At 36.8% G+C, this 56,077-nt stretch carries 67 protein-coding genes, 1 pseudogene and 1 riboswitch (1 of these 69 cut by a window edge); of the genes and pseudogenes, 53 read left to right on the top strand and 15 right to left on the bottom strand.

Going from position 1 to position 56,077, the window contains the following annotated elements:
• From ACFFHF_RS22500 to yodN, 11 genes are all read left to right on the top strand, one after another.
• Nucleotides 1–116: the 3' portion of an LD-carboxypeptidase gene (locus ACFFHF_RS22500; protein ID WP_160549751.1), read on the top strand. It extends 139 nt beyond the left edge of the window; only the last 116 of its 255 coding nucleotides appear in the window; its start codon lies off the left edge, out of view; the stop codon is at nt 114–116.
• A gap of 426 nt (nt 117–542) precedes the next feature.
• Nucleotides 543–1,895: an aspartate aminotransferase family protein gene (locus ACFFHF_RS22495; RefSeq protein WP_377059118.1), complete on the top strand. Its 1,353-nt coding sequence runs from the start codon at nt 543–545 to the stop codon at nt 1,893–1,895.
• The gene (locus ACFFHF_RS22490; RefSeq protein ID WP_377059117.1) at nt 1,892–2,584 is read left to right on the top strand and encodes a CoA transferase subunit A; all 693 of its coding nucleotides are present in this window, start codon (nt 1,892–1,894) and stop codon (nt 2,582–2,584) included. The genes ACFFHF_RS22495 and ACFFHF_RS22490 overlap by 4 nt, the downstream gene beginning before the upstream one ends.
• Entirely contained in the window at nt 2,569–3,210 is a 642-nt protein-coding gene (locus ACFFHF_RS22485; protein ID WP_377059116.1) for a 3-oxoacid CoA-transferase subunit B, read from the top strand. The genes ACFFHF_RS22490 and ACFFHF_RS22485 overlap by 16 nt, the downstream gene beginning before the upstream one ends.
• A gap of 26 nt (nt 3,211–3,236) precedes the next feature.
• Entirely contained in the window at nt 3,237–4,511 is a 1,275-nt protein-coding gene (locus tag ACFFHF_RS22480; protein WP_377059115.1) for a peptidase, read from the top strand.
• 73 nt (nt 4,512–4,584) lie between these two features.
• Nucleotides 4,585–5,454, top strand: coding sequence for a putative beta-lysine N-acetyltransferase (gene ablB / locus ACFFHF_RS22475; RefSeq protein WP_377059152.1), 870 nt, complete (start codon nt 4,585–4,587; stop codon nt 5,452–5,454).
• A 58-nt stretch (nt 5,455–5,512) separates the two neighbouring features.
• A complete protein-coding gene (locus ACFFHF_RS22470) occupies nt 5,513–6,913 on the top strand; it encodes a sigma-54 interaction domain-containing protein (protein ID WP_377059114.1) in 1,401 nt (466 codons plus the stop codon).
• Nucleotides 6,914–7,023: 110 nt separating this feature from the next.
• Nucleotides 7,024–8,436: a lysine 2,3-aminomutase gene (kamA, locus tag ACFFHF_RS22465; RefSeq protein WP_377059113.1), complete on the top strand. Its 1,413-nt coding sequence runs from the start codon at nt 7,024–7,026 to the stop codon at nt 8,434–8,436.
• Nucleotides 8,437–8,718 (top strand): YokU family protein, encoded by a 282-nt coding sequence (locus tag ACFFHF_RS22460; RefSeq protein WP_160549050.1) that lies wholly within the window; start codon nt 8,437–8,439, stop codon nt 8,716–8,718. It begins immediately after the preceding gene.
• 80 nt (nt 8,719–8,798) lie between these two features.
• A complete protein-coding gene (locus ACFFHF_RS22455) occupies nt 8,799–9,014 on the top strand; it encodes a YozE family protein (RefSeq protein ID WP_377059112.1) in 216 nt (71 codons plus the stop codon).
• A gap of 123 nt (nt 9,015–9,137) precedes the next feature.
• Nucleotides 9,138–9,833 carry a germination protein YodN gene (yodN, locus tag ACFFHF_RS22450; RefSeq protein WP_377059111.1) on the top strand — a complete coding sequence of 232 codons (696 nt, stop codon included), beginning with the start codon at nt 9,138–9,140 and terminating at the stop codon, nt 9,831–9,833.
• Here yodN and ACFFHF_RS22445 read toward each other — a convergent pair whose 3' ends face one another.
• A complete protein-coding gene (locus ACFFHF_RS22445; protein ID WP_377059110.1) occupies nt 9,834–9,998 on the bottom strand; it encodes a hypothetical protein in 165 nt (54 codons plus the stop codon). It abuts the gene before it with no gap.
• Between the two features lie 170 nt (nt 9,999–10,168).
• Here ACFFHF_RS22445 and ACFFHF_RS22440 point away from each other — a divergent pair, with 170 nt between their 5' ends.
• On the top strand, nt 10,169–10,342 hold the full coding sequence (locus ACFFHF_RS22440) for a YozD family protein (protein WP_084361903.1): 174 nt from the start codon (nt 10,169–10,171) through the stop codon (nt 10,340–10,342).
• Between the two features lie 64 nt (nt 10,343–10,406).
• On the opposite strand, the gene ACFFHF_RS22435 is transcribed toward ACFFHF_RS22440, so the two are convergent.
• On the bottom strand, nt 10,407–11,540 hold the full coding sequence (locus tag ACFFHF_RS22435; RefSeq protein WP_377059109.1) for a DUF2515 family protein: 1,134 nt from the start codon (nt 11,538–11,540) through the stop codon (nt 10,407–10,409).
• A 279-nt stretch (nt 11,541–11,819) separates the two neighbouring features.
• Here ACFFHF_RS22435 and ACFFHF_RS22430 point away from each other — a divergent pair, with 279 nt between their 5' ends.
• The 8 genes from ACFFHF_RS22430 (at nt 11,820) to ACFFHF_RS22395 (ending at nt 19,236) form a co-directional block, all read left to right on the top strand.
• Complete coding sequence (locus tag ACFFHF_RS22430; protein ID WP_377059108.1) at nt 11,820–12,635, top strand: serine/threonine protein kinase; 816 nt, start codon at nt 11,820–11,822, stop codon at nt 12,633–12,635.
• Entirely contained in the window at nt 12,622–13,392 is a 771-nt protein-coding gene (locus ACFFHF_RS22425) for a sporulation protein (protein WP_377059107.1), read from the top strand. The genes ACFFHF_RS22430 and ACFFHF_RS22425 overlap by 14 nt, the downstream gene beginning before the upstream one ends.
• Before the next feature lie 124 nt (nt 13,393–13,516).
• Nucleotides 13,517–13,825 (top strand): YodL domain-containing protein, encoded by a 309-nt coding sequence (locus tag ACFFHF_RS22420; RefSeq protein ID WP_377059106.1) that lies wholly within the window; start codon nt 13,517–13,519, stop codon nt 13,823–13,825.
• A 108-nt stretch (nt 13,826–13,933) separates the two neighbouring features.
• Nucleotides 13,934–14,635: a purine-nucleoside phosphorylase gene (deoD, locus tag ACFFHF_RS22415; protein WP_160549058.1), complete on the top strand. Its 702-nt coding sequence runs from the start codon at nt 13,934–13,936 to the stop codon at nt 14,633–14,635.
• A 127-nt stretch (nt 14,636–14,762) separates the two neighbouring features.
• Nucleotides 14,763–15,632 carry a M15 family metallopeptidase gene (locus ACFFHF_RS22410; RefSeq protein ID WP_160549059.1) on the top strand — a complete coding sequence of 290 codons (870 nt, stop codon included), beginning with the start codon at nt 14,763–14,765 and terminating at the stop codon, nt 15,630–15,632.
• An 80-nt stretch (nt 15,633–15,712) separates the two neighbouring features.
• On the top strand, nt 15,713–17,197 hold the full coding sequence (locus tag ACFFHF_RS22405; RefSeq protein ID WP_160549060.1) for a lmo1851 family serine protease: 1,485 nt from the start codon (nt 15,713–15,715) through the stop codon (nt 17,195–17,197).
• Between the two features lie 115 nt (nt 17,198–17,312).
• Nucleotides 17,313–18,245 (top strand): LCP family protein, encoded by a 933-nt coding sequence (locus tag ACFFHF_RS22400; protein ID WP_160549061.1) that lies wholly within the window; start codon nt 17,313–17,315, stop codon nt 18,243–18,245.
• A gap of 67 nt (nt 18,246–18,312) precedes the next feature.
• Nucleotides 18,313–19,236, top strand: a complete 924-nt coding sequence (locus ACFFHF_RS22395; protein ID WP_160549062.1) for a CobW family GTP-binding protein — start codon at nt 18,313–18,315, stop codon at nt 19,234–19,236.
• A gap of 37 nt (nt 19,237–19,273) precedes the next feature.
• Here ACFFHF_RS22395 and ACFFHF_RS22390 read toward each other — a convergent pair whose 3' ends face one another.
• Nucleotides 19,274–19,522: a DNA alkylation repair protein gene (locus tag ACFFHF_RS22390; RefSeq protein ID WP_160549063.1), complete on the bottom strand. Its 249-nt coding sequence runs from the start codon at nt 19,520–19,522 to the stop codon at nt 19,274–19,276.
• A gap of 98 nt (nt 19,523–19,620) precedes the next feature.
• Between ACFFHF_RS22390 and yoyC the strand changes: the two genes are divergently transcribed.
• Complete coding sequence (gene yoyC / locus ACFFHF_RS22385) at nt 19,621–19,890, top strand: protein YoyC (RefSeq protein WP_340904278.1); 270 nt, start codon at nt 19,621–19,623, stop codon at nt 19,888–19,890.
• Between the two features lie 9 nt (nt 19,891–19,899).
• Here yoyC and trhA read toward each other — a convergent pair whose 3' ends face one another.
• Entirely contained in the window at nt 19,900–20,538 is a 639-nt protein-coding gene (gene trhA, locus ACFFHF_RS22380; RefSeq protein ID WP_160549065.1) for a PAQR family membrane homeostasis protein TrhA, read from the bottom strand.
• A 154-nt stretch (nt 20,539–20,692) separates the two neighbouring features.
• On the opposite strand from trhA, the gene ACFFHF_RS22375 reads away from it, so the two are divergent.
• From ACFFHF_RS22375 to ACFFHF_RS22360, 4 genes are read left to right on the top strand one after another with little or no spacing between them, the layout of a single operon-like run.
• Nucleotides 20,693–21,664: a YncE family protein gene (locus tag ACFFHF_RS22375; protein WP_340904275.1), complete on the top strand. Its 972-nt coding sequence runs from the start codon at nt 20,693–20,695 to the stop codon at nt 21,662–21,664.
• Complete coding sequence (locus tag ACFFHF_RS22370; RefSeq protein ID WP_377059105.1) at nt 21,664–22,359, top strand: response regulator transcription factor; 696 nt, start codon at nt 21,664–21,666, stop codon at nt 22,357–22,359. Before ACFFHF_RS22375 ends, ACFFHF_RS22370 begins: the two co-directional genes overlap by 1 nt.
• A complete protein-coding gene (locus ACFFHF_RS22365; RefSeq protein ID WP_377059104.1) occupies nt 22,343–23,737 on the top strand; it encodes a sensor histidine kinase in 1,395 nt (464 codons plus the stop codon). Before ACFFHF_RS22370 ends, ACFFHF_RS22365 begins: the two co-directional genes overlap by 17 nt.
• A gap of 36 nt (nt 23,738–23,773) precedes the next feature.
• The gene (locus ACFFHF_RS22360; RefSeq protein ID WP_340904271.1) at nt 23,774–24,223 is read left to right on the top strand and encodes a FixH family protein; all 450 of its coding nucleotides are present in this window, start codon (nt 23,774–23,776) and stop codon (nt 24,221–24,223) included.
• Here the strand turns inward: ACFFHF_RS22360 and ACFFHF_RS22355 are convergent.
• Entirely contained in the window at nt 24,220–24,567 is a 348-nt protein-coding gene (locus ACFFHF_RS22355; protein WP_377059103.1) for an Hsp20/alpha crystallin family protein, read from the bottom strand. The genes ACFFHF_RS22360 and ACFFHF_RS22355 overlap by 4 nt on opposite strands.
• Nucleotides 24,568–24,641: 74 nt before the next feature.
• Complete coding sequence (locus tag ACFFHF_RS22350; protein ID WP_340904266.1) at nt 24,642–25,118, bottom strand: Hsp20/alpha crystallin family protein; 477 nt, start codon at nt 25,116–25,118, stop codon at nt 24,642–24,644.
• A 158-nt stretch (nt 25,119–25,276) separates the two neighbouring features.
• On the opposite strand from ACFFHF_RS22350, the gene ACFFHF_RS22345 reads away from it, so the two are divergent.
• On the top strand, nt 25,277–26,053 hold the full coding sequence (locus ACFFHF_RS22345; RefSeq protein WP_377059102.1) for an SDR family oxidoreductase: 777 nt from the start codon (nt 25,277–25,279) through the stop codon (nt 26,051–26,053).
• Nucleotides 26,054–26,070: 17 nt separating this feature from the next.
• On the opposite strand, the gene ACFFHF_RS22340 is transcribed toward ACFFHF_RS22345, so the two are convergent.
• A complete protein-coding gene (locus ACFFHF_RS22340; RefSeq protein WP_377059101.1) occupies nt 26,071–27,435 on the bottom strand; it encodes an MATE family efflux transporter in 1,365 nt (454 codons plus the stop codon).
• A gap of 203 nt (nt 27,436–27,638) precedes the next feature.
• Between ACFFHF_RS22340 and ACFFHF_RS22335 the strand changes: the two genes are divergently transcribed.
• Nucleotides 27,639–27,788 (top strand): hypothetical protein, encoded by a 150-nt coding sequence (locus ACFFHF_RS22335; RefSeq protein ID WP_377059100.1) that lies wholly within the window; start codon nt 27,639–27,641, stop codon nt 27,786–27,788.
• Between the two features lie 52 nt (nt 27,789–27,840).
• Here ACFFHF_RS22335 and ACFFHF_RS22330 read toward each other — a convergent pair whose 3' ends face one another.
• The 3 genes from ACFFHF_RS22330 to ACFFHF_RS22320 all read right to left on the bottom strand — a co-directional run bounded on the left by ACFFHF_RS22330 (nt 27,841) and on the right by ACFFHF_RS22320 (nt 30,700).
• Nucleotides 27,841–28,419, bottom strand: coding sequence for a GNAT family N-acetyltransferase (locus tag ACFFHF_RS22330; protein WP_340904255.1), 579 nt, complete (start codon nt 28,417–28,419; stop codon nt 27,841–27,843).
• A 300-nt stretch (nt 28,420–28,719) separates the two neighbouring features.
• Nucleotides 28,720–29,847 carry an amidohydrolase gene (locus ACFFHF_RS22325; protein WP_340904253.1) on the bottom strand — a complete coding sequence of 376 codons (1,128 nt, stop codon included), beginning with the start codon at nt 29,845–29,847 and terminating at the stop codon, nt 28,720–28,722.
• A gap of 73 nt (nt 29,848–29,920) precedes the next feature.
• On the bottom strand, nt 29,921–30,700 hold the full coding sequence (locus ACFFHF_RS22320) for an undecaprenyl-diphosphate phosphatase (RefSeq protein ID WP_377059151.1): 780 nt from the start codon (nt 30,698–30,700) through the stop codon (nt 29,921–29,923).
• A 158-nt stretch (nt 30,701–30,858) separates the two neighbouring features.
• On the opposite strand from ACFFHF_RS22320, the gene ACFFHF_RS22315 reads away from it, so the two are divergent.
• From ACFFHF_RS22315 to dapF, 9 genes and pseudogenes are all read left to right on the top strand, one after another.
• The gene (locus ACFFHF_RS22315; RefSeq protein WP_160549076.1) at nt 30,859–31,182 is read left to right on the top strand and encodes a DUF4870 domain-containing protein; all 324 of its coding nucleotides are present in this window, start codon (nt 30,859–30,861) and stop codon (nt 31,180–31,182) included.
• Between the two features lie 73 nt (nt 31,183–31,255).
• Nucleotides 31,256–31,600, top strand: a pseudogene (locus ACFFHF_RS22310) (patatin-like phospholipase family protein); the annotation flags it as partial.
• Nucleotides 31,601–31,639: 39 nt separating this feature from the next.
• Complete coding sequence (locus ACFFHF_RS22305; protein ID WP_160549078.1) at nt 31,640–31,834, top strand: hypothetical protein; 195 nt, start codon at nt 31,640–31,642, stop codon at nt 31,832–31,834.
• 72 nt (nt 31,835–31,906) lie between these two features.
• Nucleotides 31,907–32,689, top strand: coding sequence for a hypothetical protein (locus ACFFHF_RS22300; RefSeq protein WP_377059099.1), 783 nt, complete (start codon nt 31,907–31,909; stop codon nt 32,687–32,689).
• Between the two features lie 85 nt (nt 32,690–32,774).
• Nucleotides 32,775–33,347, top strand: a complete 573-nt coding sequence (locus tag ACFFHF_RS22295) for a TlpA disulfide reductase family protein (protein ID WP_160549080.1) — start codon at nt 32,775–32,777, stop codon at nt 33,345–33,347.
• 115 nt (nt 33,348–33,462) lie between these two features.
• Nucleotides 33,463–34,758: an NCS2 family permease gene (locus tag ACFFHF_RS22290; protein ID WP_377059150.1), complete on the top strand. Its 1,296-nt coding sequence runs from the start codon at nt 33,463–33,465 to the stop codon at nt 34,756–34,758.
• Between the two features lie 149 nt (nt 34,759–34,907).
• Nucleotides 34,908–35,123 (top strand): hypothetical protein, encoded by a 216-nt coding sequence (locus ACFFHF_RS22285; protein ID WP_377059098.1) that lies wholly within the window; start codon nt 34,908–34,910, stop codon nt 35,121–35,123.
• Between the two features lie 2 nt (nt 35,124–35,125).
• Nucleotides 35,126–36,154 carry an EAL and HDOD domain-containing protein gene (locus ACFFHF_RS22280; protein ID WP_377059097.1) on the top strand — a complete coding sequence of 343 codons (1,029 nt, stop codon included), beginning with the start codon at nt 35,126–35,128 and terminating at the stop codon, nt 36,152–36,154.
• Between the two features lie 86 nt (nt 36,155–36,240).
• A complete protein-coding gene (gene dapF / locus ACFFHF_RS22275) occupies nt 36,241–37,215 on the top strand; it encodes a diaminopimelate epimerase (RefSeq protein ID WP_377059096.1) in 975 nt (324 codons plus the stop codon).
• A gap of 20 nt (nt 37,216–37,235) precedes the next feature.
• Here the strand turns inward: dapF and ACFFHF_RS22270 are convergent, their stop codons facing one another.
• Complete coding sequence (locus tag ACFFHF_RS22270) at nt 37,236–39,065, bottom strand: DNA ligase D (RefSeq protein WP_340904239.1); 1,830 nt, start codon at nt 39,063–39,065, stop codon at nt 37,236–37,238.
• 132 nt (nt 39,066–39,197) lie between these two features.
• Here ACFFHF_RS22270 and ku point away from each other — a divergent pair, with 132 nt between their 5' ends.
• From ku to ACFFHF_RS22220, 10 genes are all read left to right on the top strand, one after another.
• Nucleotides 39,198–40,037, top strand: coding sequence for a non-homologous end joining protein Ku (gene ku / locus ACFFHF_RS22265; RefSeq protein WP_377059095.1), 840 nt, complete (start codon nt 39,198–39,200; stop codon nt 40,035–40,037).
• A gap of 116 nt (nt 40,038–40,153) precedes the next feature.
• Nucleotides 40,154–40,696, top strand: coding sequence for a glycerol-3-phosphate responsive antiterminator (locus tag ACFFHF_RS22260; protein WP_160549203.1), 543 nt, complete (start codon nt 40,154–40,156; stop codon nt 40,694–40,696).
• A 206-nt stretch (nt 40,697–40,902) separates the two neighbouring features.
• A complete protein-coding gene (locus ACFFHF_RS22255) occupies nt 40,903–41,724 on the top strand; it encodes an MIP/aquaporin family protein (protein WP_119708791.1) in 822 nt (273 codons plus the stop codon).
• A gap of 26 nt (nt 41,725–41,750) precedes the next feature.
• The gene (gene glpK, locus ACFFHF_RS22250; protein ID WP_340904235.1) at nt 41,751–43,241 is read left to right on the top strand and encodes a glycerol kinase GlpK; all 1,491 of its coding nucleotides are present in this window, start codon (nt 41,751–41,753) and stop codon (nt 43,239–43,241) included.
• Nucleotides 43,242–43,407: 166 nt separating this feature from the next.
• Entirely contained in the window at nt 43,408–45,087 is a 1,680-nt protein-coding gene (locus ACFFHF_RS22245) for a glycerol-3-phosphate dehydrogenase/oxidase (RefSeq protein ID WP_377059094.1), read from the top strand.
• Nucleotides 45,088–45,617: 530 nt separating this feature from the next.
• Nucleotides 45,618–45,701: riboswitch (ZMP/ZTP riboswitch) on the top strand.
• 73 nt (nt 45,702–45,774) lie between these two features.
• Entirely contained in the window at nt 45,775–46,620 is an 846-nt protein-coding gene (locus ACFFHF_RS22240; RefSeq protein WP_160549223.1) for a bifunctional 5,10-methylenetetrahydrofolate dehydrogenase/5,10-methenyltetrahydrofolate cyclohydrolase, read from the top strand.
• 192 nt (nt 46,621–46,812) lie between these two features.
• Nucleotides 46,813–47,013 carry a cold-shock protein gene (locus tag ACFFHF_RS22235; RefSeq protein WP_119708787.1) on the top strand — a complete coding sequence of 67 codons (201 nt, stop codon included), beginning with the start codon at nt 46,813–46,815 and terminating at the stop codon, nt 47,011–47,013.
• Between the two features lie 195 nt (nt 47,014–47,208).
• Nucleotides 47,209–48,657 (top strand): degradosome RNA helicase CshA, encoded by a 1,449-nt coding sequence (gene cshA, locus ACFFHF_RS22230; protein ID WP_340904230.1) that lies wholly within the window; start codon nt 47,209–47,211, stop codon nt 48,655–48,657.
• Between the two features lie 100 nt (nt 48,658–48,757).
• Nucleotides 48,758–48,958, top strand: coding sequence for a cold-shock protein (locus ACFFHF_RS22225; protein WP_066047955.1), 201 nt, complete (start codon nt 48,758–48,760; stop codon nt 48,956–48,958).
• A gap of 62 nt (nt 48,959–49,020) precedes the next feature.
• A complete protein-coding gene (locus tag ACFFHF_RS22220) occupies nt 49,021–49,428 on the top strand; it encodes a cytosolic protein (protein ID WP_377059093.1) in 408 nt (135 codons plus the stop codon).
• An 18-nt stretch (nt 49,429–49,446) separates the two neighbouring features.
• Here the strand turns inward: ACFFHF_RS22220 and ACFFHF_RS22215 are convergent, their stop codons facing one another.
• The gene (locus ACFFHF_RS22215; RefSeq protein WP_160549207.1) at nt 49,447–49,743 is read right to left on the bottom strand and encodes a DUF6509 family protein; all 297 of its coding nucleotides are present in this window, start codon (nt 49,741–49,743) and stop codon (nt 49,447–49,449) included.
• Nucleotides 49,744–49,850: 107 nt separating this feature from the next.
• On the opposite strand from ACFFHF_RS22215, the gene ACFFHF_RS22210 reads away from it, so the two are divergent.
• The 3 genes from ACFFHF_RS22210 (at nt 49,851) to ACFFHF_RS22200 (ending at nt 52,567) form a co-directional block, all read left to right on the top strand.
• Nucleotides 49,851–50,333 (top strand): PAS domain-containing protein, encoded by a 483-nt coding sequence (locus ACFFHF_RS22210; RefSeq protein ID WP_377059092.1) that lies wholly within the window; start codon nt 49,851–49,853, stop codon nt 50,331–50,333.
• A complete protein-coding gene (locus ACFFHF_RS22205) occupies nt 50,320–51,096 on the top strand; it encodes an ATP-binding protein (RefSeq protein ID WP_377059149.1) in 777 nt (258 codons plus the stop codon). Before ACFFHF_RS22210 ends, ACFFHF_RS22205 begins: the two co-directional genes overlap by 14 nt.
• A gap of 82 nt (nt 51,097–51,178) precedes the next feature.
• Nucleotides 51,179–52,567, top strand: a complete 1,389-nt coding sequence (locus tag ACFFHF_RS22200; RefSeq protein ID WP_377059091.1) for an amino acid permease — start codon at nt 51,179–51,181, stop codon at nt 52,565–52,567.
• 26 nt (nt 52,568–52,593) lie between these two features.
• Here the strand turns inward: ACFFHF_RS22200 and ACFFHF_RS22195 are convergent, their stop codons facing one another.
• Complete coding sequence (locus tag ACFFHF_RS22195) at nt 52,594–53,220, bottom strand: LysE family transporter (protein ID WP_377059090.1); 627 nt, start codon at nt 53,218–53,220, stop codon at nt 52,594–52,596.
• Nucleotides 53,221–53,353: 133 nt separating this feature from the next.
• Entirely contained in the window at nt 53,354–53,515 is a 162-nt protein-coding gene (locus ACFFHF_RS22190) for a hypothetical protein (protein WP_340904219.1), read from the bottom strand.
• Nucleotides 53,516–53,736: 221 nt separating this feature from the next.
• Between ACFFHF_RS22190 and ACFFHF_RS22185 the strand changes: the two genes are divergently transcribed.
• Nucleotides 53,737–53,937: a cold-shock protein gene (locus ACFFHF_RS22185; protein WP_160549211.1), complete on the top strand. Its 201-nt coding sequence runs from the start codon at nt 53,737–53,739 to the stop codon at nt 53,935–53,937.
• Between the two features lie 45 nt (nt 53,938–53,982).
• Here the strand turns inward: ACFFHF_RS22185 and ACFFHF_RS22180 are convergent, their stop codons facing one another.
• Nucleotides 53,983–54,480 carry a GNAT family N-acetyltransferase gene (locus ACFFHF_RS22180; protein ID WP_340904218.1) on the bottom strand — a complete coding sequence of 166 codons (498 nt, stop codon included), beginning with the start codon at nt 54,478–54,480 and terminating at the stop codon, nt 53,983–53,985.
• 105 nt (nt 54,481–54,585) lie between these two features.
• On the opposite strand from ACFFHF_RS22180, the gene ACFFHF_RS22175 reads away from it, so the two are divergent.
• From ACFFHF_RS22175 to ACFFHF_RS22165, 3 genes are all read left to right on the top strand, one after another.
• Nucleotides 54,586–54,861 (top strand): hypothetical protein, encoded by a 276-nt coding sequence (locus ACFFHF_RS22175; RefSeq protein ID WP_340904217.1) that lies wholly within the window; start codon nt 54,586–54,588, stop codon nt 54,859–54,861.
• Nucleotides 54,862–55,029: 168 nt separating this feature from the next.
• The gene (locus ACFFHF_RS22170; protein ID WP_160549216.1) at nt 55,030–55,431 is read left to right on the top strand and encodes a hypothetical protein; all 402 of its coding nucleotides are present in this window, start codon (nt 55,030–55,032) and stop codon (nt 55,429–55,431) included.
• A gap of 106 nt (nt 55,432–55,537) precedes the next feature.
• A complete protein-coding gene (locus ACFFHF_RS22165; protein ID WP_160549217.1) occupies nt 55,538–55,762 on the top strand; it encodes a hypothetical protein in 225 nt (74 codons plus the stop codon).
• Nucleotides 55,763–56,077 lie beyond the last annotated feature (315 nt).

Here is a 56,077-nt window from a genome sequence, read left to right as displayed (position 1 = left end):
AACATGTACATACACACGATGAGTTTTTTAGTACCAGCATTGAAGAGCGGATAGAAGATTTGCATACCGCCTTTCTTGATCAAAATGTAAAAGGGATTTTTACAGCATTTCTATGATGAAGACCGTTAGCCCTTAGAAAATCAGAGGAAACGTCCTTCATAAGCGCGATGAAGCCCGTTAGCCCTAAAGTAACCAGAGGAAACGTCCTTCATAAGGCTGATGAAGACCGTTAGCCCTTAGAAAACCAGAGGAAACGTCCTTCATAAGGCTAATGAAGACCGTTAGCCCTTAAAAAGTCAGAGGAAACGTCCTTCATAAGCGAGATGAAGACCGTTAGCCCTTAAGTAACCAGAAGAAACGTCCTTCATAAGCCCCTTTTTATGAAAAAGCCAACAGAACTTTATCAAGGAGTCTTTTTCAGCCCCTAACATTTCATTAGAATTCCATAAACTTTTGAAAAGCAATAAAAAGAAAGATTTCCTCTTCTTACTCATACAATCTTATAAGGCGTCGCTTACGCTTGTATGGAACGGGGGAGTCAAATGGAGCATTCATATTTAATTAAACCGCTGCTTGATGCGGTATATCCAACAATAGATTATGGGAAAGGCATTTATTTATATGACAAGGAAGGGAAGAGGTATGTTGATGCTTCATCCGGTGCTGTAACGGCCAATATTGGTCACGGTGTTCCCGAAATTATTGATGCGATGGTTCAACAAGCAAAGCGGGTGTCCTTTGTCTACCGATCGCAGTTTACTAGTGAAGCAGCAGAAGCACTTGCTGGAAAAATAGCTGAACAATGTGTTGGGTCTTTGAACTGGAGTTTTTTTGTAAATAGCGGTTCAGAAGCAACAGAGACAGCTATGAAAATAGCGATTCAGCATTGGCAGGAAAAAGGGGTTAAAACGAAAAATAAAATCCTTTCTCGGTGGGTTAGCTATCATGGTATCACGCTTGGTGCATTATCGATGTCAGGTCATACGTTAAGGAGAGCAAGATTTGTCCCTCTACTTGAGGATTTTCCCTCCATACAACCTCCTTATTGTTACCGTTGTCCATATAATTTAGAGCCCACCTCGTGTAAGTTTGCCTGTGCAACTGAACTGGAAAATGTGATTAAAAAAATAGGAGCAGAACATATTGCTGCTTTTATTGCGGAGCCGGTGATTGGGGCTGCGGGTGGGGCCATATCACCGCCAGTTGGTTATTTCAAGGTAATAAAAGAAATATGTGACCATCATCAAATTCTATTTATCGCAGATGAAGTAATGACTGGATTTGGTCGGACAGGAAAAATGCTAGCTTGTGAACATTGGGGTGTGGAGCCAGATATAGTCGCGCTCGGCAAAGGGATGGGAGCAGGTTATGCACCTATAGCTGCAGCTTTAGTGAGTAACAAAGTGATGGAGCCAATCTTGGCTGGAACAAAAAGTATCATGAGTGGTCACACCCTTAGTGCGAACCCACAATCATGTGCCGTCTCACTAGCGGTCATGGAATATTTACAAAATAATAGAATTATAGAGCAGGTTGAATTGAAGGGCTTTTATTTATCTTATCATTTACAAGAACTAAAAGAAGAATTTTCATTTATTGGAGATATTCGGGGGAAAGGATTGTTAATCGGGATTGAATTTGTTCAATCGGTTGAAAATAAAGAACCTTTTCCAAGAGAAGATCAAATTACAAATAAAATGATTCAGCTAGGGGCTAATAATGGCATACTGCTTTACCCTTCAGCTGCTGGAATTGACGGAATTCATGGTGATGCAATTATCCTTGCACCTCCCCTGACGATTTCTAAGGATGAGATTGATGAATTAATCATTCTTCTACGTAAAACCTTCTTAGACTTTTCCAATGAAATTTTAGAGGGGGTAGGTAAGTCATGAAAAATCGCTTCAATAAGATTACCACGGTAGAAAAGGTTTTGGATTTATTTCATGATGGTGGAACCATTATGTTTGGTGGTTTTGGTGGGGTGGGTTCTCCGCCATCTATTATAGAAGGGCTACTCAATAAAGGGGTTAAGGATTTAACACTTATTGGAAACGATACGGGATTTCCACATATAGGGATAGGGAGGCTTGTAGCAAACGGACGAGTAAAAAAAGTAATTGCTTCTCATATTGGTTCCAATCCTGTTGCAGGACAACTAATGACTGAGGGAAATCTTGAAGTTGAATTTTCACCTCAAGGAACGTTAGTTGAGCGAATTAGAGCGGGTGGTGTAGGTATTCCAGCTTTTCTAACAGATATTGGAATGGACAGTGACTTTGTGTCAACCAATAAAGAGAAAGTTGTATTAGAAGGAAGAAGTTATTTACTAGAGACAGCATTAAGTGCGCCAATATCCATTGTCTATGCGAAGAAGGCAGATGAATACGGCAATCTTATTTATGATAAAAGTGCTAGAAATACCAATCCTTTGGTCGCGATGGCTGGAGATATTACCATCGCAGAGGTGGAGGAAATCGTTGAAGTTGGTGAACTTCATCCCGATGAAATCGTCACGCCTGGAGTGTTTGTCAATTATATTGTACCGACGGAAGGGGTGAACTGGAAATGGGTATGGGAATAGGGATCCGTGATCAAATGGCCAAAAGAGCTGCAGCAGAAATCAAAGAAGGAATGGTGGTCAATTTAGGGATTGGCATTCCTTCGCTTGTTCCGAATCATCTTCCTTTAGAAATAAATGTGATGTTTCATGCGGAAAATGGAATTGTTGGGATGGGGGCTTCTGCTAAACAAGGGGAAGAGGATGAAAACCTATGTAATGCTGGAGGATATCCGGTTAGTTTAGTGAGTGGTGGTTCTTACTGTGATAGTGTCATTGCCTTTGGAATGATCCGTAGGGGAATCGTGGATATCACCATTTTAGGGGCATTGCAGGTAAGTGAAAAAGGAGATTTAGCAAACTGGATTGTTCCGGGTAAAAAAATACCTGGTATGGGCGGTGCAATGGAGCTTGCACAGAAAGCGCAAAAGGTAATCGTATTAATGAACCATACGGATAAAGCGGGAAATAGCAAAATTGTAAAAGAATGCTCGTTTCCATTAACCTCTCGGGCATGTGTGGATATGATAATCACAGATATGGCTGTTTTTCATGTGACGGAGAAAGGTTTAGTTTTAAGTGAGGTTTTTCAACCTTATACATTGGATCAAGTTCGAGAGTCTACCGCTTGTTCATTTTTTTGTAAGTAACACAATAGATAAAGGGGCGAAGAGAGATGGAAGAGGAGCTTCGCAAAGTTAGAAAATGGATGCAGAGGAATCGCGTGCATGCCACTAGACTTCTTCAAAAGCTTGTACAAGAAGGAAGTGTAAGGGGAAAGGAGGCAGCTGCTCAAGCAATTATTATTGAAAAGTGTAGGGAACTAGGTCTACAGCTCGACATTTGGGAAATTGGCAATAAGACCCTTATGAACCATCCTGCTTACTGCTCGGATCGAAAGGATTATACGGGGAATCCGAATGTTGTTGGAGTTTTGAAAGGGACTGGAGATGGGAAATCATTAATTCTAAACGGTCATATTGATGTGGTGCCAGAAAATAACTTGGCTGAGTGGAAAAATGACCCATTTAGTGGTTTCATCGAAGAGGGAAGATTATATGGTCGTGGTTCCACAGATATGAAGGGAGGAACGGTGGCCCTTCTTCTAGCGATGGAAGCGATCATCGCAACAGAGATTCAGCTGAAAGGTGATGTCATCTTCCAGAGCGTGATAGAAGAAGAAAGTGGAGGTGCGGGAACCTTGGCTGCCGTGCTAAGGGGATATCGGGCGGATGGAGCGATTATTCCTGAGCCTACCAATCTAAAAATTTTTCCAAAGCAGCAAGGCTCTATGTGGTTTCGTGTAACTGTTAAAGGACGCTCAGCACATGGAGGTACTAGGTACGAAGGAGTAAATGCAATTGAAAAAGGAATATTAGTAATCAATCAGTTGAATGAGCTAGAAAAGGTTCGGAATAGTAGAATTGTAGATCCATTGTATAAAAATATACCCATTCCCATCCCAATAAACATCGGTAAGATTCATAGCGGGGATTGGCCATCCTCCGTTCCAGATATTTGTATTATAGAGGGGAGAATTGGTGTAGCACCAGATGAAAAAATGTCTGCCGTGCAGGCTGAACTAGAACGTTCATTGCAGGAGCTGGAAAAGAAGGACATCTGGTTTAAAGACTATCCAACCACGGTTGAGTGGTTTGGTGGAAGGTGGATTCCAGGTGATTTGGATATAGAACATCCGTTACTTACTACTCTCGAATCATCCTACCTGGAAGTTATGGGCTCTTCTCCAGTTGTTGAAGCTTCACCATGGGGGACAGACGGTGGAGTACTATCAAAAATTGGTGATATTCCAGTGGTTATTTTCGGTCCAGGTGTAACAGAGGTCGCTCATGATGCAAACGAATATATTGTTTTAGAAGATTTATTTACGAGTGCGGATATTATTGCTTCTACCATCCTGAGATGGTGTGAAGTAAGTAGAAGTGATTAGATAGATTGTATAGAATTAATGAAGAAAGTCTGACCAAGTATTTGGTCGGGCTTTCCCTTTAGGAGGAGATATGATGAATCAGTTGCCAGCTTTTCGTACCGTTGAGGAAAGTGGGATTCGATGTGAAGTTTATATGGACGCTTTTAATAAGCGTGTACGACTGGATCATTATGTGGGGGATCCCTATCTCGTCATCCAAGCGACAGAAGAGCTTGCCAAACAGGCGAATAGTGAAAAAATAATCATTAAAGGGAAATTTGAAGACTACAAAATATTTTTAGAAAAGGGATATCGGAATGAAGCGATCATAGATGGATATTTCTTAGGATCGGATGGGTATTTTTTTTGTAAATACCTTGTTCCCGACCGAGCTTTTTCCTCTCATCTCCAAGTGGAAGAAGATATCATCGCTTCTGTCCAACAATTAAAAAGGTCTTCACAAGTAATTATGCCACCAGCCGATTATAAGATTATGAAAGTGGGTGAGAAGGAAGCGGAAATGCTTTCGGATTTGTATCGAGAGGTTTTTCAAATTTATCCCACACCCCTGCATGATCCTGAATATGTGAAAAAGACCATGAAAGAAGGAACCATCTACTATGCCTTTATGTATCATCACGAATTGATTAGTGCCGCATCTGCTGAAGTGAATAATATGTTTCGTAACGCAGAATTAACGGATTGTGCGACGAAGAAGGAACACCGTAAATTTGGATTAATGAAGATCCTTTTGAAAAAGCTTGAAGAAGACTTATTTCAACAACAAATCTATTGTTCGTACTCTATTGCAAGGTCGCTTTCCTTTGGCATGAATGCCGTTCTCCACCAATTAGGCTATCAATATCGAGGACGGTTAGTGAACAATTGTTATATTTTTGATAAGCTCGAAGACATGAATGTTTGGGTGAAAAATTTATCCACTTACCAAGCTGCCGAAAATTAATATAAAGTGACAGTTTTTCGGCACTTAGGCATATATATGCTTTAGGTGGGTGATGAGGATGTTTGAAACAAGCAGTATATCCATTGAAGTCGTGACGGAAATCTTAAAGGGCGTTGATGAGGGGATTCATGTTGTGGATCTAAATGGCAAGACGATTTTTTATAACGAAGTGGCTGCCCAACACGATGGATTAACGGCGGGAGAAGTAATAGGGAAGCCTTTATTGGAAGTGTTTCCATCGTTAACGGAAGAGACGAGCACGTTATTAAGAGTACTGAAGTCTAGAAAAGAGATTGTGAATGTGGCTCAATCTTATTCTAATATTCATGGAAAAAGGATTGAAACGATTAATTCAACCATTCCTATTTGTGTACATGGCGATTTTTTTGGCGCGATGGAAATTGCGAAGGATTATTCCAGTATTAAAAGATTGTCTGAACAATTATTGGATTTACAAAAAGAAAAACAAAAGATAAATCCTAAGAAAAAAAGCAATAGCGCCGTTAAGTATACATTGGATGATTTACTTACAGAAAATAATGAGTTTCTTCAAATAAAACGAGAAGCTTATAAGCTAGCAAAATCGCAATCATCGATATTAGTTTATGGCGAAAGTGGAACGGGGAAGGAATTATTTGTTCAAGGGATACACGACGCCTCTGTTCGAAGAAATGCCCCATTTATTGTTCAAAATTGCGCTGCCATTCCAGAAACTTTACTCGAGAGCATTCTCTTTGGTACTGCAAAAGGGAGTTATACAGGAGCCGTTGACCGACCTGGATTGTTTGAGCTTGCGGATGGAGGGACATTGTTTTTAGATGAGCTTCATGCCATGCCGATTGACTTACAAGCTAAGTTATTACGTGTTCTTGAAGATGGAATGATTCGGCGTATTGGCTCTTCGAAAAGTGTACAGGTAGACGTTCGGGTGATCGCTGCAATGAATGTTCATCCGAGAAAAGCACTAGAAGAAAAGCTGATACGAACGGATATATTTTACCGGTTAAATGTATTAACGTTTGAGCTATTGCCGCTCCGAAAAAGACCAGAAGACATTAAATTTTTATCAATAAAATTTCTTGATCATTATAATGGGGTTCTCCATAAAAATATACAAGGTGTGTCTACTGAAGTGATGAACATTTTTCAATCCTACGATTGGCCAGGGAATGTTCGGGAACTCAAGCATACCATCGAATATATGATGAATGTTTGTGAAGAAACCAGTTTGGGTATGGAACATCTACCTGCCATGCTGAAAGGAAATACCTCTACTTCTAGGAAAGTGATCAAAGGTTATTCTCTAAAGGGACAAATCGAGGAGTTTGAAAAAAATATGATTTGTGAAGCTCTCGAGCAAACGAGTGGAAACATCAAGCAAGCTGCAAAACTGCTGCAAATTCCAAGACAAACCCTTCAATACAAAATCCAAAAGTATGAGCTGCAAGGTGCCGAGTAATCGGCACCTTTTTGTATGTAAAAGTGCATTATTCTCTGCTCTTTCGTTAGTTTTAATCTTGGCACAAAACTTGCATAGTTTATATAAAGCATGTTTGGGAGGAATGAAGAATGAAACATTCATTATATAAACCAGATCGTCATTGGTCTTCGATAGAGCTATGGAAGGATGTTACGGAGGAACAGTGGAATGATTGGATTTGGCAACTGACAAATACAATTCGAACATTGGATGATTTACGAAAAGTTATAAACCTAACCCATGAAGAAGAAGAAGGAGTTAAAATCTCAACAAAAACCATTCCACTGAATATTACACCATATTATGCATCGTTAATGAATCCAGATGATACAAGATGTCCGATTAGAATGCAGTCAGTGCCTATTTCACAAGAGATAGTTAAAACAAGATACGATTTAGAGGATCCTCTCCACGAAGATGAAGATTCCCCAACGCCAGGATTAACACACCGTTATCCAGATCGAGTGTTATTCCTCGTAACAAATCAATGTTCCATGTATTGTCGCTACTGTACGAGACGACGCTTTTCCGGTCAAATCGGGATGGGAGTTCCTAAAAAGCAATTAGACGGTGCAATCAGTTATATAAGAAATACCCCTCAAATAAGAGATGTTCTTATTTCTGGTGGAGATGGACTTTTAATCAATGATAATGTTCTTGAATATATCTTAAAGAACTTAAGAGAGATCGATCACGTTGAAATCATAAGAATAGGTACTAGAGCACCAGTAGTATTTCCTCAGCGAATCACAGAAAATCTGTGTAATATTTTAAAAAAGTACCACCCAGTTTGGTTAAATACTCATTTTAATACGTCAATTGAAATTACAGAGGAATCTAAAAAGGCTTGCGAAATGCTAGCGAACGCAGGAGTACCAGTCGGAAATCAATCGGTGATTCTTGCAGGAATTAACGATTCTGTCCCAATCATGAAAAAACTCATGCATGATTTAGTAAAGATAAGAGTTCGCCCCTATTATATTTACCAATGTGACCTTTCAGAAGGCATCGGCCATTTCCGAGCACCTGTTTCAAAAGGGTTAGAAATCATTGAAGGATTACGCGGTCACACATCTGGATATGCCGTCCCTACCTTCGTGGTCGACGCACCAGGTGGTGGAGGAAAAATTGCCCTGCAACCTAATTATCTTATTTCACAAAGTGCCGATAAAGTTGTGTTGAGAAATTTTGAAGGGGTCATCACAACCTATCCTGAACCGCAAAATTATGTGGCTGGCCGAGCAGATGACTATTTTAAACAGATTTACTCTGACTATGAAGAGAAGAAGTCTTTGGTTGGAATCGCTGGGTTAATGAATGATGTGAAGCCTAATCTAGTTCCAGAAGGGTTAAATCGCTTAGAGCGTAGAAAGGAATATGAGACCAATCCTGATCATAGTTCATTAAAAGATAAGCGTGAAAAACGTGATCAGTTGAAAGAGAAAAAATTTCAAGCACAAATCTCCAAGGGGAAAGAAAGTGTACAAAAGGAGGAGTTGTAAATGCCATGTTGCCACTGGTGTGATTCTAGCCTTATTACAAAAAAACATCATACTGTATACTGGGAATTGCCTGACGGAACAAATGCCATTTCAATAGAAGAGACTCCTTCCATTTATTGCTCAAACTGTGAAATGATTTATCAAGAAGATGAGATCGTGAAAGAGATTGAGGATCAATTGTTTTTAATTGATACGAAAAAACTTGCCAAACAGGTAACTTACCAAGATTTAATGAATCAGCCACGCTTATTAAAAAGAAATTACTTTGACTTTACAAGTTAAGACACAAAAACACTTGCCTTTTCCAAAATACCTATAGTAAGGTTACATGGAAACCATTTGTGAAAGGCGTGTCCTAAATTTTGAGAAAATCGTTCTATCACTTCTTAATGAAATATAGGCATCCAGCACCAAAGGATGCCATTAGTCGATTTGCAAATGATGCCTACTTAGATCATAGCTTTCCAAAGACATCAACTGACTACACTGAATTATCCTCCTATTTGGAGTTAAATGGCCCTTACTTAGAGAGCATGGCTATATTTGATGATGCATGGGAATTATATGTGAATGATTAGGTCATACACACATTAGAATAAAAACGGTTGACAACGTCTCTTCTATGAAGAGACGTTTTTTTATTGCTTGCATATACTATTGTAATCAGTAACTACGACAAACATTTGAGGTGAACCATTGACATGAGTGACAGAAAAAAACCAAAGTATAAAATCGGTGATACTGTCGTGGTCACCATGTATGGTACGGTGGGCAAAGTAACAAATCTAAAGTGGCTTGATGGTATGTATGTATATGAAATAAATAAGAGTGAAGGATTATACATGGAATCAAGTCTCCAAATGCTTTCCGATTATGAAGGTGATCCGATCGAAAGAGAAGAGATTGATATAGAATACAAGTTTTTTATTGGTGATCTTGTCCAAGTGAAAGGTTATGGCGCGGATTTGTTTAAGGTGATTGGTTTTCGTACAGAAATCTGGCGTTATAAGGAGGATGCATGGGAGGACGTTATTTATGAGCTCTCACGTATCAGTGATGGGGAATGGCTAGAAGCAAATGAAGATGAGTTGACGCTAATTGCCGATGCCGATAGCGCAGATACGTTTATTCAAAAGCTTGGACTTCTATATTCACTAGATAAGAAGAAAAAGACTCTTAAACTTCCTGAACCAAAAAATGTCTATAGAAAAGCTGAAAGAGAAATATTAAATGAAAAAAAACAATCAAGTGAAATGATTGATGCCTTATTAGACTTGTATAATGATTATCGTATCTTATATGAAATGTTTCATGATGAAGAGTATGTAAAAGTCATGAAGTTAGTTTTAAAAAAACTTCAGCAGTTAAAAACGAACGATGGAAAAAGCAATGTGTAATTAATTTAAATAAGAGAATATGAAATAAATAAAAAGCGGAATTCCTGTCCAAATCGCTCCTTGAAAAAAGAAAGATGTAATCTTTTCAAATGAATTCATTAGTGCACTTTCTTCACTATTTATATCCTCGCTAAATGATTGAAACAGCTTTGAAAAGGTTGTCATAAAAAATCCTCCTAAAATCTTTGTTTGTATTTCATCTTTATGCTTGTCCAACTAAAAACATTCCAAACATATGAAAAGAAAAAATTTGAACAAAGGTGCTGTATTTTTAAGGGAATTAGCATGAAAAGGCTTTATGCATCATACATTTTGAACAAAAGGGGGGCGAGTCAATGAAGGAGATTGAGGTATTCATCGACACAGATGAAATAGCAGAGTTTTTCTTTCAAGAGCTGATGAAAAGGGGCTATGTACCCTCAGAAGGCGAAGTAGAAGAACTCGCTGATATTACTTTCGAATACTTAATCGAAAAATGCATTATAGATGAAGAAATCGAAGATGAATAGCTTATGAAAATCATTGTAAACCCCAATAGAAAGGACGAAGCGTTCAATTAGCTTCGTCCTTTCATTATGATTCAGTAATATGGTCGAGGGCATTATACAAAAGATAATGACGCAAAGCGACTGCCGTTAAATCATAGGTGGTCACCTCAGGAAGTTCATTGAAAAACGATAGAACATCTATGTTTTTTTGCTGAAACCAGTCAACTTTTTTCGTATACTGATGGGTCACATCTTCCCAAACACTTTCAAGGGCTGGGCTAAATAGCTTTTCATGGTCATTCTCCACTTTCGAAAACATAAAGTCCCAGTAGTCGCTTCTAGAACCGCTATGAGGATAATGGTGAGCAAACCTAATGGTTTCTGATATATAGGGTTCTTCGAATAAAATTTGATAAAGCTCCTTCCCGAGCTCAATCCGCTTTTTCACCTGTTCAAATTCCCTGACCGTTTTTCCACTAAGGCGATACCGGTATTTTTTTGAGACTTTGTACGGAATAAAGATCGTGGTAAATCCAAGATTTTCTTGTAATTTGTAAGGCAGCTCTTGAAGTAGAGAGGTTGAATGGTATATTCCTTTTATTACTCGTTCTTCTAACATATATTGCTCATTAACAATCATGGCTACAGTTATTCCATTTGAATTCTTTTTTAAATAAAATTCGTTCCAAAAGGGTTGCATAAATGATGATACATGAAACGCGGACAAAAGATGGAAAAGCGGTTTTCCTATTCTCTTGCTGAATTCATAAAGAAGCAATTGTGGAAAGGCATCTTGAAAAATGAATGCATTTGATCGTTCAAGGAATAGAAAGTATCGCTTTATTTGAGAATCAGACAAAAAGTCCTTTAAATAAGAGCTCATTAAGTCGGTCATGAAATAACCTCCATTACGGGACACGATATGCGCCAGGAAGGACCAATGAACCTCTTGATTTCTGATGAAGAACTCATAATATGCTTGGGTTCGCGTGATGTTATTTCTGTTATACGCATGAGTTTCTTTTGTAATATGAGCGACGATGTTTTTTTCTTTTTGATCTGTATAAAGAATTGGAGAAGGGGAAAACATGTTTAATTGTTCGCTAAACATAGATATTTCCTTTAAACTATAAATCTCTTTACGTTTTATCGATGGAAGTGCCCACTGGGAAATCTTCTCTTGAAGAAGACCCAAAAAAGGAATAAAAGAAAAATTCATTTTTTGCCACCTTTCTATGAAACCTTCCATCTGAAATCACGTATATATTTATATCAACCATTAGGAGGACTGAATGATGTTAAAAAAAATCCTGAAGTCAATATTGGGAAGTTCTCATCATCGAAAGTATAGTTCAAGTGATTATTACAAGCGTCGGAATATGCATAAACATAGCCATTACGGTCATGCACATTACAAACGAAAGCATAAAAGCAGCTTTTTTAGCTCGAAAAGCTTTTTTAGCAGTTAATAATCATATATGAAAAAAGGTAATAAAACATGATGATTTTAAAGCCTATTGTTTTGGCTTTCTCTTCACTAGTGGATAAGGAATTAACTCCGGGAGAGAAAATGAATGAGCGATATATAATTGATAAATTTTTAGGCATGGGCAGCTATGGCCATAGTTATCTCGTTTACGATTCCTACTTAGAAAAGAAAGTTGTTTTAAAGCTAGTTCGATTTCATAAAAGGATTACAAAAAAGGGAATACAAATTCATCAGTATGAAATTGAAATCCTGAAAAGCTTACAGCATTCCTCTTTTCCTACTGTTTTTGATGAAGGGATGTGGGGAAGGATTCCTTTTTTTACAATGGAGTTTATTCACGGGAAAACATTTGAGCAGCTTATCTTTACCGAAGGACAGAGGTTTACCGAAGAAGAGTCTTTGTTATATGGATTAAAGCTTCTTGAACGAATAGAGTACCTTCATCAAAGAGGGATCGTCCATAGAGACTTAAGAATTCCAAATCTAATGCTTGAGGGCGAGGACTTAAAAGTAATTGATTTTGGATTGGCGAAATGGTTATCACATACTGACAATAAAAAGAGGGATTTAAAAAGCGAGATATCTCCTCAGGCTGATTACTTTCAGCTAGGCCACTTTCTCCTGTTTTTACTATATTCGAATTATGAAACAACTGGTAGTGAAAAGGAACGACCATGGGACGAAGAGTTATCATTATCAACAGAGACCAATCAATTAATCAAAAGATTACTTCAAGTTGAAAAGCCTTTTGAAACGATAAATGAACTCAAAGCTTGTTTTTTATTTGCAGTGAATAAAGGGAGGAATAAACATGTCACTTTTTAATAAAGTGTTTGCAAGTATTGGGATTGGATCGGCAACAGTAGATACGAAGCTTGAAAAAGATGTCTTCGTTCCAGGTGAGGAAGTAAGAGGAATTGTACAGATAAAAGGTGGAAAGATTGATCAGCACATTGACGATATTTATCTGAATCTACATACCAACTATATAAAAGAGTCAGATGATAAAAAGCATATTGTCAAAGGTGATATTGAGAGATTCCGCTTAATTCAAGCAATTACAATTGGTGCAAACGAGACAAAAGAAATACCTTTTGTAATAAGGGTGCCGTTTGACACTCCAATCAGTATTGGACGAACAAAAGTATGGGTAGAAACGGGATTAGACATTAAAAATGCTGTTGACCCTTCAGATAAAGATTATATTAATGTAGTTCCTAATCAGTTAATGAAAGGTGTATTAGATACAGTTGCTGAACTAGGTTTTCGATTGAGAGAGGCAGATTGTGAGGAGCTTCCATACCGCAAAAGAAGACGATTACCCTTCGCACAGGAATTTGAATTTGTTGCAGTTTCGGGATCCTTTAGAGGCAAACTAGATGAGCTTGAAGTGATATTTTTTCCGCAGTCAGATGAGCAAATGGATCTTGCTTTGCAAATAGACCGGAAAGCAAGAGGATTAGGTGGGTTTTTAGCAGAAGCTCTTGAAATGGATGAAACAAATATTTCTTTGAGTATCCATAGTAAAGACCTTCCTATTCTAAAATCAAAGCTCGAGTCCCTAATTAGACAATATTCTTAACTTTATTAACACACTTTTTTTTGTCAAAGAGGTATCTCGACAAAAAAAGTGTTTTTTTGATGAAGGATTCGACAGTGCTAAAGTCTAATCAAAAGGGGAGTGGATAATAAAGGGGGGCTTGAGGTTGTTAAAGGAACGGAGCAGGTTATTAAAAAAAACGTATGAAGTAATGATCTTTCAAACACCCAAATTCAGGCAGACGAAAGGGTATAAACAAGTATATCGTATGAATGTAACGGGAAGTTCCCATCTGCAAGTTTTAGAAGACGTATTTCGTATATTCAATGTAAAAGACAGCATTCCAAATGATTATCAAGGTCGATATATGGGTACAGGTGATATTATTTATATTGACGAGGGGAGACAGGGTACTACTTACTATCAACTTCAGCCAGGTGGTTGGAATAAAATAAGTCGAATTCACGTACTTTAACAAAGCTGTGGAGACACCCTCCGCAGTTTTTTATTTTCACAGGAATTATGGTATAGTTTTATTTGGTGAATTATTATATCTGTAAACTAAAACGGGAGTGAAAATCAGATGAGTGTACATATCGGCGCGAAAGAAAATGAAATAGCGGAAACAGTTCTTCTTCCAGGAGATCCTTTACGAGCAAAATATATCGCAGAAACCTTTTTAGAAGGTGCTACTTGTTATAATGAAGTTAGAGGAATGCTAGGATTTACAGGAACATATAAAGGGAAACGAGTATCTGTACAAGGAACAGGTATGGGTGTTCCATCAATTTCTATTTACATAAACGAATTAATGAATAGTTATAATGTTCAAAACCTCATTCGAGTAGGTACATGTGGGGCAATTCAGAAGGATGTTAAAGTAAGAGACGTAATTTTAGCAATGAGTGCTTCAACAGATTCCCAAATGAATCGACTAACCTTTGGTGGTGTTGACTACGCTCCTACTGCGAACTTTGATTTATTAAAGCGTGCATACGATGTAGGTGTGGAGAAAGGTTTGAACTTAAAGGTAGGAAACGTATTTACTGCGGACATGTTCTATAACGATAACAGTGAACTTGAAAAATGGGCAAAATACCAAATTCTAGCAATTGAAATGGAAACAGCTGCTTTGTATACTTTAGCTGCTAAATTTGATCGTAATGCTTTATCTGTTCTAACGGTAAGCGATCATATTCTTACTGGGGAAGAAACGACAGCGGAAGAAAGACAAACTACTTTTAATGACATGATTGTTGTTGCATTGGATGCGGCGATTCAATAAATAATGAAGCAGCTTCTAAAATTAGAAGCTGCTTTTTCTATTCTCTTTTATTCAAAAAGGATGCTGCATTTTTTTATTGATGATAAAATAGAAATATTGTATTAGAAAATGAAGATAGGTGGAAATAATGCGTAAATATTTATTATCGATTGCAGGGATTACCCTCTTATTGTCCGGGTGCGATTTTAGTAAAATCCCATACTTAAATAACAATCAGAAGGAAGAAACAACACAGACGGACGAACAGAAGGATAACGAACCTATCGTTGACCAGGAAAATAACGGTCAAAATGATTCAACTGAAGGTGCTGCAGGAGATTCTACTCAAGATCAGGATAGTCTACCTGAAGGACCAACTCTAGAGGCCATTTTTTTTAACGATGTGAAAGAAGTTGATGGAAAACAAGTGATTCAAAACCCACTGAATGTACTTGCTCTTGTAAATAAAATGTTTGCTTTGCCAGAGAGTTATAATCCTACTGATCTTGTGAAGCCGAATGTTTCATTTTCCTTCGGAGATCAAACAATAGAAAAAAGCTTAATGAGGCAAGAGGCGGCAGTTGCACTAGAGAATATGTTTGCCGAAGCCAAAACAAGTGGAATCGAACTATATGCTGTATCTGGATATCGGTCATACGAAAGACAACGAATAATATTTGATGCAGAAGTAAAGAAGAGTGGAGAAGAAAAGGCAATGCAAGTGGTTGCCGTACCCGGAAATAGTGAGCACCAAAGTGGACTTGCTATGGATATATCAGCAAAAAGTGCAAATTTAAGTTTAACTGAGAGTTTCGGTGAGACAAATGAAGGGAAATGGTTGGCAGCAAATGCACATAAGTACGGGTTTATTCTGCGATATCCAAAGGGAAAAGAAACCATTACAGGATATCAATACGAGCCTTGGCATTTTCGGTATGTAGGTGTCGACGCTGCACAAACCATCTTCGAAAAAAATATTACGCTTGAAGAGTACTTTGATATCGTTGAAAAAATATAATAAACAACTTTAATATAGTAAAATCTTTGTTAAAACAAATGCAAAGATGTTATTCTAAACAGTAAGAACAAGCCTATGGAATGAAAGTGGTGAAGCATTTGGAAAATGAACAACGACCTGAAGAACAACAATCAGGTTCTGGTAAATCAGCCTATATACAAATAAAGAAATTTCATTTCGTTATGTTGTTGTTTTTAGTGGTATTTTTAGCAGCTGGTATTACTACATTTGCTCTTGCATTTGGGGATGAAAAGGTAGTAACCGCTGGCACGGAGAGAAAAGAATTTGAGAAGCTATACAATGCTTTTGATACAATCCAAGATAATTACTTTAAAGAAGTCGATGAAAAAAAATTAGTGAATGGGGCAATTGATGGAATGCTCCAATCACTAGATGATCCTTATTCTGACTATATGAATGAAGAAGAAGCTTCAAGCTTCCATGAGAGTATATCTTCTTCATTTGAAGGGATAGGGGCTGAAATTCAGGAGAAGGATGGCTATATTATCATCGTGTCTCCTTTAAAGGGATCACCTGCTGAAAAGGCTGGTTTAAAGCCGAACGATAAAGTAGTATCTGTAGATGGAAAAAACATTCAAGGAATGGGATCCACAGAGGCAGTATTACTCATTCGTGGAGAAAAAGGGACAACTGTTAAGCTAGTCGTACAACGCCCTGGTGTGTCAGAACCTCTAAACTTTTCAATTGTAAGAGATACAATTCCGATTGAAACAGTCTATGGTGAGATGGTAACTGATACGATTGCGAAAGTTCAAATTACGACTTTTTCCGAGAATACCTCAACGGAGTTAATTACGATCTTAAATGATCTGCAATCTAAAGGAATGAAAGGTCTAATTCTAGATTTAAGGCAAAATCCAGGGGGGCTTTTAAACCAAGCGGTTGCTATTTCGAGCTTGTTTGTCCCAGAAGGAAAAGTGCTGTTTAAGGTTGAGGACCGGGATGGGAATATTGAAGAGGTTAAATCAGAGCAAAAGGAAAACCCAGATATCCCATTAGTTGTGATTATTGATAAAGGAAGTGCTTCCGCTTCGGAAATACTGGCAGGAGCGGTGAGTGAATCAGCAGATGTCCCATTGGTTGGAGAGAAATCCTTTGGTAAAGGGACGGTACAAAGAGCTCAAGATTTTTCTGATGGTTCGAATATGAAGTATACGACAGAAAAATGGTTAACCCCAGAAGGAAATTGGATTCATGAAAAAGGAATTGTTCCTGATTTTGAAGTAGCAATGCCAGAATACGCAAATATAGCTTATGTAGATCCAGAGCAGGAGTTAAAACTTTCGGTTGCTTCCACTCAGGTAAAGGCTGCCCAGCAAATGTTAAAGGCTCTTGGTATTGACTCAGGTCGAGAAGATGGATACTTTGATGAAGCCACTCAAAAAGCTGTTATTGAATTCCAGAAACAGCAAAATATTGAACAAACGGGTATTCTAAAAGGGGAGTCAACCATTTTATTAATGGAGAAATTAAGAGATCTTATTAAAGAAAATGACCCACAGCTTCAAAAAGCAGTAGAACTTCTTCAACAAGAAGTAAAGTAATTAGTTAGAGCTTTCCCATTATTCGGGAGAGCTTTTTTTATGTAAAAATGGACAAAACGACAAACACTAATCTCTAAGTTGATAAGAGAATTTAGTTCCAGACGAGGTGAAAACAATGAAACATATGATGGCCGTGTTCCTGGTTATTTTATTAGCAGGCTGTGGTTATTACTCCTCGAAAGAGAACGGTGAGAATAATCAACCCAAAATTTATAATAAAACCGTTGAAAAAACAAGTGAAGAGATCCCAGTGGAACGTTTCCGTCCATTTCAATCATATAAAAAGGACATTAATGTCTTATTACTAGGAGTTGATAGTAGAGGGGGAGCATCCTCAAGATCAGACACCATTATGCTCGCAAAATACGAGCCATTAAACAAACAGGTAAAGCTGATTTCCTTAATGCGAGATAGTTATGTAACAATACCAGGATATAATAAAAGTAAGTTGAATCACGCATATTTTTATGGTGGGGACAAGTTATTAAAGGAAACGGTTGAAAAAAATTTCAACGTAAAAATAGATCATGTAGCACTGATTGATTTTCAAGGGTTTATTAATGTGGTTGATATACTTGCTCCAAAAGGGATAAAAGTAGATGTATCAAAACCCATGATGAAGGATTTACGTATTTCAGGTGAACCGGGAATACATGTACTTAAAGGCCAACAGCTTTTGGATTATGTAAGATTCAGGCATGATGCAAGGAGTGATTTTGGAAGAGTTGCGAGGCAGCAGGAGGTCATTATCTCGTTAAAGGATGAAGCGGTTGAAACACTTGGATCATTTGAGGGAATTGTAAAATTGCCAGATATTTTAACAGAGGTTGCTAACCATGTGGACACCGACATTGCTCTTAAGGATTACTTGACACTTGGAGCCACTTTTATTCTAAATCCTGTTTCAAATGTTGAAACCTTACGAGTACCAGTTGAAAATAGCTACACAAATAAATATACTAAGCATGCAGGAGAAGTATTAAATATGGATATGCAGAGAAATAAGGACGCAATTTCTGAATTCTTATCAAAAGAGGTAAGTGAATAGGGAAGTTGTTCATACATCTTCTCTATTTCCTGTAAAATGTAATTATGGTAATGGGGGAAACTAGGCGATGAAACAAACGGAAGTTTATATATTATCGGGGTTTTTAGGAAGCGGTAAGACGACTTTACTAAAGAAACTTTTAAAAGCGGAGAAGGAGAGCGGCAGAAAGGTTGCCGTATTGATGAATGAACTTGGAAAAGTATCCATTGATTCCGACGAAGTTAATGACGATGTACCACTAAAAGAGTTACTAGGTGGGTGCATTTGTTGTACGATTCAAGATAAACTTGAAGCTCAACTTCAAGAGTTATTAATTACTCATCAACCAGATTGTATATACATCGAAACAACAGGAGCAGCTCATCCAGTCGAAACTTTAGATGCTGTGCTGTCCCCACTATTTGCTACCCAGCTGCATGTGAAAGGAATTCTTACCGTTGTTGACGGTAGACTTTGGTTAGAGCGCCGAACCTACTCTCCTCAAATTCAGCAGTTGATTTCAGAACAAATTAGACATGCGGATTTAATTGTCATTAATAAAAGTGATGAATTAAGTGAAGGTGAAAAAATACTCATTACGACCGGCATTCAATCACTTAATGAAAAGGCAATTGTCATTTTAACTACATACTCTAATGTTTCAATAAAGCAAATCCAATCTCTTTCCTATGAGAAAAAGCCACATTTGAATAAAAGTCATGTTGAAAATGATTTGAAATTAAGTACTTTTGTTTACTCATTTTCAAAGGCAGTTGATTTGGATGCGTTTGAGAACTTCCTACAAGCATTGCCCGATACGATTTATCGAATCAAGGGTTATGTGAAATTTTCATCTACGTCATTTCCCTATTTATTTCAGTTTTCGTATGGAATGCCGATTTACATAAAAGAAGAAATGAATATGCCGTTAAATCTAGTATTTATTGGGGAAAACATTCTGTGGGATGAAATTTCAAGCAAGCTTGAAGAGTTGGAAAAAAAGCAAGTCTAGTGTGGGGGATTGGAAAGCTTGAACAAACGCCCAAGCTTTAATTGTTTTGGTTTTCGCCAAATTTAACAAAAGTTCTTTCGTCTTCAATGAGTCCACAAGCTGCACATTGAACTTTATAAGAAGGACCTTTGTAAGCCATATGAAATGGAGAAAGCTGCTCTTGTGAGTACTCCTCCATCACGTCACCGGTTTGAGGATCTAACTTTACTGATTGTGGTTGTTGCTTAATAAGATTAAAACGACTTCGATTCGTTTTGCAATTTGGACAACGATAAGGCTCAGCCATTTGTGATTCTCCTTCCGCTTCTTTTATGATGTATATTCTTTCCTTTTTTTTATGGAATATGTATTTGAATACTAACAAATAGAAGGGTTGTAATTTAAATGAAGAAAGTGATAGAAGCATATCGATCTCTATGGAATAATCGTCTACTTAATGAGGGAGATGATGAGGACGTTCTTAGAGAGGCGATATCACGCGAACTTAAGGATGAGTTTTCCCATCCTCGCGTTCGAAAACAGCCCCATGAAAAATATTATTTAGCAACAAAAAGGGTGATTGAATCTGACATCGAATCTGACATGAAACTTTCACTTCTTGTCATCCATTTGGAAGAAATGGAGAAGATATTGTCCGTAACAAGGAAGCTGTAGCTTCTTTTGTTACGGAAGTAAGGTAAGGACTGAAAAGAAATGAAGAATGGTCCCAGCAATAACAAACAGATGCCAAATGGCGTGGTGGAATTTAAATCCTCTCCATACATAAAAAATGGAACCAAAGGTATATAACAATCCACCGATAACGAGTAAATACCACCCAGTTGGCTCCAAGCCTGAAGAGATCGGCTTATAGGCAAAAACGATTAACCAACCCATCACTACATATAAAGCAGTGGAGATGAATAGAAATTTCTTCACATAAAAGGTTTTAAATACAGTTCCTCCAATCGCTAATCCCCAAACGATTCCAAACAAAGTCCAGCCTAGTGCACCTTTGACTAGTAAAAATAAAAATGGAGTATAGGTCCCAGCGATAAAAAAATAGATGGATGAGTGGTCGAAGATTTCAAATAAATCCTTTACCCTTCCTTGTGGAAAACTATGAACCAATGTTGAAGAAATATATAAAAGGACCATTGTTGAGCCATATAATGTAAAGCTAACAATATGCCATACGTTTCCGTAAAGAGATGAAAAGACAATAAGAAGAACGAGAGCAGTGATGCTAAGTAGGGCTCCAATTCCATGAGTAATTGAATTTGCGATTTCTTCTCCTTTTGTAAAAACATGAGTTTCAGCCAAGATCATCACTCCATTGCGTTTATAATCATGTTCTTACTTTACTAAAGATTGACAAACAAATAAAACATTTTAATATATTTTTGTATTTCACACTTATTTCACACGCAAGTCGTATAATATGCGGTATTCGAACTGTATGAGGAGTATTATGAAAATGAAGGTAAAACATGTATGGCTAACTACTATTTGGGCACTTCTCTGGATCGTTTCGGGGTGTTCGAACGATCAACCAATCATTCCAGACAATAAATCGCTAGCAATTACAGTCAACATAAAAGATATGTCGCTTTCTTTTGTTGATCTTGAAGAAGCAAAAGTAATCGAAACATGGACAATGAATAAGCCCTATACCGGGGGTGTTTTATTACCAGATAATGATTCACTTCTTTTGTACGGAAAGCAGGTCGAAACAGTTGATATTTACTCTTTACGAACAGGAAAACGTGTTACAAGCTGGGAAACAGGTAAAGGAATCGTCGAAGGGGTTTTGCTGCCCGGAAGTGAGGAAATTGCCTTCTCTGATCAAGAAAGGCAGTCAGTAAGATTCTTTCTTTTCGATGGGAAGGAAATCAAAGAAGTGGTAAAGACCGGAAATCCACTAGCGTTAATACCTAATCACTCTCAATTATTTGTAGTAAGCTATAATTCAAAAAAACTAACCAAAGTTGATCTCGAAAGCAAAGAAATAACGAGTCAATTTTCGATTCATTCAGCGGCAACTGGAGCGATTATTCAGGAAGATAAGAATGAAATATGGATTGGTGGCCATGGACTAGGCTCTGAGATCGAAAGTTATATCCATGTTTATGATAGTGAGTCAGGTGAGTTAAAACGGAAAATTTCAGCTCCTATTATGCCCATTAACTTATTACATAATAATGACGGCACATTTGCTTTAAGCCATGGTTCAAATAGTCTTTATAAAATATCAGATGAAGGAGTAATTCAAGAGAAGATTACTGTGGGAGCGAATCCTTTTGAAATGACAGATTATAAAGATCAGCTAATTGTTGCGGGCTACGATAGTAATGATATTCATTTCGTTACGAAAAAAGATTTAAGCATAGGAAAGACAGTCAAGGTCGGCAAAGGACCCTTTCAAATAATCATTAGGGAGATTGACTAATGGAAAAGCAAATTCAAGTACTCATCGTGGATGATGAGGAGGATATGAGACAGTTACTGAAGATGTATCTTGAGAATGAAGGTATGATTTGTTCACTTGCAGCAAATGGTGAGGAGACGTATAAATACGTTTCTACGAATCGTTTTGACATTATTTTACTGGACATTATGATGCCAGGGGATGATGGGTTTGTTGTTTGTGAAAACCTTCGCCTTGTATCAAACACGCCTATTATTTTCCTATCGGCAAAAGGAGAAGAATGTGATAAAGTGAAGGGACTCAAAACTGGGGCAGACGATTATATTGTGAAACCGTTTAGTCCTGGAGAACTTGTTGCTAGAATTCAAGCGGTCCTTAGAAGAAGTCATACATTTAAAAATGATAATGAAATGGTTAAGGCAGGTATTATTTTTATTGATAAGAATGCTCGAAAGGTAATGATCCAACATAAACATATTGTTCTGACATTAAAGGAATATGAAGTACTACTTTTCTTTATCGAGCACCAAGGTCAAGCACTGAGTAGAGAACAACTTCTTGAACATGTTTGGGGCTTAGGTTATAACGGAAGTCTTCGTACGGTTGATACACATATAAAAACTTTACGTATGAAGCTTGGAAAGGCTGATTATATAGAAACGGTCTGGGGAATTGGTTATAAGTTTGAGGTGCCTGCTAATGGAATTTCTTCCTAATACCCTTTCAAAGAAACTTTGGGTGTTTGTTACAACAACGATTATAATAACCATTGGGTTTTCGTTTTTATTATCCCATTATTTCTATGAAAAAATATACGTTGAAAATGTAAGAAGAGGGTTATTGGAAGAAGGAACAAAGCTCTCTACTGAATACGAAGGTGGACCTTTATCGAGTGAATTAATTGAAAAAGTAGAGTGGTACAATACAAAGAACGAATCAGAGGTTTTTATAGTTAGTAACCCAAGAGAGTTAAGCGCTTGCTTACCTTTTGAAATCGATTATGATTCAATTATTGCTCCGGAAGAAAGAGATCAGTTACTTAATGGTCAATCAGTCGAAAAAATGGGATATGAAGAACGTTTTGATCGAGACGTGATGGCTGTAATTGTCCCTTTAATTGATTCGAATCGACTTGAGGGGATCATTTATTTATATGTACCTTTAGCAAAAATCTCAGAGCTTACAAACGATTTTTCATTAATTGGTCTGGTGGTCGGGGTACTTTTTGTCATTCTGGCTGTTTACGTAGGGACCATTTTTGTAAAGAAAATGACTAAACCCTTGGAAATAATGAAACAGGCTGCTGAAAAAGTAACAGCTGGGGATTATTCGGCAAGAGTACCCGTCTTTTCTAAAGATGAAATCGGTCAATTAGGAACCGCTTTTAACCTCATGTCGGTATCTATACAAAAAGAAGATGAAAGAAAAAAAGAATTTTTAGAAGATGTATCTCATGAGTTACGTACCCCAATTAGTTATGTGAAGGGGTACAGTGAGGCATTAAAAGCTGGTCTAGCTAAGACGTCCCAAGATCAAGAGCGTTATTTAGCATTAATACATAGAGAAGCAAAACGAATGGAAAGACTTGTTGGAGATTTACTAGATTTATCGAGATTGGACGCAGAAGATTTTCGTTTAGAAATGTGTCCGCTACCATTAGCACAGCTTGTTGAGGATTGTTTGGAAAAATACCGTCCGTCTTTGCAACAGAAGGGATTGCTTCTAAACACAGAATTAGATCCTGATATTATCGTAAATGCTGATGAGGGGAGAATTGAGCAGGTAATTCAGAATATAGTAGATAATGCAATTAATTATACGGAGCGAGGTCGTATCACGGTTCTGTTATCAAAACATGAAAAAGGTTGTATACTCTCCATAAAGGATACGGGTATTGGTATTCCTAGGGAAGATATTCAAAGAGTCACTCAGAGATTTTTCCGTGTGAACAAAGCCCGAACTAGAAGTGATGGTGGCACGGGCCTTGGGTTGGCTATATCTAACAAATTAATTAAACTACATGGAGGCGAGCTTGAAATCAAGAGTAACCTTGGAAAAGGAACGTGTATCTCCATCATACTTCCCGTGATATAAAAAATGAGTTGAAAAATCTGAAAGGAGTAATAGAAAATGAAAAAAGGATTAATTTTTTTTATGTTCACATTGTTAATTTTGAGCCTAACGGCTTGTGTTCAAGAAGAGGATGAGATTCCTCAGTTTTTAGATGTACAGTTGACGATTACTCCTGAACATGCCGAAAAAGGACAGAAGGTATTATTTGAAGCAAAAGTAACCTACGGTGAAGAAGAGGTTACAGATGCGGATGAAGTTGCCTTTGAAATATGGCGTGCAAATGACGAAAATCATGAAAAAGTTGAAGTACAGCATAATGCTAACGGAGTATACTCCCTAGAAAGAACGTTTGATACGGATGGAACGTATTATGTATACGCCCATGTTACGGCAAGAAGCATGCACAATATGCCTAAAAAAGAGTTCGTTGTGGGTACAGCCAGTGAAAAAGAAGAGGATTCATCTTCCTCAATGATGGATGAAGAAGAGGACCATAGTGGTCATTAATCCTCTCTTTGAATAAATAAGACGACCTCTTCGTTTTCTACTGGTAGTTTAATGGTTAATATCCCATCTGTAAGAGAATAACGTATTCCTTCTTTGTTTATATGAGAAGGAAGCGTTATTTTTTTTTCAAATCTAAGATGTGGTCTTTCTTTCAAGTGGTACCGCATGCCATCTTTCATCGTTCGACATGTACCGGTTAGTATGCAAACATCTTTCTCTAATCTAACATGTATATCACTTATTTTTATGCCAGGTATTTCTGCTTCTAGAATAAAGCCCTCATCAACTTCATATAAATCACAGCGAGGAAAGTTTTTTTGCTGGAGCTCCATCGTCCACTTCATTGTGGACTCCACTTCTTTTCTCCAGGAAGATTCTAGATTACAGTTATCATTAAAAAACATCACATGGTCACCCTTTAAAAAATTTCTTTCACATCAATTTCTGAGTACTGAAAATCTGTGCTTTTTGGAATTTTCACTTCAAGAACGTCATCTTTGTAAGTTGCTACTCCCCCTTTTTTCTTGACAGTTGCTGGTAAGGTGTAAACTTGTTTTTCCGATTCATTTGGAAAATTTTCAATGATAAGCTGGTTTGAAGTATGACAGACTTTAATATTCCTAAGACAGTCTTCATTCTTAATGGGAATCATAGCAAAAACGAAGTCATGTGTTTCAAAGATATGAGCAGAATATGTGTCCTTTTTTAAAGAGGTCGGATTCTGGTTGCTGTGTGAAGTTGTAGCAAAATCAGGTGAAAATCCGGCTCCATTCATTCCTTGGCTAAACACTTTGCTCATGGTCTCCTGAACGTATTTCTCGATATCCTGAGGTTTCATTCCTTGAAAACTACCCTTCATATCTTTTCCGAAAGGGAACATATTCCATGGAAACATTTGTACCACCCCTAATTTAAAAAATCTCCACTACATCTTATGCAGTAACTTAGGTATGGTTAAATTCGATTCAGACACTTTATATTTGCATTCAAGCGAACTTCTTTTTAGTATATTTATTAGAGAATACAAAATTTATTTATTGTGAGGTTATTGATTTGAATTTAAAAACAGCTTTGATTACAGGGGGAGCGACGGGTATTGGGAAGAAAATCGCCGAGGAGCTTGCTCAAAGTGGAATAAATCTCGTTGTTAACTATCGAAGCAGTGAAAATGAAGCGATAACCCTTGCAGAAGGATTAATCGCCAAATATGGAATCAGAATGGAACTCATTCAGGGTGATGTTTCGAGTCAAGAGGATTGTATACAAATTTGTGAACATATCAAACAAAAAAATATTACGATAGACATACTCATACATAACGCAGGGCCTTATATTCATGAAAGGAAAAGACTAACCGATTACTCGTTTGATGAATGGAATTATTTAATTAATGGTAACTTGAACGCGGTCTTTTATTTAACTAGAGAATTAATTCCTAAGATGAGAGAGAAGAAGTGGGGAAGAGTCATAACCATTGGATTTGATCGGGTAGAAACAGCGCCAGGCTGGGTTTATCGTTCAGCTTTCGCTGCTGCAAAAACAGGGCTAGCCAGCTTAACAAGAACCCTTTCTCTTGAAGAGGCTGAAAACGGTATTACAGCAAATATGGTCTGTCCAGGGGACATTACTGGCCTTTGGAAAGAGATGAATATACTAGAAGCAACATCACAGGTATTAACAAGTACACCAGTTGGTAGACCAGGGACGGGAGAAGATATCTCAAGGGTTGTTGCATTTCTAATTGATAACCAGTCGAGCTTTATAACTGGTAGTATTATCCCTGTAACAGGAGGGGTGGATGTTCTCGGGAAAGTTCATAATAAATCATAAGAAAAGAGGCAAGCACGTTAGTTAGAGCTTGCCTCCTTTTTATATATTTTTCTTTGTAGATAAATCAGACGACTTGATAAACATATGGCGCCAACGGCTAATCCTGAAATGAGTCCAATCCAGTAGCCAAAAGCTCCCCAATTGGTGTAATTAGCCAAGTAGTAACCAAATGGAAGGCCAACTACCCAATAAGATACAAGGGACATAATAAATGTGATGTTTACATCCTTGTAGCCACGTAAGGCACCTTGAACAGGAGCTTGGATGGCATCTGAAAGCTGAAAAAATAATGCATACAATAAGAAATGTGCCGTTAATTGTAAAACTTCATAATCACTTGTATAAATAGATGCTATTTCTGTTCGCAGTAAAGCTAAAATGATCCCGCATATAAGAGCCAGACTAACAGCCATCGTTAATCCAATCCAGCTATAGACTTGTGCATCACGGTACCTTTTTGCCCCCACTTCAAACCCAACAACTATTGTCAGCGCCATTGAAATACTGAGAGGAATCATGTACAAAAAAGATGCAAAGTTGAGAGCCGCTTGATGAGAAGCAATTGTAACGGTATTAAAGGTACTCATCAAAAGGGTAACTGCAGCAAAAATACTCGTTTCAAAAAATATTGCTAAGCCAATCGGAATTCCAATTATAAGGATTTCCTTCCAAGCTTTTAGTGCTAATGGATACACCTTACTGAATACATGGAAGGTTGAGAAAGACTCTTTAGAATGTATAATCCAAACCGCAATCCCAGTAACAATCCAATATGTTATAGCTGTGGCATACCCTGCACCTACTCCTCCGAGCTCTGGAAACCCATATTTCCCATATATAAGTAGATAGTTAAAGGTAATGTTAATTGGAAGGGAGGAAAGTGAAATAAGCATGGTGACTCTAGTTTTTCCAAGTGCATCAATAAAGGAGCGCAATACTTGATAGACAAAGAGGGGGATAATCCCGAAACTAAGTGCTACTAAGTAATCATGCGCAATTTGTTCAACAGCTGGTTCAAGACTCATAGACTGAAGAATGTAGTTTAAAGTAAATGCACCTGTGATAAGAACAACGATTGCTAGAGTAATGGATAGATAAACTCCTTGAATGACCTGATAGGGTATGTCCTTACGTTTCTTTGCTCCAATTAATTGTGATACAACTGGGGTGATTGCAAGTAATATTCCACTTAAGCCTGTAAACACAGGTGTCCAAATACTCGAACCAATGGCGACACCAGCTAAATCAATCGGACTGTAGTGACCTGACATGGTGGTATCAAAAAAATTCATTGAAAATAAAGCGAGTTGGGTAACAAGAATGGGTAAAAGAATGTATAAAAGCTGTTTGATTTTCTCTTTCTTTGTGTGTGTTTGATTCATTATGTTTTTTCCTCAGTTTCTATTCAGTTAATGTTTGAAATTATAACACAATTACTTCTGTTACCGAACAAATTTTTGACATATACCTGTCACGAACATGTCATAATATTTTTTAAATTTTATGAACAGTTTGATAGGGATGAATGAAATATAATTCTTTTGTAAAAAATGAAGACAATATCTTTTGAAAGGAAGCGATCTGCATGAATTTCAATTTAAATCGTATTAATCCCAATCAAACTCAGGTAATATACATGGATGGACGTTTTGAAACACTTACGAATGAAGAGCTAAGTGAGCTAATCGGTACGCATGAATTGTATCAGGAGGAAGTTCCTCAGCAACCACAATAAAAGAAACGCTCCTTTAAGAAAGAGCGTTTCTTCTTATTATATGAAATTTCGTTTATGCTTCTAATAAATGTGTTGATTCTTGATGTAATGGTTGTAGTGATTGATGCTGACTTTCACGCTTAACATGCAATGTGTATAAATCTTTTGGTATTTCATATAAGTTATAAAGATCTTCATCTTTATTTAATTGGTCAAGCAAAGCTTTTCTCGTTTCATTAGCATAAACAACATAAGGTAATTTCTCTGCTGCTTTTTGCGAGCGGACGTTAACCTTTCTAATACGCATATAGATGGTCTCTATGCCTAACTCATAAAATAGCTCTTCAAAAAACGCTTCTTTGGCAATCTTATTGTATCCTTTTCCATGATATGGTTTTCCTAGCCAAGTGCCAAGAAAGCCTGCATTGTCCTCAATATCAAACAAATTAATTGTTCCTATTGGAGAACCCCATTCATCAAGGATCGTACGAGAGATCATTTCTCCACGTTCTTCTGCTTCTATTGTTTGTTTTGTAATAAATAGGTATTCGTCATAACAACGTGTCTTTTGACGTACAAAAGGAAAGACTTCTGGATGCGTCATTAAATCGTAAAGTGCATGGCAGTCGTGAAGCTCGCGCTTCTTGATCATGTGTATCCCTCCAATATGAGGACAGTCCGACTCCATGACAAATAGAGTCTCCGATCCTACCCTCGAAATTTTTTGTAGTGCTAAAAAATTTCGGGGTGGGAATCGAACCCACTAGAACCAGATACCTGGTGGCGCACCATTTGCCTTCCCTAGTCTTGCCTATATTTTATTCTAATAAAATAAATTACTATTTACTCACTAAAGTATCATACTAAAATTTATTACCGAATGGAATAGGAAAATGCATAGAAATTGATCTATTTTTATCGTCAATTTTTGACAGACAAAATCCTACAAAAATCACGCTTGACTATATACAATAGTGCCTTTTATCATTGTCCATTTCGGTTTTGATAAAAAATGGAATGGGTGATGACTCCAAAGAACAAGGTCGGCCTCTTTACCAATTTCAATGCTTCCGATTTTATTATCGATGCGTAAATTTCGCGCTGGTAATATAGTAATTCCTTCTAATGCCTTTTGCTCTGATAATCCTTCTCGAGTAGCAATCGCTGCACATACATTTAAGTATTGAATAGGGGTATATGGATGATCCGTTGTAATGGAGACTTCTACTCCATGGTCAGTTAATTCCTGATACGTTTTCCAACTTTTGTTCTTTAGTTCGACTTTTGAACGCCTCGTTAAGGTTGGACCGACGCTTACCTTAAGACCCATCCCTTGCAATTCATCTGCAACAAGATGACCTTCTGTACAATGCTCTATTCGTAAGTCAAGGTTAAATTCCTCTGCAAATCGAACCGCCGAAATGATATCGTCTGCCCGATGAGCATGTATACGAACAGGTATTTCCCGTTTTAATGCCATAACAATCGGAGCAATTCGTAATAAATCTGGATTGTCACAATACTGAGCTTCTCTAAACTTTTCACGAAGCATTCCCATGATTCCCATTCTAGTGATCGAATCGTTATTTCCTTGACTATGAATTCTTTTAGGATTTTCCCCTAATGCAATTTTTAGACCGGCTGTTTCTTGCGCAATCATCTTTTCAATGTTTTTTCCAAATGTCTTAATCACAGAGGTCGTCCCGCCAATTACGTTTGCGCTTCCTGGCATAACATGAGCAGTGGTGATTCCATGCTTGATAGCATCTGAAAAGGCTGGGTCAAGTGGATATACACCATCTATGGCACGAACATGAGGACTCATTGGATCGATGGTTTCGTTCGCATCATTACCCGCCCATCCTGTCCCTTCATCGTAAAGACCTAAATGAGTATGTGTATCAATAAAACCAGGTAGTAAAAAATAACCGTTGCAATCAATGATTTTTGTTGTACTGTCTGAAGCAATTTTAGAATGTATTTTATTTATTTTTCCATCTAGGATTAGAATATCGCCACAATGAATGGGTTTTGAGGTAATGGGATAAATATGAGCATTCTTTAAGAGTATTTTGTTCATCTTTTCAACCTAACTTTCATTCATAATCTATTTAAGAATCAATCTGAAAAAAACCCACCAAAAGGTGAGTGTATTAAAAAATTCCCGTCAACTGTAGTATGATGATTAATAGTCCTAATATCCAAACATACACAGCAAAAAATCGTAATGAGTGCTTCTTTAAAAAATTTACCATCCAAACAATGGCAAAATATCCAAATAAAGCTGAAGCAATGGTTGCAACAAGAAGACTGCTAAAGCTGATATTCTCAACCTGTCCAGATGCTAATTCTCCAAATTGTAAAACCACTCCACCAGCAATCGCGGGAATAGAAAGTAGAAATGAGAAGTAGGCAGCAGTTTCTCGATCAAGCTTTCGGAACAGTCCTGCTGCAATAGTTAACCCTGAACGTGAAACAGCAGGGAAGATAGCTGCAGCTTGGAAAGTTCCGATGAATAAAGCGTCTCCGTATGTGATAGAATGTAGCGTTTTGTCACCGCGACGTACAGCTTCTGCGATCCATAAAATCATTCCTGTAAAAATAAATTCCCAGCCAATTGTTATACCTGTCTTTGAAATGGAATCAAATAAATCACTTAATAAGAGCCCAACTACAACTGCTGGGATCGTACCAATGATAACAAGTTTCGAAAGTTTTCCAAATGGGTTCTTTATTATTGTTATGATTTCATTTTTATAAATGACTAAAACGGCTAATAGCGTACCGATATGTAGCATCGTATCTAAGAAAATACCTGCTTCATCAAGTCCAAATAAATGCCTTCCTAAATACAAGTGACCCGTACTAGAGATGGGAATGAATTCAGTTAAACCCTGAATAATCCCAAGTACAAATGCTTCTAATTTTGACATCATCAGCTGCTTCACCTCTCTATAAGTTGACTACTATAAATGTATGGCAGCATGTCCAGAACAAGAACTCTCTTAGCCGGAATTATTTGTATAATCATTTGAAACCTTTCATAATTTCAACCGTAAATAATACTATAGGATAAAAAGGAGTGAATAAAATGCCAACAAATGAGGAAAGAACCTTGGCTGCTGCCATTTATGTAATTAGTTTTTTTACCGTGTTTATCGGTCCCTTGCTAATTTGGCTTATTAAAAAAGATTCGTCATCATACATTGATTACCATGGAAAAGAGTACATGAACTTTTTTATCTCTTACTCCATCTACACGTTTGTTAGCCTTATTTTAATGATTGTCTTAATTGGTTTTCTAACCATTTGGGTAGTTGGATTGGCTGGATTTATCTTTACAATTATTGGAGCAATTAAAGCGTACGAGGGTACTTCGTATCGAATTCCGTTTATTTTCCGTCTCATCCGATAATATTTCTCATAAAGCCTGGAAGACTCTGGGCTTTTTTGTATGTAAGAAAATAAAAATTTGTTATAATATGTAAATGAAGGATGTGCAGAAAGGAAGTAATGATTTGTTTTTAGATGGAATCGGTCTTGTACTAGAGGGCGGCGGAATGCGCGGAGTTTATACGGCAGGTGTGTTAGAGAGCTTCTTAGAGAAAGGATTATCTTTTCCTTATGTTATTGGAGTATCTGCTGGTGCGTGTAATGCTGCCTCTTATATATCACAGCAGAAAGGGAGAAATAAAAGGGTGAATCTTGAATATATATCGGATTCACGTTATCTCTCTTTGAAAAATTATATAAAAAACCGGGAGTTATTTGGAATGGATTTTATCTTCAATGAAATTCCATCAAGACTAATACCTTTTGACTTTGAATTGTTTTGAATACACTGTAACACATTTAGCAGGGAGGAGATTTAAATGACGGTATGGGTCTTACTTGCGCTTGCACCTTTTATTACTCTCTTGTTTCTTGAAGAGGTTATTCAATTCTTTTATCAGCGTTACGTGTATGGAGCTGGAAAGGTCGAAAAAAAACTATTCTTTTTAATTGGAACATGTTTGAAAAAAGTAAAGAATGTTGTTCAACGAACAAAAGTAAGGGTGCAAGGATAAGAAGAAGTATCATGAATAGAGAAACAGTTTCATAGAATGTATTAGGGAAATTTTTTCTAAGGAGACTGTTTTATGAAAATCCATAACTATTATCACTACGCAGCCATGACGAGTTTACATGCTAGTATTGTTGCACTTATTCCACCATTTTTCTTAATATGTATCGGAGTTACTCTGAAACAACATCATAGTGTTGTCCTATTAACTTTGCCTTTTATCGTGTACAGTTTCATAGCTTATCAAATTTATCTAGTTAATAAACATAGAATGGAAGTTTTGGATGAGACAGTTGATGAGACGACGACAGAGGAGTCTGTTGTTGGATCTTCAATGGCAGTTCAGTTTCTTCCTGCTCCATCTTTAAGGATGCTTCTATTTAGCCAAAACGGTCAACTTAGTGTGGAAATAAAGGATGTTTATCAATACAAATTTAGATGGTTTATTCCTTATTTTATAGATCAATTCTTCCCGAAAACGTATACCTTTTCAAAATCGGATGGAGGGGAGTTATTCACAATTATTCTCAAAGGGAAAAACATTATAATAAATCGTATGGATGGTCAATGTGTCGGGAGAGTTCATAGGAAGCCTTTTAAAAGGTATGTGGTAGAAACAGATCATTCAACAAAAGAAGTATTCCTGCAATCCTCTTCCCTTTTTACGGACATCAAACTATGCAACTCTCAAGGAGAAATATTGGCTAGAGTGAGACGAGGTTTTCTGCCGCGTATTTGGGACAGGCATATTAAAGATGAGAATACACCCATACTTACATTTAGTGATGAGCTAACCGATCTCGAAAAGGTCATGCTCCTTTCTATTCTGACCAAGATCTATCGCTATAGAAATCATTGAGCAGTGAGATAGAATAATTGAAATAGTTATAGTATGATGAAACCAACTTCAACCCAGGGTTGGTTTTTATTGTGGAGGATTTACCATGAGAAAATTTATGATCATCATTACGTTGATTGTCTTATTACTGTTTGTCGTTGATAAGTTTTTATTAAAAGAAAAGGGGTTAATTAGCAAAGTAGACGGAAATAAATTCGAACTCATTCAAGATGCTGATAGTCTTCCGGTAGGAATAAAAATGGAGAATCAGGCACCAAACATTCAAGTAATGGATTTAAACGGGAACCAAGTAAGTCTAGCAGATTATCGTGGAAAAAAGGTTTTATTAAACTTTTGGGCAAGTTGGTGTCCGCCTTGTAAGGCTGAAATGCCACATATGGAGGAGTTGTATAAAGAACACAAGGATGATGGATTTGTTATTCTTGCGTTGAACATGACAAACACGGAAGATAGCCTTGAGGATGTAACAGCCTTCGTCGAGGACCAAAAGCTAACATTTCCCATTCTATTAGACGAAAAGGGAGAAGTCTCTGCTGAATATGAAATTTTAGCATATCCTACAAGTTATTTTATTGATTCAACAGGAGTTATAAGAAATAAAGTGACAGGTGCTCTTGATAAAGAAAATATGTATAAAGAATTGATGCGGCTACCTTAACAAGGAATTGGCAGTAAGTGCAAAATGTGATAAAATGTATGATTGTGGCTGACTCATATTTATTGAGTGAAAGCGGGTAGGGAGAGGGCTAATTAAATAGATTGGAATCTATATGATAAGTGCATGGTTACATCGTTTTTTTAGGATTGAAGCGCATGAATCATCCATTCAAAAGGAGATAGTTGCAGGAACGATCGGCTTTTTCACGATTGTTTATATTGTTGCTGTCAATTCGCTTATCTTATCTGAAGCAGGTATTCCGCTTGAAGGAGCAATAATCGCGACTATTCTTACATCAGTTGTCGGTTGTCTTCTTATGGGCTTGTGGGCGAATGCACCGATTATTCTCGTTCCAGGAATGGGAATTAACGCACTTTTTTCTTATACTCTAGTGCAAACAATGGGTCTTAGCTGGCAGGAAGCGTTAGCGGTTGTATTTGTATCAGGAATTATGTTTATGATTGTAGCTTTTACTAGCTTGTCTATTAAGCTTAGTCAGGCAATTCCACAGTCGTTAAAGGAAGCGATAACCGTTGGTTTAGGGCTATTCCTCATGTTTATTGGTCTGGAAAAAGCCGGCTTAATTGTAAAAGGAACCAATAGTATAATAGCACTTGGTGCATTAAACGAACCTAGTGTATTAGCTTCTATCATCACCTTTGTGATTGCGGTTATTTTGTTTTTAAGAGGAGTTCCAGGGAATTTTCTGCTAACAATAGCATTTGGAACACTGATTGCTTGGTCTTTCGGGATAATCGATGTTGCGGAAGAAAGTCAGGTAAGTTTCAACATTAGCGAGTACTTTGAAGTGTTTGGGGCTATGTCGTTTGCTAAACTGTTTACTTTTTCTTTTTGGGTTGCGGTATTCTCATTATCGATGGTACTAATATTTGAAAACATCGGATTGGTTCATGGCCACGCGCAATTTATTAAACGTCCAGAAAAGTTTTCCAAAGGTTTACAAGCGAATTCTATATCTGCCTTTGTTTCAGCTATTTTCGGAACAAGTCCAACTGTCTCGACAGTGGAGAGTATATCCAGTATGGCTGCAGGTGGAAAAACAGGATTAACAGCTGTAACAACAGGACTTTTATTTGCAGCTTCCGCATTTTTTATCCCGGTTTTTAAGTGGATACCAAACTCGGCAATCGCACCTATTCTCATTATCATTGGTGGATTAATGCTTCAGAATATCCGAAACATTGACATGAAGGATTTAGGCGAGAGCTTTCCTGCGTTGATTATGATTGTAATGATCCCATTCACGTATAGCATTGCTGACGGAATTGCGATCGGATTTATCCTATATCCGCTAGTGAAAATTTCAATAGGAAAAGCGAAAGAAGTTTCTGTACCTCTTTATATTATTGCTTTTTTATTCCTAGTAAATTTCTTTACACATTATATATGATTGTTAAGGAGTATCTCTTTTTAGGAGATGCTCCTTATTTTTTAAGAAGAATAAAAATTTTCTTTCCTACAAACTTCGACAGTATCTATGTTTTACCTCCGATAAAATATAAATATTCGCCAAAGAGCAATGGTCGGAGGGATTAAAAAATGGAAGTTTTTGTTGCAAGGCAGCCGATATTTAATCAAGAAGAAGGGATAGTTGCTTACGAGCTGCTTTACCGAAATAATCATATTAATGAATTTCCAAACATAGATGGGGACCGAGCTACTACTGAGTTGATCATTAATAGCTTTCTAAATATAGGGATAGATGCTCTTTCTGAAGGAAGGCCGTGTTTCATTAACTTTACAGAAAATTATTAGATATGAGGTTACCTTCCTATGTTTGTTCTAAGAAAATAGTCATTGAGTTAGTTGAAACTACACGCCCAAGTAGAAATCTATTAGAAATTATAAAAGAAATGAAGAAAAGTCAATATAGAATTTCCATTAATTCTAGCATGTTAGATGAACTGAACCCCTATTCAAAAGACATTTTAGAACAGACAGATTATGTAAAGGTAGATTTTCAAAAAACAGATAAGAACGTACGCAAGCACATAAATAAAAAGGCATTGGCAACTGATACGATCTTAATTGCTGAAAAAATAGAAACCAGTGAAGAATATTTGGAAGCAAAATCAAATGGTTATAGTCTGTTTCAGGGCTATTACTTTTCTAAGCCTGCCATTTTCTCAACTTTTGATATTCCAGCTTATTTTACCTCTTATGTTGAAATGAGAGCATTTATTTCAAAGGAAAAAACATCTGTAAATGATATAGTTGAATTTATAGAAAGAGATCCTTCATTATCATACAAAATTTTAAAACTAATCAATTCACCGGCAAATAAATTAAAAGAAAAAATCTATCATATTCGCCAAGCAGTTAAACAGTTTGGACCTTTTGAAATAGAAAACTGGATCTATGTTTTGGCAGCAAGAGAAGAATTAACGCAAACGTCGAATGTCTCCATAGACGTGGCAAAACTATGTTTAACTAGAGGAAAACTTTGCGAAAAAATTGGAAGATTACGGAATGATCAATCCGAAAAAATACCCGGATATTTTATGACCGGTATTTTTTCATTTATGAATGGGCTCAAAGCATTTCCGATAGAGAAAATGACTGATTCACTTCCACTAAACGAGGAAATGATTCAGGCGTTAATGGGGGTCCAGAATGAGTATAAAGATGTGTTGGACCTTGCTGTTGCTGTTGAAAAAGCACAATGGAAAATAATCGGAGATATTTGTAAAAAGCTTGAAATCATGGAAACAGATTTATTTAAACTATATGCTGAAGCAATCAATTGGTCTAATCGAATGGTTGTAGAAGATATTTGCTATCTTTAAAATACAAATCATGTTCTACTTAAGTACTTTATTGTACAATAGAGGAAATGTAGATTATTAATATGTATGTTTACGGAGGTTTAAATGTGATTTTAGAAATTTTAAAATGTCATGGGTCAAATAATGACTTCCTCATCATTGATGAAATGACAAAACCTTTATTTACTGAGCAACTGCGTTCCGAGATTGCGCTACTTCTTTGTAATAGAGAAAATGGCGTAGGTGCTGATGGGATTTTATTCGTACTAGGCAGTGAGAATTTTGATGCCAAAATGAGAGTATTTAATGCAGATGGATCTGAGGCGTCAATGTGTGGAAATGGATTACGCTGTGTGGCCCGTTATGTTTGTGAAAAACTTTCCATCCAAAGTGCGGTCGTAGAAACGATGAAAGCAAATTTGGTAGTGAATGAGCGCGAAAGCATTCTTGGAGAAATCCCAACTTATCAGGTAGAAATCTCTCCTGTTTCTTTTGAACTTAATGATCTTCCATTAACTTTAAATCAACAAACATTAATAGATGAACCCATACAAGAGCTTTCAGAAATTAAGTTCACTGCTGTAGCAGTACCTAACCCTCATCTGATTGGAATAGTGACAAAAGATCAAATACAATCAAATGTACAAAAAGAATTGAGTGAAAAGGTAAATAGTCCAAACAAGTTATTTCCAGATGGAGTAAACGTGAGTTTCGTAAAGCCACTTCAGAAAGGAAGTATCTTTGTGCGTACATTTGAAAGAGGCGTTGGCTTTACGAATGCTTGCGGAACAGCAATGTCCGCTTCTACACTTGTTTCTTGTTTACTTGGCCTAAATGAGTTTGAACAACCGGTTGATGTGTATAATCCAGGTGGCAAGGTACGCTGTGTCGCACATAAAGTTGATAATTCCTTCAAAATTGATTTAATCGGAAATGCAACCTTTACGCATCGTTTCCAGATAGAAATTCAGTTGGAACAACAAGTTTTTTCTTATTTGAAAAAGGAAGAAATTACAAAAGAAATTAGTCAATATAAGAGCTTGGAAGAACATTCAAAACAAGTGTTAAATGAATGGATGTAAGGAAAGCCGGGTTATCCCGGCTATTTTTTTTGTTTTAAAAACTCAAGTATGGGTGAAAAGTTTTGTTTTTGTTTCGTCTCAAAATAGGATTGAAAAGGGTTGCCCTTTTCGTTTATACGCTTCATCATGTTTAAAATAGTAAAATCCTCCATACGTAGTTCGTCAGTTACTTCTTCCCAAAATAAGGGAGTGGCCAGAGCAGCCGTGTCATTTCCCCTAGCAGAATAAGGTGCTATAATGGTTTTCCCTTCTGCATGTTGAATATAGTCGATATACAATTTATTTTGCCGGTTTTTCTTTAAGCGCTCAATTGTAAATGAATCAGGTGCTTTCGAGATCAAATATTCTGCTATGAACTCAGTAAACAGCCTTGTATCTTCGTAAGTAAATTCATTTTCAGGAAGTGGGATATAAATCTGTAGCCCTTTATTTCCTGATGTTTTTACAAACCCAATAAGATTTAATTGATCGAGGACTTCTTTGATCATTTGAGCAGCTTTAATTGCTAGTTTAAACTCCTTGTTAGAAGGAGGATCCAAATCTAACACAATTTCACTTGGTCCGTTACTTGATAGAGTTTGAAAAGGAATATGGAACTCAAATGCCAGCTGGTTACCTAACCATATTAGGGTTTTTAAATTATTACAGACAATATAGTTTATTCCTTCATGCATGAAAGTTTGTACAAAATCTGGTGCATATTCAGGGCAGTTTTTCTGATAAAAGGCTTCCCCGAACATTCCGTGCGGATATCGTATCACCGTTAGTAACCGGTTTTGTAAATATGGTAAAAAGTATGGTGAAATTTCCTGTAAATAATGAATAAAGTCGATTTTTTTTACAGAAGGTGATTCCCATAAAGGTTTGTCCGGATGGGAAATTTCAATGTCATTAGGCATGTTTTTTTGTTGGTGTACAAATTTATCATATGTACAATCCTTAGGTGTAAGGTCAAATCGGAATCGTTCAAAATGTGGTTCCCGCATTTGCTCATCATATAATTCCAAGTATTTGATTTCCAAACAAATGGCAGGTTGGACGTAGATGAACCGGTCATCTTCACTTGATTTATTATCCTTGATAATTTGGAATAGTGCTTGTTTTTCCTCAGGCTTGATGCCGAATAAAAATTGGCCAATTTGATAAATTTTGGTATCTCTAAAAACGCCCACATAAAAATAGCCATTTGATTTTTCGTATGCGGTTACAAAGCAGGATACATATTTAAAGTTTTTAAATTTTAGCCAAAGAGTGGTTCGTTTGCCTTCCTCCCACTGGTTTGAATCTTGTTTGGCCACAATTCCTTCACCATCATGTAAAACGACTTGTTCCCAAACGGCTTGATAATCTTTATAAGCGGGAATTAACTGAATCAAATCTGTACTTAAAGGATTGGGAGTTGTGGGCAATTGAGAATCTTTAAAAAGCTTTAAAAGTGATTTTTTACGATCAACATATTTCCTATCACTGCATAAGTTTCCGTTAATCGATAATAAGTCGAATACAAGGAAACGACATGGATTATGTAATGCTTTTTCGAGTATTTTTTTTTTACTGCGCATTCTGCCGCGAACTTGAATACTGCTAAAATCGGCTTTATATTCATTTTCAAGATCCACTAACTCCCCATCAAGCACCAGGGGGAGGAATGTTTTAAACACTTCATAATTTTTTTCTAGGTAAATTTTTATTTCCGGAAAAATTTCGAGTAAGGAGTTTCCGTTTCTACTTATTAATTTTATTTCCTTGTCCCAAAATAAAAGGGCACGAAAGCCATCGTATTTTACTTCGTAGTTCCAATTATCACCCTGTGGTACTTCGAATGTTAAAGTTGGTAGCATTGGTTTCAAACGAATCACTCTCCTTACTTTTTAGTTTTCCAATATCATCAGATACTTACTCTTTTTCCAAATTGTAAGTAGGATAATGTGTTTTATTAAACAAAAAATAATAAAAATGGAAAATAGGAATGGAGAATACACATGCATACAATATGGAAAGGGAGTATCAGCTTTGGACTCGTGAATATCCCAATCAAGCTTCATTCTGCAACAGAAGATAAGGATATCAAGCTTCGGACATTACACAAGAAATGTCACTCTCCGATAAAATATGAAAAAACTTGTCCTGTTTGCGATGAAGAAGTGAAGCAGGAGGAAATTGTTCGAGCATATGAATACACAAAAGGGAAATTCGTTATTCTTGAAGACGAGGATTTGAATAAATTAAAAAAAGAAAATGAAGAAAAGGCAGTTGAGATTATAGATTTCGTAAAAATGGAGGAAATTGATCCAATCTATTATGATCGAAGCTATTTCATGTCCCCAAGTGATGGGGGTGGAAAAGCATACTCCTTATTAAGAAAGGCGCTGCAAGAATCAGAAAAGGTTGGTCTAGCCAAAATAATCATTCGTTCAAAAGAACAAATGGCTGTCATACGAGTGTTTGAAAACTCATTGGTAATGGAAACCATTCATTTTCCTGATGAGGTAAGATCTGCTGCTGATGTTCCTAATGTTCCCGCAGAAGACAAAGTAACCGAAAAAGAACTTGATACCGCGATCATGTTGATTGATCAATTAACCACAACATTTAATCCGGAAAAATACACGGATGATTATCGAAACGCTTTAATTGAATTGATTGAATCTAAGCGTTCTGGTAAAGAAATAGTTACGCCAGTTGAAAAAGAACAAAAATCCAATGTCACAGATTTAATGGCTGCACTACAAGCATCAATTGATAAAACAAAGCCGAAACAAACATCGACAGAAGCTCCAAAGAAAAAACGAACAACAGTCAAAACAAAAAAGCAGGCTTAAGAAAAAAAGTCAAACCATTTAGGGTTGACTTTTTTGTTTGAGTTCATGCAAGTCTTTAAAAAGTCCTTGAGAATTATTTGTATACAAAATAAGATTATAGATAAGGATGTGAGAGAATGGATCAAAAAATATTACCAGCATCATCAAATTTAAAGGATTTTGAGTTGTTTTTAAAAAGCCCGTATCGAGTAGGGGTATTCCTTGAAACGCATATCGCTCAATTGAAAAATATTAATCAATTAGCAAAGGCGCATGGGAAGGATATGATCTACCATGTTGATATGATTCATGGGCTGAAAAATGATGATTATGGTACCGAATATATTTGCCAGGAAATTAAGCCATATGGAATCATCTCTACAAAATCAAGTGTCATATTAAAAGCAAAACAAAAAGGGGTAATCGCAGTTCAAAGAATCTTTTTAATAGATTCCCATGCACTAGAAAAGAGCTATAAGCTAGTGAATAAAACGAGACCAGATTATATTGAAGTACTTCCTGGGGCTATGCCATGGATGATAAATGAAGTGAAAAATAGACTTGATACCCCAATTTTTGCTGGAGGACTAATTCGAACGCGAGATGAAGTTAATAATGCATTAAAGGCTGGGGCTACGTCTATAACCACTTCGAAAAAGGAACTATGGGATTTATTTTAATCTACTAACTTAAAAATATAGCAAATTTTTAATATAATTATTGACAGCGTTTTCAAATATTAATATACTGTAAATACAAGTTAATCATTTGTGACGGAGAAGAGGAGACTCACGCAGATTACCTAAATGGTGTATTCTGTCGTGGGTCTTTTTTTGATGTTCCAAAGTGATGGCTTGAAATTTTAAAATAAGAAAGGGGTATGTGTATGTCGCCGTTTTTAGGTGAAGTGATTGGAACCATGATTTTGATTGTGTTTGGAGCGGGAATTGGAGCGGGTTCTTCTCTGAAGGGGAGTTACTCAAACAATCCTGGTTGGATTGTGATTACTCTAGCGTGGGGTTTAGCAGTAACAATGGCTGTTTTTGCAGTAGGCTCTATTAGTGGGGCTCATTTAAATCCTGCTGTAACGGTTGCGCTTGCGGTGAATGGAAGTTTTCCTTGGGCAGATGTACCGAGTTACATAATTGCTCAATTGCTTGGTGCTATAATAGGAGCTACTTTAGTATTTTTACATTATTTTCCTCATTGGAAAGGTACAGAAGACCCTGGCACGAAGCTAGGTGTGTTTGCAACTGGTCCTGCTATTCCACATACGTTCTCAAACGTATTTAGTGAGATGTTCGGTACTTTTATTTTAGTATTAGGATTATTATTTATCGGAGCAAATAATTTCACAGAAGGACTTAATCCGATTGCAGTGGGGCTTTTAATTGTGGTTATTGGTATGTCACTTGGAGGAACTACCGGGTATGCGATTAACCCCGCTCGTGATCTAGGTCCAAGAATTGCGCATTTTCTACTTCCCATCCCAGGAAAGGGTGGTTCGAACTGGGCCTATTCCTGGATTCCAGTTGTTGGCCCAATTCTTGGTGGTGCATTAGGAGCAGTTTTCTACAAAACAGTCTTTCTAGGAGAAGCAGGTTCCTACACTTGGCCGGTAGTAGGCGCTTCAATAGTGGTTCTTTCATTATCATATGTTTTTGGTAAAAAACAATCAAGTAATACGACTGCCTCACAAGCAGCATAAATTTAATCTATTAGGGGGAACTTTTAATGGAAAAGTACATCTTATCTTTGGATCAAGGTACAACAAGCTCGAGAGCGATTTTGTTTAACAAAGAGGGAGAAATCGTCCACGTAGCTCAGAAGGAATTTACTCAAATTTTTCCAAAGCCAGGTTGGGTTGAACATAATGCAAGTGAAATTTGGGGGTCCATATTAGCTGTTATTGCGAGTGTCATGTCAGAATCGAATGTGAAACCAGAGCAAATTGCTGGAGTAGGAATAACAAACCAACGTGAGACGGCTGTAGTCTGGGATAAGGAAACAGGACTTCCGATCTATAATGCGATTGTATGGCAATCGAGACAAACAAGTGGAATATGTGATGAATTAAGAGCGAAAGGATATAATGAATTATTCAGAGATAAAACAGGACTTCTTATCGATGCATATTTTTCAGGAACAAAGGTTAAATGGATTCTCGACAATGTAGAAGGTGCTCGAGAAAAGGCAGATCAAGGAAAACTCCTTTTTGGAACAATTGATACCTGGCTCGTATGGAAGCTATCTGGTGGGCAGGCTCATGTAACCGATTATTCAAATGCATCTCGTACATTAATGTATAATATTTACGATTTAAAATGGGATGAGGAGCTTCTTGAAATCTTATCAGTTCCAAAATCCATGCTTCCTGAAGTCCGTCCTTCCTCAGAAGTGTATGCACATACGATTGATTATCATTTCTTTGGCCAAGAGGTTCCGATTGCGGGAATTGCTGGAGACCAACAGGCTGCCTTGTTTGGTCAGGCTTGCTTTAGTGAAGGGATGGCTAAAAATACGTATGGAACAGGATGCTTTATGCTCATGAACACGGGTGAGAAAGCAGTGAAATCCGACAATGGCTTACTAACTACGTTAGCATGGGGGGTAGACGGAAAAGTCGAGTATGCACTAGAAGGAAGTATATTCGTAGCTGGCTCTGCCATTCAATGGCTTCGTGATGGACTCAGAATGTTAAAGAATGCTGCGGATAGTGAAAGCTACGCGTCGAAAGTAGATTCAACAGAAGGGGTATATGTTGTTCCTGCCTTCGTTGGATTGGGTACACCTTATTGGGATAGTGATGTTCGCGGTGCAGTGTTTGGGTTAACTCGAGGGACTTCGAAAGAACATTTTGTTCGCGCTACTCTAGAATCATTGGCTTATCAAACAAGGGACGTACTTTCTGCAATGGAAGCGGATTCCGGTATTGAATTAAAAGCATTAAGAGTAGATGGAGGGGCTGTTAAGAATGACTTCTTAATGAGCTTTCAATCTGATATTTTGAACGTACCAGTGGAAAGACCTAAAGTAAATGAAACAACCGCGCTAGGCGCTGCATATTTAGCTGGTTTAGCGGTTGGATATTGGGAAAGTAGAGAAGATATTGCTAAGCAATGGGCAGTTGATCGGGCTTTTGAACCGAAAATGGATTCTGATAAAAGAGAAGAGCTTTATTCTGGATGGAAAAGAGCTGTTCATGCAACAATGGCATTTAAGTAATATAAATATAGTTTAAATGTTTACCAGTGACAGTCATTTTGGTATAATAAAGATAAGTTAATAATTCAGGTTGGAGAATTGGAGAGACCACAAAATCATTATCTTAATGGATAGTGCATTTTGTGGTCTTTTTTATTCACTCTAATTAGAAATAGGGGGAAAAGGGATGAGTTTTTCAAATAAACAAAGAAAACCTCTAGTAAGTGAACTTTCAACAAAACATTATGATGTCTTAGTTATTGGCGGTGGAATTACTGGTGCAGGTATTGCGCTTGATGCCACCCTTCGTGGAATGAAAACGGCAGTTGTAGATATGCAAGATTTTTCTGCTGGAACTTCCAGTCGATCAACAAAGCTTGTTCATGGTGGATTGCGCTATTTAAAACAATTTCATGTGAAAATGGTGGCGGAGGTTGGTAAGGAAAGAGCCATTGTTTATGAGAATGGTCCACATGTAACTACCCCAGAATGGATGCTGCTCCCTTTTCACCAAGGAGGGACATTTGGGAAGTTTAGTACCTCAGTAGGATTACGTGTTTATGACTTTTTAGCAGGAGTTAAAAAGTTAGAAAGAAGAGTGATGTTTTCTGCAAATGAGACCCTTACTAAGGAACCGCTAGTGAAGCAGGAGGGGTTAAAGGGTGGTGGTTACTACGTTGAATATCGTACGGATGATGCAAGGCTCACAATAGAAGTAATGAAGGCAGCAGTTGATAAGGGCGCATGTGCGATCAATTATACAAAGGTAGAAAAACTACTTTATGAGCATGGAAAAATTGTAGGTGCGAAGGTAAGTGATTTAATTAGCGGAGAATCCTATGAAATACGGGCCAAGAAAGTGATTAATGCAGCTGGTCCATGGGTAGATAGTATTCGGGAACTTGATCGATCTAAATCTGGGAAGGTCCTAAAGCTTTCCAAAGGTGTTCATATTGTTATTAATCAAAAAAGGTTTCCGCTCAAACAGGCGATTTACTTTGATACACCTGACGGTAGAATGGTTTTCGCCATTCCAAGGAATGGCAAAACTTATGTAGGTACGACAGATACTTTCTATGACGAGTCCATTGCCGAACCTAGGATGACAGCGAGCGACCGAGATTATATTATCTCTAGTATCAACTATATGTTTCCAACGGTTCATATTACTGCTGAAGATATTGAATCGAATTGGGCTGGAGTTAGACCATTAATTTGGGAGGAAGGAAAAAATCCTTCTGAAATTTCAAGAAAAGACGAGATTTGGGAATCGAAATCAGGTTTAATTACAATCGCGGGTGGAAAATTAACAGGCTATAGAAAAATGGCAGAGACAGTGGTTGACTTATTAGCGAAAAAATATAAGGAAGAATTAGGAGAGAAATTCTCAGGTTGTCGCACAAAGGATTATCCTATTTCTGGAGGCGATGTTGGGGGAAGTAAAGGATTTAATATGTATATTTCTTATCAAGTCAAAAAGGGAGTTGAAGTAGGATTATCACCCGAAGAGGCAACGAAATTGATTAAAATGTATGGCTCCAACGTGCCTATCTTACTGGAGATTATCCAAAAAAATAAGGAGGAAGCAAGAAAATATCAAATCCCTGTAACTTTATTTGCACAATTAAAATACGCAATCGATCATGAAATGGCGTATACACCCATTGACTTCTTCAATCGGAGAACTGGAACCCTTCTTTTTGACATAATTACTGTAAAAACATATAAAAACCAAGTGATTGATTTTATGGCAGAAGAATTTGATTGGAACAAAGAAACCAAACAGAAGTATCAGAATGAACTGGAAATGGAAGTGTTATATGCATCTGTTCCGATTGATGATCAAAATAATGTAAAGTTAGCATAGCTCTCCTTATGGGGAGTTTTTTTGACAAAAGTAAAAAAATGTTATAAAATGAATTCTGTTGCTCTTTTGAGGTAGATTGTTATTTATACAGATAATTATAAAACTTCAAGAAGAAAATGTTTGTAATACAATTGATACTCTTCAGAATGGTATTCCATGATACCATTAGAAAATTACATTAGACGGTTTCCCCAACAACCCTTCTTTTTTAAGTATTTTCTCTTTATTTACTCATTTCCAAACAAATGATTTAGAGTTAAGTTTACAAGAGTGTCATACCCTGATAAATTACAGGGCCTGATTCACACTGGCGCGGTCTAGGAACCGTAAGGATGGAAGAGAGGTAGGGCTTTCATTGTTTTAGGTAAATTACTACAGCCAATCATATCTTAAAAGAGTTTTCATAACGGACAACAATAGTTGTCCGTTTTCTATATAAGTATTCAAGAAAAACCCGAACGTTAAAATATTATTTAGTTGAAATATATGTGTTTTAAGAATATAATAAGCATGAATTAACAAAGATTTTTTGAAATCGCAGTAACTGACGACGAATGTGGAAGCAACCACAAGGGAGCTGCGTCGCTGTTAAGCCGGTCGTCTGGGCAGAGAGAAGGCGAATGTCTGTCTCTTTTTCTAATATATGGAGGGGTTAACGTGACGAAACCTGTTATTTTGGATGGTCAGATGGTAGCAAACAAAGTTAAAAATTCTCTTAAGGAAAGAGTGGAAAAGCTCAAGGAAGCGGGAGTTACTCCTTGTTTGGCAACTATTCTAGTAGGCGATGATCCTTCTTCTGCAACATATGTGAAGATGAAGGGAAATGCCTGTGAGAAGTTAGGGATTGTTTCAAAAAGAATTCATTTACCAGCTACCACAACTACTGAGGAGCTTTTGGCCACAATTACCGAGTTAAATAACGATGAGAATGTAAATGGTATTCTCCTTCAGCACCCAGTGCCTGAGCATGTTGATGAAAGAAAGGCGTTCGATACAATTAGCATTGAAAAGGACGTTGATGGTGTAACTAGCTTTGGTTATGGACAAACAGCATTAGGATTTGGTGTATTTCCTTCTTGTACGCCAGCTGCCATTTTAACAATTATTAAAGAATACGGAATTCCTGTACAAGGAAAGCATGCCGTAGTTGTTGGGAGAAGTCCAATTCTTGGTAAGCCAGTTTCGGCTTTATTATTAAATGAAAATGCTACGGTAACTACATGCCATTCATATACAAACAACTTACCAGACATTGTGAAACAAGCTGATATTGTTGTTGCTGCAGTAGGTAAGCCTAACTTTATTAAGGGTGATTGGGTGAAGGAAGGATCAGTGATTTTAGATGCTGGTTATAACCCAGGAAACATTGGAGATGTAGAATACGATTCATGTTTTGAGAAAGCATCGGCTATTACCCCAGTGCCTGGTGGTGTTGGTCCAGTAACAATTGCTATGCTTTTAAAGCATACAGTTGATTCAGCGGAGCGCACGTTGCAGTCAAAAGCAGAAAATGAAGTAGTTCAATCCAATTAATCTTCTTGACTTATTCGGCATATTGGATTAATATGAGTTTAACGCTATAAAGTTCGGTATATATTTTTGGTTAAGTGGTCGTAACTGCAGGATGTGGTCGATTTTCTTCCCTTCCTTGCTAGTTACGGCTTTTTACGTTTTTGATCTATATATTTAGTACTTATGGTGAACAATTTTTTGGAGGTTTTACACATGAACACAGGTAAAGTAAAATGGTTTAATGCAGAAAAAGGTTTCGGATTCATCGAATCAGCTGAAGGTCAAGATGTATTCGTACACTTCTCAGCAATCCAATCAGAAGGCTTCAAAACTTTAGAAGAAGGCCAAGAAGTTACTTTCGAAATCGTTGAAGGCAACCGTGGACCACAAGCTTCTAACGTTCAAAAAGCTTAATATATTGAGTCATTTAAGGTGATGCATTGATATAAGCATCACCTTTTTCTTTGGAATGAAACCATGATAATTAACTCCGTTTTATTCTCTCGCGATCATTCCTTCACTCAAAAAAAATTACAAAAAAAACTTTAAAATATAATTCTAAGTACAAAATAATGATATATGTGTTTAAAATTAAGGAGGAAAAAAACTTTGACAACATTTTCAGATTTTGGTCTAAGTAGTGAATTACAAAAAGCAGTATCCAATATGGGGTTTGAAGAACCAACACCGATACAAGCACAAGCGATTCCGATCGCTCTTCAAGGAAGAGACATGATTGGACAAGCGCAAACAGGAACAGGAAAAACAACAGCGTTTGGTGTTCCATTACTAGAAAAGATGGATTTACAAGAGGGTATTCAAGGCCTTGTATTAGCTCCTACACGTGAACTAGCCGTTCAGGTGGCTGAAGAATTAAACCGAATTGGGCAAGTAAAAGGAATTCGTACACTTCCGATTTATGGTGGTCAAGATATTAATCGCCAAATTCGATCATTAAAAAACCGACCACAAATCATTGCTGCAACACCTGGACGACTAATTGACCATTTAGACAGAAGAACAATTCGTCTAAATAATATTAAAATGGTTGTCCTAGATGAAGCAGATGAAATGCTAAACATGGGCTTCATCGAAGATATCGAGAGAATTTTAAGTGATATTCCTGAAGAACGCCAAACTTTACTTTTCTCAGCTACAATGCCTAAGAGAATTCAAACTCTTGCAGAAAAATTCATGAAAAATCCTGAGCTTGTAAAAGTGAAAGCAAAGGAAATGACAGTTACAAATATTGAGCAATTCTATCTTGAAACACATGAAAAACAAAAGTTTGATGTGTTAACAAGTTTACTCGACATTGAATCTCCAGAACTTGCGATTGTATTTGGTCGAACAAAGAAGCGTGTAGATGAAGTGGTTGAAGGGTTAATCAAGCGCGGTTACTCAGCTGAAGGAATCCATGGTGATATTCCACAATCCAAGCGTGACCAAGTTATTCGTCGATTTAAGGATGGAACAATTGAAATCATGGTAGCAACTGATGTAGCTGCTCGTGGCCTAGATATTAGTGGGGTTTCACACGTGTACAATTTTGATATTCCACAGGATCCAGAGAGCTATGTACACCGAATTGGTCGTACCGGACGTGCTGGGAAGAAGGGTCTAGCTTATACATTTGTTTCCCCGCGTGAACTTGATCATTTGAAAATTATTGAGCAAGTAACAAAGAAAAAGATGGTTAAAAAGCCAATTCCTTCTTATAAGGATGTAATCGCTGGAAACCAAGAAGCTACCATTAACAAAATTATGAAGGTTATTGAAAATAACGATTACTCTGATTACAAACGTGCTGCTGAGTCGTTATTAGAAGATATTGACTCTGTAACGGTACTAGCTGCAACATTAAAGCTTTTGACTAAGGAACCTGATGTTACTCCAATTAAGCTAACAGCGGTAGAACCAATTCGTTCACGTAAACCAAAGTCTGGTTTTAGAGACCGTCCACGCTCAAATGACCGTGGAAGAAGCAAGGATTTCCGAGGGAAAGACCGCAGAGATGATAGAGGATCTCGTAACAGAAAACCAGCAAAACAAAAATAATTTCTATTTTTATGATTGAAATTTAAAAAAATAGGCAATATATAAATGTGATACAAGGTATCATTAATAAGAGCTTTTAAATTTTAGGAGGATTTTTTACATGGCAACTGGTAAAGTAAAATGGTTTAACTCAGAAAAAGGTTTTGGATTTATTGAGGTTGAAGGTGGAGAGGATGTATTCGTACATTACTCAGCAATTCAAAGCGAAGGCTTCAAGTCTCTTGATGAAGGTCAAGAAGTTAGCTTTGATATCGAACAAGGACAGCGTGGACCACAAGCTGTTAATGTTAATAAAATCTAATGGATCCAATAGAGCTCTTTTTAGAGCTCTTTTTTGTGTCTGAAACAAATAGGAGGTTTAAAATGAAATCATTCACAGTAAATTTCCATAAAGAAGATCAAGTGGATAAGATGGTAGTTAATAAACTGAATGAAGAAGATTTTCACCTGGCAACAGAAGGTGGCACGCGTCATTTATTTGAATTAGATACAAATATCGGTTTTTTTGTTTATTTTGATGCAGTTGATAAAGAAGGGAAAGAATCATATCTGGTTCTTTACTATGAAGAAGAAAGTGAAGAGCCTAGTGGTTGCTATGCGTTCGAACTTAAGGATTTTTATCAGTTTGCAGCACTTCATTTAAATGATTTAGAGTACAACGAAGAGAATGGTGAGGGGGAAGAGGCTGAAGAAGAGTATGGGCCCATTCACCATTTAGCGCATTTAATGTATCATATTGTTGAAGATGGTAAAAAAGTAGAAGAGGAGTAAAGAGAGCGATTGCTCTTTTTACTCCTCTTCAGCTTCTAGGTAATGCTCTTTACAAAATGATTGAAGCAGTTTTATCTCTTCATCTTCTAAGTCAAATTCCAGCACCTTTTCTGTGTCTGATTCTAGTATGTGATAATGTGAAACACGTGGACCATTGTCGTCAACAATATAAAGGACCTTTAACTTAAGCCCTTGTTCTCGGTACAATTCATCCTCTTCTTCCACAGTAAAATCGATCAAGAATTCATATCGATTTCCTGTTAATATGTTGAATGGGTCTTCAACTTTTTCAACTGTATATTCTGTGAATTTCATCTTTTACCTCCTGATTGTAACTTGTATTAGTATACCCTTATTTTGTTGGATGGAAAAGCAGTTTTCATAAGTAGGTACTAAGCGTATAATAATAGGAAGAACATTACATGCTAGGAGAGTTTCATTTGATAATTAATCATAACATAAAAGAAATGGAACAATTAAAGCAAGAATTGTCTTTTTACAAAAGGTTTGTGTCTTTACTGCCTTTTTCTTTTACATATAGTGACCCGGAATTAAGAATGAAGCTTACTAAGGATGAAAACGTAAATTTAATAAAAAATTCAACAGCAAATAATAGAGAGCTAAAGATCACCTCTACTCCTAGGGTTCCTTTTGAAGAAATTGAGATATTTCTAAATGAAATATTAGATGTAGTACCGCATCATATTGTATTTATTAATTCAGAAGGAATAGTCACTCTTTGCAATGCTCAGGCCGCAATCGATTTACATGTTGATCGTGAAAATGTAGTTGGCAAGCATTTACGAGAACTACTCCAGATTCCGGATGAACAAATCAAAATGCTTGAGACGTTACGAACGGGTATGCCAATTATTAATCAAGAAATATTAGATAAAAATTATTAATACAAGACTAATTAAGAACTATGAAGGAAAGATTGAACGCGTCGTTGGTGTATTTCGATTCTTAAATCATATTAAGGAAGCAGAAAAACAAACTTTAGCAAGTAGAATAGCAGCGGGAATCGCTCATGAAATTCGAAATCCTTTAACGACTGTAAGAGGTTTTTTACAATTGTTACAGGGGAGAGTGGATGAGGAGACTGCGGAGATGTTTCAGTCACTTCTTATTCCAGAGATTGATCGCGCAAACAAGATAATAACCGACTTTCTGCGTATTTCGAAGCCTGGTACGGTTAAGAGAGAAATTTTGGAGGTGAAAGATTTCTTTATCGATTACCTTGGTCATTTTCTTAACAGTGATGCTCTGCTTCATAATGTGAATATTACATATAAAATTAGTGAGGAATCTGCAGGTGGTTTCTTTGTAGGTGATCGAGAAGAGTTATTCCAAGTTTTCTCTAATTTATATAGAAATTCCTTGCAAGCCAAGGATGATAGTACAATGGAAATCATGATTTCAACCGAATTGATAGGATCAAAAATATTCATTGAATTCGTTGATAATGGTCTTGGGATTGAGCCTAACCTACTCCAACATGTATTTGATCCTTTCTTCACAACAAAGGATGAGGGAACTGGATTAGGTCTCTCTGTCTCAAAGAAAATCATTGAAAACTATCATGGAACGATGAATGTTCAAAGCAGTCCTTTAGGAACCCGCTTTCTTATTTATTTGCCTGTTTATACAGGAAATCTACCTCTTTAATCATACATAAAAACATTTTGTTCTATAGATACATAACTCTTTCCTGTTCATCGAACAATAGGTAATTAAAGGGGAGAATTATGTGGATAAAAAGACAAAAGGAAACGAAGAGGGACTTTCCTGGTATGCGTTAGCCTTAATTGGAGTCGGGTGTATTATCGGAACTGGCTTCTTTTTAGGTTCAAGTATCGGAATTCAAATGGCTGGTCCAGCTGTCCTATTGGCTTTTTTAATAGCAGGGACAGGAACTTATATTGTTTATGACTCTCTCGGACGAATGTCCGCTCAGGACCCTCAAAAAGGATCATTTCGGGCATATGCGAAAAAGGCATTTGGTCCATGGGCTGGATTTACAAGTGGATGGGTATATTGGATGTCAGAAATGCTGATAACTGGAAGTCAGCTTACAGCTCTTTCGATCTTTGCTAAATTTTGGTTTCCAAATTTCCCTTTATGGGTCTTTTCCGCTTTTTTTGCTGCTCTAGGTATTATTGTTGTTCTTCTAGGTAATAAAGGGTTCGAGAAGATAGAAAATCTCCTCGGTGTGATAAAGATTTCCGCTATTTTAATGTTTATAATTATAGCAATTCTTGCTTTAACGGGAGTGATTGACGGTCAGAAGGGATTTGATCATTTCCCTAATGCCAAAAATGAAATATTGCCAAATGGATTAAAAGGTTTATGGTCTGCACTAATTTTTGGATTTTACGCTTTTGGCGGAATAGAAATTATGGGGATTATGGCCACGCGTTTGAAAAACAAAGATGATGCCCCTAAAGCAGGGAAAATCATGCTCATCGTCTTAACAACCATTTACCTTATAACAATATTTCTAGCTGTCACAATGATATCATGGCAAGAACATTCCGATAAAAAAAGTCCCTTTGTTAGTGCTCTTCACGAATATGCCAACTTAGGGTTTGTTCCACATGTGTTTAATGGGGCTCTTATCATTGCAGGATTCTCCACCATGTCAGCATCGTTATTCGCTATAACTACGATGTTAGTAACAATGGCAGACGACCATGATGCTCCAAAATTATTAGCGAAGCAAGGGAAATTAAAAGTACCACCAATAGCTTTACTGGTCACCATATCAGGTTTGGTTGCCTCCATCGTCACTGCGCGGTTGATGCCGGACTCCATTTATGAATATATTACAACAGCAGCCGGATTAATGCTTTTATACAATTGGATCCTGGTTTTATTTTCCGCTCCTCGTCTCATTACTTTTTCTCGCTGGGACCATATTAAGAGATTTATTGGGCTGGGACTTATCCTTTTAGCTATTTCAGGTACGTTATTACATGCTTCTTCTCGACCTGGATTGTTTGTCAGTCTTTTAATAGTGCTTATTATAGTTTTGGCTGACATCATCTCTCATTTTGTCAAAGGCCGAGCTAAAAAGAAAAAAATAAACATACACAATGGTAAGATAAAAAGCCATCGACACTATCGTAAACGGCAATAAGCCCCTAATTTTTAGGGGCATTTATTTTAGTTCATAAAGATTTTAACCGCTTCAAACCCGAAATATAAGCCGAAACCAATTAAGGATATAGAAGAAATAATCGTGATTATTGTTAGCAATTTTGTTGTAAGTAATTTCCTAAAGCTGCTTGCAACTGTTGCCATACACACGTCCCATATGACAAGTCCTAAAATGATGGCACTGCTAAAGTATAATAGCTCTGTATGTTCATACATGGTTGCGGTTTTTGCTAATACTGACCCATATATACCTAACCAAAATAAAATAGTTAGAGGATTAGAAATAGACATGAAAAATCCAGTGAAGAAAGATTTAGATAAAGAAGCATCCCTATTTCCATTGCTAAGGACAATTTTTCCAGCACCTATTAACCCTTCCACACCAGTGTAGACCAATACAAAAAATCCAAATAACCATAAAAACATTTTTACAATAGGAATTTCAATGAACTGAGAAAATCCTAAAAAAACTAGTAGCATATAAATAATGTCTGCTATCACAGACCCTAGGCCTAACACCCACGCGTTCAAAAAGCCATGTTTAATGCTTTTATCCATTTGTGCAGCATTAATGGGACCAATTGGAGCAGCAAGTGATACACCTAGTAGCACATAACTGAAAAATACACCCAAAGCAATTTCCCTCCAATCAAATACAACTGCTCGTACACATTGTATTCATGAAGGATTGCTTGTACGACAAAAAAATTAATGTGAATTCAGATTAAAATTCCCTTTAACATAATTATGTTAAAGGGAACAAGGGTTAGTCGTTCTCTTGGTATTCTGAATCAATTCGTTCATTTAAGTAAGTATTAAGAGTTGTGGCAAATTGAATAGATTGAAGACTCATCTCCTCTTCAATTCCGTAACTAGTTGTTTGTTTTTTATAAGGAACCTGGAAGTTATTCTGCTTTCTATAATCCATTGGTAGTCTCCTTTCGTATACAATGTAAGGTTAGTATATGCACTTTCGTAGTATTTATTGGGAAAATGTTTTCTATACAAATTTTCACAACAGTGGTATAATATTATTAATGGATAAAAAGCGGAATAGAAAATCCAATTATTATAAAAAGGGTGATAGATTGGTCTTCTTTTTTATAATAGCTGGATTTTTTATTATTTAGCTACTTTAGGAGGGGAAATATGGGATTCGGAAGAAAAAATCAAGAAGAAGTTGTGAAAGAAGAAACAAAGGTGTGGATCTGCTCATCAGAAAGCTGTAAGTGTTGGATTCGTGACAATTTTAAAAGCACCGAAAGCCCAAGCTGCCCCTTATGTCATAGTGAAATGAAGCAATCAACGAAAATCATCGAAGTGTTAAACAATCCAAGTAAGTCATACTAATATGAAAGAGAAAGGCTAATCCTAGCCTTTCTCAAAGTTTTTCTTCTACTCTGTTGGAAGGATGAGTTGATAGAAAAGTACATCCTGCCAAGCATCAAATTTATACCCAACCTCTTTAAAATGTCCTGCTAATGTAAATCCAAACTTCTTATGTAAGGCTATACTTCCTTCGTTTCCGGCTGTTATCCCACCGATCATTGTATGGAATCCTTGTTCTTTTGCTCTTTTAATTAACTCAGACATTAATGCTGTGCCAATCCCTAAGCCTCTCGCCGCTGAAGAAATGTAAATTGATAATTCAGTGGTTGAATTGAATGCCGCTTTTTCACGGAACGAACTTAAGCTCCCATAACCAACCACTTCACCATTCCATTCAGAAACAATTAATGGATATTTATCACCGTATTTGGCAAACCAAATTTTTCTCTTTTCTAATGATTCTGGTTCTAGATCAAAGGTGGCGGTTGTATTTACGATTGCCTCATTATATATTGATAAAAGGATAGGTAAATCATTAATTTGTGCTTCGCGAATGTTCAACATGGTAAATCCTCCAATAAGATAAAATATGTGTACTATTTTACCTTTTCAATGGGTAAATGAAAACACAAATGTAATAATTAGAAACAAAAAAGGAGAACATTCCTTGTGATTATGACTCAGCGATATTTTACTGTAACTAGAAAAATTGTAGATGGTACACAGGTAGTATTACATCAAGAGCAATTAATAAAAATGTTTAAAGATAAGATTACTACAAGTGCTTCTACTTTTTCACTTTCCAATGTTCATGATATTTCTTTTAGAAAATTGACAGAAGAGTTAGGAATTCTATATTTACATACGAATCAAGGATTGTTTCCTTATAAGGTGAGAGAAGAACCACACGGCTTTATTGCAATGTTCTATAAGCTAAAAAATTAGCATTAAAGTCACCGTGGTGGCTTTTTTATTTTGCCCGATATCTCAAAAAGTTGAATACCTTATATTGGAGCATGTGTCAAAAAACAATCAACGGAATGTAGGTTAAAAACCCCTGTATGAGAGCAAATTAAAGATGCTTCACTAAATGAAATCAGGTGGGTAACACGAATGATAAAGAAAAAAGTACTTCTTACAGCGATGTCATCAGTTATGACACTTGGATTATTGTCTGCTTGTGGAGTAGATGATAACAACTTAAACAATGATGATGATGTCAATTATAGACCGGTAAGATACAACCAAAATGATGATAACGGTATATTAGACAACAATAACGGTAACCGTGGAACAGGGACTTTAAATAATAATAACGGTAACCGTGGTAATGGGATCTTTAATAACGATGATAACGGTATTTTTGATAATGATCGAAATGGTCGAAATAACGATATCTTTGACAATGATAACGATGACAATGACTTGGACCTAGATCTTAATGATGATGATAACAATAATGATCGTAATGGCCTTGGTGGAAATAATGGAAATATGACAGGTAGAAACCGTTAAGAAATCTGGTTGGGCATAGAATTATGCCCAACCTTTTAAATTTGAACTTTTTGTGACATTTTGTTATAATTATTATAAAATTCAGTATAGATCGTGGAGGTGTCATATGCTTCGAACAATTATTGCTGGGATTGGTGGTTTTTTTCTCGTATTCATTGAGTTATTTTTAGTCATGAAGTTAAAAGGTTGGCACTCAATTGAAATTGGAGGTATTGCACCTTTTGTAAGTGTATGGTCAATGAATTTCTTTCTATTATTTACAATGTTCTCTCATGCGCATTTATGGTATGAAAAGGTCCAAGATAAACGTACTCAGCCTGAAGGGAAATAAACAGAAGTGTCCACATATGGTATGGATGCTTTTTTTTTGACCAAATTAAAAATAAATCCTTAAAATAAAACAACCAAAAAGCTTCATAATTGGAAGTCCTTTTGGTTGTTTTTTATTATACTTCTTCGAGTTCTGAAATATCTACCGTTGATCTTTCTTCCAATGGGCCCCGTAAATGAACAGTTGCTGTGTAAACGATAAACTAGAATTAACAGTTTTCCACAATTAAGAGTAAACAGAATTCCACAAATAAGATTTAACAGTTTACCCTAAGCTGGCTTGCTTTCAAATATACTGGAAATAGTCTATTGAAAG

Origin of the sequence: Robertmurraya beringensis (genome assembly GCF_042433785.1) — a bacterium.
Taxonomy (GTDB): Bacteria; Bacillota; Bacilli; order Bacillales; family Cytobacillaceae; genus Robertmurraya_A; species Robertmurraya_A beringensis.
Note: the sequence above shows the minus strand (reverse complement) of the source record. Positions and strands in the feature narration are given on the sequence as shown.

Coding starts and splice junctions, on each gene's coding strand:
- ACFFHF_RS22495 (WP_377059118.1), top strand. CDS start 543: ATGGAGCATTCATATTTAATTAAACCGCTGCTTGATGCGGTATATCCA.
- ACFFHF_RS22490 (WP_377059117.1), top strand. CDS start 1,892: ATGAAAAATCGCTTCAATAAGATTACCACGGTAGAAAAGGTTTTGGAT.
- ACFFHF_RS22485 (WP_377059116.1), top strand. CDS start 2,569: ATGGGTATGGGAATAGGGATCCGTGATCAAATGGCCAAAAGAGCTGCA.
- ACFFHF_RS22480 (WP_377059115.1), top strand. CDS start 3,237: ATGGAAGAGGAGCTTCGCAAAGTTAGAAAATGGATGCAGAGGAATCGC.
- ablB (WP_377059152.1), top strand. CDS start 4,585: ATGAATCAGTTGCCAGCTTTTCGTACCGTTGAGGAAAGTGGGATTCGA.
- ACFFHF_RS22470 (WP_377059114.1), top strand. CDS start 5,513: ATGTTTGAAACAAGCAGTATATCCATTGAAGTCGTGACGGAAATCTTA.
- kamA (WP_377059113.1), top strand. CDS start 7,024: ATGAAACATTCATTATATAAACCAGATCGTCATTGGTCTTCGATAGAG.
- ACFFHF_RS22460 (WP_160549050.1), top strand. CDS start 8,437: ATGCCATGTTGCCACTGGTGTGATTCTAGCCTTATTACAAAAAAACAT.
- yodN (WP_377059111.1), top strand. CDS start 9,138: ATGAGTGACAGAAAAAAACCAAAGTATAAAATCGGTGATACTGTCGTG.
- ACFFHF_RS22445 (WP_377059110.1), bottom strand. CDS start 9,998: ATGACAACCTTTTCAAAGCTGTTTCAATCATTTAGCGAGGATATAAAT.
- ACFFHF_RS22440 (WP_084361903.1), top strand. CDS start 10,169: ATGAAGGAGATTGAGGTATTCATCGACACAGATGAAATAGCAGAGTTT.
- ACFFHF_RS22435 (WP_377059109.1), bottom strand. CDS start 11,540: ATGAATTTTTCTTTTATTCCTTTTTTGGGTCTTCTTCAAGAGAAGATT.
- ACFFHF_RS22430 (WP_377059108.1), top strand. CDS start 11,820: ATGATGATTTTAAAGCCTATTGTTTTGGCTTTCTCTTCACTAGTGGAT.
- ACFFHF_RS22425 (WP_377059107.1), top strand. CDS start 12,622: ATGTCACTTTTTAATAAAGTGTTTGCAAGTATTGGGATTGGATCGGCA.
- deoD (WP_160549058.1), top strand. CDS start 13,934: ATGAGTGTACATATCGGCGCGAAAGAAAATGAAATAGCGGAAACAGTT.
- ACFFHF_RS22410 (WP_160549059.1), top strand. CDS start 14,763: ATGCGTAAATATTTATTATCGATTGCAGGGATTACCCTCTTATTGTCC.
- ACFFHF_RS22405 (WP_160549060.1), top strand. CDS start 15,713: ATGAAAGTGGTGAAGCATTTGGAAAATGAACAACGACCTGAAGAACAA.
- ACFFHF_RS22400 (WP_160549061.1), top strand. CDS start 17,313: ATGAAACATATGATGGCCGTGTTCCTGGTTATTTTATTAGCAGGCTGT.
- ACFFHF_RS22395 (WP_160549062.1), top strand. CDS start 18,313: ATGAAACAAACGGAAGTTTATATATTATCGGGGTTTTTAGGAAGCGGT.
- ACFFHF_RS22390 (WP_160549063.1), bottom strand. CDS start 19,522: ATGGCTGAGCCTTATCGTTGTCCAAATTGCAAAACGAATCGAAGTCGT.
- yoyC (WP_340904278.1), top strand. CDS start 19,621: ATGAAGAAAGTGATAGAAGCATATCGATCTCTATGGAATAATCGTCTA.
- ACFFHF_RS22375 (WP_340904275.1), top strand. CDS start 20,693: ATGAAGGTAAAACATGTATGGCTAACTACTATTTGGGCACTTCTCTGG.
- ACFFHF_RS22370 (WP_377059105.1), top strand. CDS start 21,664: ATGGAAAAGCAAATTCAAGTACTCATCGTGGATGATGAGGAGGATATG.
- ACFFHF_RS22365 (WP_377059104.1), top strand. CDS start 22,343: ATGGAATTTCTTCCTAATACCCTTTCAAAGAAACTTTGGGTGTTTGTT.
- ACFFHF_RS22360 (WP_340904271.1), top strand. CDS start 23,774: ATGAAAAAAGGATTAATTTTTTTTATGTTCACATTGTTAATTTTGAGC.
- ACFFHF_RS22355 (WP_377059103.1), bottom strand. CDS start 24,567: ATGAAGTGGACGATGGAGCTCCAGCAAAAAAACTTTCCTCGCTGTGAT.
- ACFFHF_RS22350 (WP_340904266.1), bottom strand. CDS start 25,118: ATGTTTCCATGGAATATGTTCCCTTTCGGAAAAGATATGAAGGGTAGT.
- ACFFHF_RS22340 (WP_377059101.1), bottom strand. CDS start 27,435: ATGAATCAAACACACACAAAGAAAGAGAAAATCAAACAGCTTTTATAC.
- ACFFHF_RS22335 (WP_377059100.1), top strand. CDS start 27,639: ATGAATTTCAATTTAAATCGTATTAATCCCAATCAAACTCAGGTAATA.
- ACFFHF_RS22330 (WP_340904255.1), bottom strand. CDS start 28,419: ATGATCAAGAAGCGCGAGCTTCACGACTGCCATGCACTTTACGATTTA.
- ACFFHF_RS22325 (WP_340904253.1), bottom strand. CDS start 29,847: ATGAACAAAATACTCTTAAAGAATGCTCATATTTATCCCATTACCTCA.
- ACFFHF_RS22320 (WP_377059151.1), bottom strand. CDS start 30,700: ATGTCAAAATTAGAAGCATTTGTACTTGGGATTATTCAGGGTTTAACT.
- ACFFHF_RS22315 (WP_160549076.1), top strand. CDS start 30,859: ATGCCAACAAATGAGGAAAGAACCTTGGCTGCTGCCATTTATGTAATT.
- ACFFHF_RS22305 (WP_160549078.1), top strand. CDS start 31,640: ATGACGGTATGGGTCTTACTTGCGCTTGCACCTTTTATTACTCTCTTG.
- ACFFHF_RS22300 (WP_377059099.1), top strand. CDS start 31,907: ATGAAAATCCATAACTATTATCACTACGCAGCCATGACGAGTTTACAT.
- ACFFHF_RS22295 (WP_160549080.1), top strand. CDS start 32,775: ATGAGAAAATTTATGATCATCATTACGTTGATTGTCTTATTACTGTTT.
- ACFFHF_RS22285 (WP_377059098.1), top strand. CDS start 34,908: ATGGAAGTTTTTGTTGCAAGGCAGCCGATATTTAATCAAGAAGAAGGG.
- ACFFHF_RS22280 (WP_377059097.1), top strand. CDS start 35,126: ATGAGGTTACCTTCCTATGTTTGTTCTAAGAAAATAGTCATTGAGTTA.
- ku (WP_377059095.1), top strand. CDS start 39,198: ATGCATACAATATGGAAAGGGAGTATCAGCTTTGGACTCGTGAATATC.
- ACFFHF_RS22260 (WP_160549203.1), top strand. CDS start 40,154: ATGGATCAAAAAATATTACCAGCATCATCAAATTTAAAGGATTTTGAG.
- ACFFHF_RS22255 (WP_119708791.1), top strand. CDS start 40,903: ATGTCGCCGTTTTTAGGTGAAGTGATTGGAACCATGATTTTGATTGTG.
- glpK (WP_340904235.1), top strand. CDS start 41,751: ATGGAAAAGTACATCTTATCTTTGGATCAAGGTACAACAAGCTCGAGA.
- ACFFHF_RS22245 (WP_377059094.1), top strand. CDS start 43,408: ATGAGTTTTTCAAATAAACAAAGAAAACCTCTAGTAAGTGAACTTTCA.
- ACFFHF_RS22240 (WP_160549223.1), top strand. CDS start 45,775: ATGGTAGCAAACAAAGTTAAAAATTCTCTTAAGGAAAGAGTGGAAAAG.
- ACFFHF_RS22235 (WP_119708787.1), top strand. CDS start 46,813: ATGAACACAGGTAAAGTAAAATGGTTTAATGCAGAAAAAGGTTTCGGA.
- ACFFHF_RS22225 (WP_066047955.1), top strand. CDS start 48,758: ATGGCAACTGGTAAAGTAAAATGGTTTAACTCAGAAAAAGGTTTTGGA.
- ACFFHF_RS22220 (WP_377059093.1), top strand. CDS start 49,021: ATGAAATCATTCACAGTAAATTTCCATAAAGAAGATCAAGTGGATAAG.
- ACFFHF_RS22215 (WP_160549207.1), bottom strand. CDS start 49,743: ATGAAATTCACAGAATATACAGTTGAAAAAGTTGAAGACCCATTCAAC.
- ACFFHF_RS22210 (WP_377059092.1), top strand. CDS start 49,851: ATGCTAGGAGAGTTTCATTTGATAATTAATCATAACATAAAAGAAATG.
- ACFFHF_RS22190 (WP_340904219.1), bottom strand. CDS start 53,515: ATGGATTATAGAAAGCAGAATAACTTCCAGGTTCCTTATAAAAAACAA.
- ACFFHF_RS22185 (WP_160549211.1), top strand. CDS start 53,737: ATGGGATTCGGAAGAAAAAATCAAGAAGAAGTTGTGAAAGAAGAAACA.
- ACFFHF_RS22180 (WP_340904218.1), bottom strand. CDS start 54,480: ATGTTGAACATTCGCGAAGCACAAATTAATGATTTACCTATCCTTTTA.
- ACFFHF_RS22170 (WP_160549216.1), top strand. CDS start 55,030: ATGATAAAGAAAAAAGTACTTCTTACAGCGATGTCATCAGTTATGACA.
- ACFFHF_RS22165 (WP_160549217.1), top strand. CDS start 55,538: ATGCTTCGAACAATTATTGCTGGGATTGGTGGTTTTTTTCTCGTATTC.